Source organism: Evansella vedderi (assembly GCF_030813435.1).
In the GTDB taxonomy this organism is placed as follows: Bacteria; Bacillota; Bacilli; order Bacillales; family Salisediminibacteriaceae; genus Evansella; species Evansella vedderi.
The window spans coordinates 1-54,092 of the sequence record NZ_JAUSUG010000031.1 but is presented as its reverse complement, the minus strand read 5'-3'; the positions used below and the strand labels follow the sequence as shown (position 1 = coordinate 54,092).

Genomic DNA, 54,092 nt, shown 5'->3' with positions numbered 1-54,092 from the left:
AAGTGTTGAGCTTGATGTTCTGACATCAAAACCAGTTAAACTGGCTAATTTAAAAATTCATTGACGGGATATTTGATCGGTCGTATAAATACGACGTTCATATCCCACTTTGCTTGGCTTTTTGTTTAGTTTTCAAAGGTCAATAGGTTTCGTTGCTTTTCAACAGCGACATTTATTAATATATCACAATAACAAATCGAACGCAACACTTTTTTTAAAAAGTTTAATTTGTTATCTAAAAGCTCATCCGTTTTTTGTCGGACTCGATCTATTATAGGGAATTTTTATTAGTATGTCAATCCTATTTTATTATTTTTTTATATCTTACCTAACGTAACTTTTAACAATAATTATTAGTCAGGACTAAAAGATTGTAAACCATCTATATATAACCGTTGACAACTATATTTAGTCTACTCTATCCTATTGTTAACAACCATAATTAATGAGTTAACAATGAGGAGGTTAATTTATGACTAGACTAAAAACAAACCGTTCTAAATTTAAAGTTATTGAATTAACAAAGGCAGCAATGTTTATCGCACTTATGGCAATTGCCGCAAATTTAACAGCAATGATCACCATTGGAGGTGTACCATTAACATTCCAAACAGTAGTAGCAATATTAGCCGGAGTATTATTAGGGAAAAAAGTAGGAACGCTCTCCATGTTGGGGTATGCATTAATCGGCCTTCTAGGGGCTCCGGTATTTGCTCAATTTAAAGGTGGATTACAGGTAATAACTTCTCCAACCTTCGGATTTATCCTATCCTTTATTGTTTTAGCTTTTGTTGTTGGTTTAATAGTGGAAAAATCCAAAAAAACAACTCTTTTTACGTATTTCATTGCATGTTTAGTAGGCCTTGCTTTAAATTATGGTATCGGTGTACCTTATTTATATTTCTATACAATTACAGTTACTGGTGCATCCGATGTTTCTTTTATACTCATCACATTATCTATGACACCTTTTTTTATTAAGGATATAATTTTAGTCATATTTACAGCGATGATCTGCCCTAGAGTTGCGAAGGCACTAGCATTGTCCACTAGTCACCAAAATAACAGTATATCAGCATAAATAAAGGCTCTTTTCGTAAATTTTGTTCCTTTTGCCCGAGGAGGCTGAAGCCTTACCCGCGGAACCAGGGCGCTGACATTACGCCGTTGCCCACAAGCGGGACCTGAGGCGCTTCCTCGAGTAGTTTGCGTCGAGTAATCGCAGAGCAGGACGTGGGGTGCCTTTAGGCGTAATTGGTCCGCCTGTAGCGTATCCAAGTGGAAAATATGTTTATGAACAACAATCTAATCTATGCGAAAAGGGCCTAAATAAAAAAGAAGCTGTTAGCACTTTATAACAGCTTCTTTTTTTTATGTCTGATTTAACTCTTCTTCACTAAAGGTTTTCACATAATAATCAGAGAGCAGTATAGCCCCATCAACCTCAACAAACTCAAAATTTACTGTAATAATATCTTCTGGAGGATAACCCAACCTTTTATAATGAAAATGTTCTATGTTTTCATCATAAAAATAAACACTCTCTTCCATAACTTGAGCAGTGATTACATCATTTTCTTTCGTTATGTAAATCTGCTCCGCTGTCACCAACTTTAAACCTGGATTTAAGATAGAGTTTTTTACTACTTCATAGTAATTATAATCAGAATCCGTTTCTCTCATCTGAAGTAAATATTCTTGAAATTCACTTGCATAGACAAGCCGTTTTTCTGTTTCGTGAAAAAAATCATTAATTACCTTATCAACAGTCACTTCCGTCATATAAGGTTCTAGATAATTCCTGACATCCTCAATTTGCGAAAGGTCTCCATTAGAATACATACCATTAACTAATTCATGATTTTCATATAATTTTTCAACGACGGAAATTATCTCGTAATATTTTGCCTTCACTTCATTTTCATTGAAGTTATCTGTTTGTAAATAAACAATAATAGTTAATAAAATAAGAATCCCTGCAAAAAATAATCGATTTCTTGTCTCTTTCTTCTTAAAAATAATCCCCATTTCCCCCCTAAAAAATTTGTCATAATATAAGACGTAATGAGGTTGGAAAAAGTTTCATATTTTTTGAGAAATATTTTCCAAGAGACAAGAATGATTTAAATTCATAAAGAGTCTGTTCAAAACTCCAATGTCTTAATAAACACTACGATAAACGAAAACTATTTTTGGCTGTGCTAAATTTGAAGTTGATTTACACTTCAGCCACTCGCTTCAATCAACCTTCGTTTGAAAATAAACAATTTATTAAATCATAGCTTTCGTAAAAAACTAAAGTAGTATCGCAGCTACCCAGCCGAAAATTAATAAAGGAATATTTAAATGAATAAAAGTCGGAACACATGTATCCCAAATATGATGGTGCTGACCATCTACATTTAAACCGGCTGTTGGACCTAAAGTACTATCTGATGCAGGGGAACCTGCATCTCCAAGGGCACCTGCTGTCCCAATTAAGGCAATCGTTGCCATAGTACTAAATCCTATAGCTTCTGCCAACGGTACAAAAATCACTGCTATAATCGGAATGGTAGAAAATGAAGATCCTATTCCCATTGTAATGAGAAGCCCCACAAGAAGCATTAAAATAGCAGCTAAAGCCTTATTGTCACCTATAATATTAGCAGATGCCTCAACAAGGAAATCAATATGACCCGTTTCTCTAATGACTTCCGCAAACCCACCTGCAGCAATCATGACAAACCCAATAAACGCCATCATTTTCATTCCATTTGTCATGAGAGTTTCCGTTTCTGAGAGTTGGAAATTCCCTTTGTAATGCATATAAGCAAAGTATAAGTACAAGATAACTAGTCCAATAAAAGCACTAAAAATCATTGATTTTGTTAAATACTGCAGAATAAGAACAATTACAACAGAAGATAAACCAAGGACAACAGATGGTATGGAATAAGTAAAATTATCTTTTTCTTGATTTTCTTCTCCCAAAGGCTTGTTGATATATTCTCTTTCTTTACCATAACTAAAGAAAATTGCAATTACTAAACCTATCACCATTCCTAAGACAGGTAAGGCTAAGGCTTTAGGAATCATGGCTAATTCGATAGTCATTCCACTTTCATTCATATTCCTTTCGATAATTTCATGGAACATAAGTCCAAATCCAAACGGAAGAAGGATATAGGGTGCTTTCAATCCAAAAGTCATAATAACCGCTAAAATACGACGATCGATAAAAAGGGCATTAAACACTTTAATTAACGGTGGTATTAAAATAGGAATAAAAGCAATGTGGATAGGGATGACATTTTGCGATGATATAGATACTAATAAGATAACGAGCAACAAAAAAGCCTTTGATAATTTTCTCTTTTGAGAGTCCCCTTCTCTTCCAACCAAGGAAACGACTTTACTTACAATTAGGTTTGGAAGGCCTGTAAAACTAATGGCGACTGCAAAAGCCCCTAACATTGCATAACTTAATGCAACACTAGCATTTGATCCAAGGCCGGCACCAAAGAAACTTAATGTCTCATCTACGGTAAAACCTGCTATCAAGCCTCCAACTATCGCTCCGCTAACTAGAGCAATAACTACGTGAATCCTTAGTAAACTTAGTATCAACATGATTAATACAGCAATAAGCACTGCATTCATTTTATTCTCCCCCTAATCTTTCGAAACTTTACTTTACCTCAGTAAACTACTAAAGTATTAAAATACTAAAATAATATATCATTGGTTATTTAGTCTGTCAATAAAAGACACAAAAAGTTCAGGGACCAAAAAGTTCAGGGACCGGGTCCCTGAACTTTAAAATCCCGAGGATAGGGACTCCTCGGGATTAGGTCTGGTATTTAATTACGTGCTGCTTCGATTTCCTCTTCTAGTAAATCTAGAATTCTAGCAGCATCCTCTCCGTTATTTTCACGGTAGAAGTCTCGTACTGGCATGGCTAAATCACGGAATGCTTGACGTTGTTCTTCAGAAAGTGTTAGTACTTCTGTATTACTTTCAATTTCAGATAATGCAGCTTCATTTAATTCCTCTTGTAAATCAAATCCTACTTGTCGCATTTCTTCTACAGTTTCGTCGAGCATCGCTTGGATATCAGAGGGTAACTCATTATAAAATTCAGTGTTCACAACCATCATAGCTACATAGTTATTATGATTAGAAATTGTCATATAATCTTGTACTTCATGGAATCCAGCTGATTCAATAAAGAAAATCGGATTCTCTTGTCCTTCTACTACCCCTTGGTCTAAACCAGAGTATAACTCACCCCAGTCCATTGCTGTTGGGTCTGCACCATATTGCTGATATGATGTGTTAATTAATGGTGAGTTTTGTACACGGATTTGGAACCCTTCAAAATCCTCAGGCGCTTGAAGTGGGCTATTACTAGTCCATTGCATTGCACCTTCAGTGAAGTAAGCTAACGGGGACATTCCGTGCTCCTCATACTTTTCTCTTAAATATACATTTAACGCTTCACTTGTGTTCAAGATCTCTTGTGTTAAAGCAATATCATCTGGAAAGAGGAAATGTAGAGCAAAAAGCTCTGCTTCCGGCACCATTGTTCCTGTAAAACCAGGAGAAACGATACCTAATTGAGTTGAACCTCTCATTAACTGCTCTGCTTGGTCAACACCATCTCCAAGACCACCATATTCAAAGACAGTGATATCAATTCTTCCTTCAGACTTTTCTTCCAGACGCTCTGCAAATTCTACTGCATACTCATACTGCACATCCCCCGGTGCTTCTTCCGTAACGAAATCCCATTGGAATTCAGCACCACTATCGTCGCCACAAGCTGACAATACTAAACCTAAGCCTAGTGCAGCACTTGCTAATAAACCTTTTTTCATAAACATGTTTACAATTACCCCCATAAAAGAATTTTTATTTTAAAGAATAATTTCATTCTCCTATTGCATCCACCTTAGTAGGAAAAGTGAAATATCCTCAAATAGAATAACTAATATCCCCACAATCACTAACATAACAATGTAAGGGGGTGTCCCCCTAATAACATCCAAATACGACTTATTAAACACCGCACTGGCAGTAAATATATCCACTCCAAATGGAGGAGTCGCAGACCCTAAAGCGGCCTGGAATACAATTACAACCCCTAAATGAACAGGGTCTACTCCAGCATCAATAGCCACCGGAGCAAAAATCGGGGTTAGGATCATAATTACCACAATTGGATCCACAAACATACAGCCAACAAAGAAAAACAATGCAACAATAAACAATACAGTTAAAGCTGATGGATCTGGCCCTAAGACAGCATCGGTCAATGTATGTGGAATTCTTGCACGGTTTATCGCCACCGAGAACGCTTGACCTGCAGCCACCAATATAAATACTGCTGAGGTTACAAGACCACTCGACATGGCAACTTTAGGAAGATTCGTTAATTTGACTGTTCTAAAAATAAAAACCTCTAAAATAATGGCATATAATACTGAAATACCTGCTGCTTCCGTCGGAGTGAATATACCCCCATAAATCCCTCCTACAATAATAAATGGGAACCCTAAAGGTAATAACGCCTTCCTAGTTAATACAAAACGTTCTCTCCAAGAAGCTTTTTCCACTTTAGGTATGTTATAAATTTTTGCATGGATAACTGCATAAGTTGCGAAGAAAAAGAATATAAGCAATCCTGGACCTATTCCAGCAATAAATAACTGCCCAACATTTGCTCCATCTGCTACTAATGCATAAATAATCATCCCTATACTTGGGGGAATTAAAAATGCAATATCACTGGAATTAATAATCAGTGCTATAGCGCTGGAGTCTTTATAACCCATTTTCAAAAGTCTTTGCCGCATTGGTGTACCAACGGCAACTACTGTTGCTTGAGTGGACCCGGAAATGGATCCAAACAATGTACAAGCTGCAGCAGTTGTGATGGCATAACCACCTCTTAAATGTCCAACAAAGGAGCCAACAAAATCTACCAATCTTTTTGAAGTTTTTCCAGTTGACATTATATCTGCAGCAAATATAAATAAAGGTACTGCTAATAAAGAATAAGGAACTATTCCTGTTCTCATTTGTTGAATGAGAATATATGGATCTAGATTAGGAAGAAAGAAAAACACTAGAACCATGGCTCCGGCTATTAAGGGAATCATCATTGGGAATCCCATAATTAGCAAAAGCGCCATTACTACTACGAATATCCATTCCATAGTTTAATCCTTTCATTTCTTATTTTTTATTGCTCATCATAATCTTTTTTCTCTTGCGCCAAATAAACTTCTTCATTAACAATGTTCACCCACATATTTCTTAAAAACTGCACACCGCCTAAAAATAACCCAATCGGCATAAACATAACCATTACCCAATATGGTAACTGCATGGCTGACGTCACCCTCGTTTGACTTAAAGTATAGTCAATTGCGTAATAACACAATATAAAAAGTAGAATTGCTGTTACTAAAGGGTTAAAGATGGCAAGAAATTTCTTCACTCTCTTTGGAGCCATATCAAAAAATGCGGACATACTGATGTGTCTGCCTTTTCTTGCAGCATAGCTGATCCCCATAAACGTTGCCATAATAATGGCAATTTCACTCACTTCCGCTGCGAAGAGCCAGCTGCGCCCCGTTGTTGAACGATAAACAACATTTCCGAAGGTCATTACAGAAATAATGATGATTGACCAGCTAAGAATAATTTTTTCAAAATGAATTAATAAGCTGTCGAGGCCTTTTAAAGCACGAATTAAAATATTATTCTTTTTAATTTCACTCAAGGCTCGTACCCCACCCCTCAGTTTAAAGATAATATCCTAGTTTTCCGCCTGATATACTAGGATTTAATTTTGCTTTTATTTTATTGAAACTAACCCTCTTTCCATATGTAGATCCGGTTATTTTCAGGACAAACAAAATTTTCAAATACATCGGCTATTAAATATCATATATCAATAGGAAAATTCATTCAAAAGGGATAGCTGGACATTTTGAGGGATTATTTACAATATAGCAGTCTGAAAGGAAAATAGTCTTGAACCATGGAAAAATCCTACCATCAACTCCCTATACATCCCGAATGCTAACTGTTCATCAAATAATTCCAACAATTTTTTGTGTTTAGTATAGTATTGCTTGGATACTCTACAGACACTTTCCGCTCCTCCAAGCTTTTAAAAAGCCAATATTGATTGAAAACAGCCTAAAAATACAGTCTGAACGCAATAATATTACAAAAAAAAGCCTTATTTATGATATAATCAACCTTGCTAAAACTAGAAAAAACTCTGATTAATAAAACTGGTCATTCGGGTAAATGTATAGTTATAGGACAGTTAGCTAGAAAGGATAATCGTAAATGGAACTCTTTACAAACTTCCCCTTATGGGCAGCGTTATTTGCAATTGGATTTGCACAATTTATTAAAGTTCCCCTTCAATATTTTGCTACAAAAAGGTTTGATTGGAGTCTTGTTACAAGTACTGGAGGGATGCCAAGCTCCCACTCTGGGGCAGTAACAGCCTTGTCTACTGCCATTGCAATAGAAGAAGGACTTGGCTCCCCGTTTTTTGCCATTTCCGCCATCTTTGGAATTATCGTTATGTTTGATGCAACCGGGATCCGTCGACATGCTGGTGAGCAAGCAACGGTGTTAAACCGACTTGTCCTCGATTTTAATAAATTAGTGGAGGAAATGAAGTCTTGGCCAAAAAAAGAAGAGCAGGAGAAAATGAAGGAATTGAAGGAACTTTTGGGTCATCAACCAATAGAAGTTTTTTTTGGAGGGTTGCTAGGAATTATTCTTACATTAATCCTTCATGCAGTAATACATTAATATATCAAAAAATAAGGGTGTGTTAAAAGCTAATTTTCAAAGCTTTTAACACACCCTTAATAGTTAAGTTAAACTCTTTTCTAAGAATGGAAATTTGCTTGGATACGCTACAGGCGGGCGCCTTCCGCTTCTCCAAGGTTAGTATAAAAGCAACAAAGTTTATGAATACATCTTATGTTATGATGCATCTACAAAGGATAATTGTCTTCTGAATGCTTGTACTGCTTCATCTTCATTTAAATTTAGTAAATCTTCGTCTGTCAAATTCCCATTGCCTTCTTCTATTATATAAACTTCTACTGATTTTTTACCCCACTGCTCATATACATCATCAACTGTTTCATAGTACAAATCAATTTTATTCCCTTTAATTGCTGATCCTGTGTCTGCCACTACTCCAAATCCATATCCAGGAATAAACAAAATAGTCCCGATAGGAAATACATCTGGATCTGCAGCTACCGTAGAATATAGGTCACGTTTTACCTTAACACCTGAATAAGTTATCCCGTATTGAGGATGTCCCTCTGTTTTACCAGTAGATTCAATACCTGCTGTATAACCTGTTGCAACCACTTCTACAGAAGGGTACTTAGTCCAATCACGGGATTCCTCTAAAGTAACAGGTTCATCTTCGAATATTTCATAAGACATTACTTCCTGATTTTCCTTCAAAACAGAAGGTAAGCTTCTTTCTTGAATAAAAGTTTGACGTAAAGAAAGATCTCGTCCATACAAGGTTTCAGTCTGATTATCTGAAAATGAATCTTGATTATTAAACCATTCCTTCATCTGCACCGTATCCACATTTGTAATACCTGTGAAGGTAGTAAAAATTGCACCAAGAAGCATAACTACAAAAATTGTTTGCTTCAATGGTTTTCTTAACCGATACATTTTCATTATCCACTCCTCTCATCTTGACATCTTTTCCAAGAGAGAGAGAAATTATGCAAAATAATTAAAAAGAGGGAAACTCAAAAGGTGTTTTTTTAACCTTTTGAGTTTCCCTCTAATTTAAAACATTTGATATCCACGATTTCTTAGCATGCGAATGGCTATACCTGATAACATAGCTCCAACCATTCCAGCAATTAAAATAACTACATCTGCAGTTTTTAGTGAGACAAAGTTATTCCATAAAGCAGGAAATGCTTCCCCAGGTCTAGTAAAATAAGCAAACAACCCTGATTTATCTACAATAAAAAAGATTACAATTGGATATATTATTGCCATAGTCCATGTAGACCTTAGTAACATGTTAAGTATAAACCCGATACCAAAGAAAAGGACGAAGTACAAAACAATTGCAATTATAAACTGTGGTAAATTTAACATCGATGTCGTTCACCCCCATAAGGTCATGATAAGTGTACTTAATTCTTTAAAAAAGGTCAACGATCAATACGTATTTATGTAGTGAAAACATAAAAATATGTCAAAATTCTAGATACCACTAAAACAAAAATCTCCCGAAATGGTTACAATCCATTTCGGGAGGACTAATTTATTTGTTCATTTTTATGTGTTTGTTGTTTTTCTCCCTGAACCATTACAACTGTTGCAAGTTTCAGATCCGCCCAATAATAATTGAAAATAGCCTTTCCCTATACAATATGGGCAATCTCCTGATTTTAATTTCTGTTTACGTAGAGCCATCAAGGACTCCTCCTTTTTTGTCAGTTCATTATTCTGAAGTTTCTGATAATATATCAATTATTTCTAAAGTTGAAAAGCTTTAAATTTCGTCCTTTTAGTTCATGTAAGCGCGATCAAATAAGTTTTCCTTTAATTTTCTTTATGTAAAAAAAACTTACACGTTTTTTCACTTTATCCTGTTGAATTATTAAAGTATACTGCATATAAAAAAGACCTAGCCCCCGAGAGACTAAGCCTAATTCAAATCATTTTAAAAAATATTAAATTTACCTTTTTTCAATACTAGTGGCATTCCGCCTAATTGGTACAAGTATTTATTATCAATAACCTTTTTCATTGCTGATGCAGAAGCTCCAAATAATTTTTTATCCCCAACTAAACCAATTGCTTCTTTTCCACCTAGTGAGGCAACAGTACCTTTAATTGCTGGTTTAAATTCTTCTAGCTTTTCTTTTCCGGCAAGAAGTGCCTTTAAGTTATTAGCACAAGTATATGCTTGTTGAATAGCAATCTGTGCCGTCGGTGGGTAAGGACGGTTGATCTCTTCATTAATAATTAATGCACAATCACCTATAACAAAAATGTCATCGTGGCCTGGCGCACGGAGATCTTTTTCTACCTTAATACGGCCGCGCATCGTTTCAAACCCAGACTTATCAAGAATGGAGTTTCCTCGAACTCCTGTAGTCCATACGATTGTACGTGATTTGATCTCTGAGCCGTCATTTAGAATAACACCGTCTGCTTTTACTTCTTGAATTGGTGTGCTAATTAGAAACTCTACACCACGGCTTTCCAGTAAATTCATGGCATACGTAACAAGCTCTTCATCAAAACCAGGTAACGCCGTCGGTGCTGCTTCTACAGAATAAATCTTTACTTTCTCACGTGGAATATCATATTCTTCACAAAGCTCTGGTACACGCTCAGATAGCTCCCCAACAAATTCAATTCCTGTGAAACCTGCACCAGCTACAATAAATGTTAGTGCATCATCGTGTTTCTCTTCTGAGTTATTGTAGCTTGCAAACATATATTCAATATGCTCACGAATAAGTCTTACTGAGTTTACGCTTCGAATGGAAAAAGCATGCTCTTCTACACCAGGAATTCCAAAAGTCTCTGGCTCTGAACCAAGTCCCACAACTAAATAATCATACTCTAATTCACCATTAGAAAGAATAACCTTTTTTTCATCTTTTTTAATTTCCACTACGGATTCTTTCACAAAGTGGATTTTATTTGTATCGATAACGCTATCAATTCGCATTCTTGTTCGGTCATGGTGTAATGTACCAGCTGCTGGTTCATGTAGCCATGTTGTTTGATAGTGGTAATTGTGTTTATTCACTAACGTAATTTCTGCATCCTGATAGGCACCTGATTTTTGTAATCGAGACGCTGTCATAATTCCCCCATAGCCTGCGCCTAAAATGACTATTTTTGGCTTTCTATTCATGTTTCTCACTCCAATTTTTTATTTCTTATTCTCATTTTCCCCGGTTCAACAATTTATCAAGCATGTGTTTTTTTCCATGTACAAATAAAAAGTTTGTGATATAATTCACGTACAGGTCCGTACAGGTCCACAAAAATTGTTTAAATTTAGTTATCCTGAAAGATAATATGGGTTTTTAATATAAACACAGAGAATATAATTTTTTATCTCTATTTATCATATGGTTAGCAATAAGTTTTTTCAACTACTTTTTGACGATTTTCTGACTTTTTCTTAAAATAATTTTATTTATGGGGATTTAATGAATATAAACAGTTTTATTAACGTAAATACCTTATATAACTTTAAATATTAAGAATTTTCCGATTTGCGTGAGAAAATCGATAAGTACCCTTTCCTTCAAATCATTTTACATTTATAATAAATTATGGTGGTACATTGTCAAAAACATTGTGGAGGTGTAAGGTTTGTCTACAGAAAAAAAAGTGTATGATGTAACAATTATTGGGGGAGGACCTGCAGGAATTTTCACTGCTTTTTATGGTGGAATGCGGCAAATGAGTGTGAAAATTATTGAAGCAATGCCTCAATTAGGAGGACAATTATCGGCATTATATCCTGAAAAATATATCTATGACGTGGCAGGCTTTCCAAAGGTAAGGGCTCAAGAACTTGTTGATGCTTTAGTTGAGCAGGCAAGTCAATTTGATCCTACTATCGTCTTAGAGCAGTCTGTAGAGAAAGTAGAAAAAAATGAAGATAATATCTTTACACTTACTACAAATAAGGAAAAGCATTATTCAAAAACAGTAATTATTACTGCAGGAGTCGGGGCATTCCAACCTCGTCGTTTAGAAGTAGAGGATGCCGAGAAATACGAAGGGAAAAACCTACATTACTTTGTAAGTGATCTTAATAAATTTGCTGGTAACCGCGTTCTTCTTTCCGGTGGTGGTGACTCTGCAGTTGACTGGACACTAATGCTCGAAGATATTGCTGAAGAGATTACAATTATTCACCGTCGTAATAAATTCCGCGCCCACGAGCATAGTGTAGAACAATTAATGAACTCAGATAAGATTAATGTTAAAACGCCATATGTTATTACAAAGCTTCACGGTAATGGTGACAAAATTACATCCGTAGAAATTAAAGAAAAAGATGGAGATAAGACAGAAACTTTAGATATCGATACTTTAATTGTTAATTTTGGTTTTATATCTAACTTAGGACCAATAAAAAAATGGGGACTAGAAATCGAGAAAAACTCTATTATCGTTAACTCCAAAATGGAGACGAACGTTAAGGGAATTTATGCAGCTGGTGACATAGCTACTTATGAAGGAAAAGTTAAACTAATTGCATGTGGATTTGGTGAAGCCCCCATTGCCATAAACAATGCGAAAAACTATATTGACCCCACTGCATCATTACACCCAGGCCACAGCTCCAGTATGTTTTAAAGGACTTTTTGGATATATTGTTTTTATTTTAATAATATGAAGAAGTGGAAAACGACCTCCTTAAAAGGAAGGTCGTTTTTGTTTCGCCATTATTTCCAATCAGCCGTTCTTAACAATCTTCAGGGGTTCCAGCATTTGTAGCTGTACGGAACGATGATCCACAACCACAAGATGCAATGGCATTTGGATTATCGATGGTAAAGCCTCCACCCATCATGTTTTGTTTATAATCAATTACTACCCCTTTTAGAAGCGGTGCGCTTTCAGGATCAACAACTACGTTAACACCATGCTGCTCAAAAGAAACATCCTTGTCTGTTGGCTCTGTTTCAAAACCCATCCCATAGGAAAGGCCACTACACCCTCCACCCTTTACACCTACACGGAGAAAGACTGAACCCTCTTGCTCTTCCATCATCGTCTTAATTTGCGATGCTGCAGCTTCACTGATTTTTAACATTTTATCACCCCTTTTAAACCATTCGGATGTACTCTCAGTATATCGTTTTAAGATATTACCTTCAAGTGAAGGCTACCCATTGTTACTTAATTTATCCCTTCCCTCTATTAATCTATCATATTGCTAAGAAGAACCATTTGTCACAATTGTAAAAATGGTGGTAATATAGAGTAAGAGTTTCGACATCGAAAAAGAACCATTTGTCGTATAAAGATAATCTTAAATAAAGAAGTACTATAGTAAATATCCCGAAAGCTTTTTTAATATGGAGATATTCGTTAGTCATACTATTATGGAGGGTGAAGAATGGATACAATTCTATTAGACCAAAGTCTTCAAGACATAAAAGACAAGGTCATTAATGGGGAACGGTTAACAATTGAAGATGGACTTAAACTTTACGATACTCCAGATTTATTAGCCGTAGCACAATTAGCAAATCAAATAAATGATAAGAAAAATGGCAACAACGTTTACTTTATCCAAAACATGTACATTAATCCAACTAACGTTTGTGAAGCATCTTGTGCTTTCTGCGGATTTAAGCGTAAGCCTGGTGAAGAAGGGGCTTATACAATGAACGAAGAAGATCTTCTTAAATATGTAGAAGAACGTTGGAATGACAACATCCGCGAGTTTCACATTGTAGGTGGACACAACCACGAAGTGCCATTTGATTACTATTTAGATACGATTCGTACATTGAAGAAGCACTATCCTCAATGTACAGTTAAAGCCTATACAGGTGCAGAAATTGAGTTTTTCTCCCGTATATCTGGACTTTCCATGAAAGAAGTATTGGAAGAGTTAATAAAAGCAGGACTTGATACAATTCCAGGTGGTGGAGCGGAAATTCTCACGGAAAGATATCGAGCAAAAATGAGCCCCGAAAAAGCATCAACAGATCAATGGTTAGAAGCACATGAAATCGCCCATGGTCTTGGCTTAAAGACACACGCAACCATGCTATATGGTTCTATTGAGACAAAAGAGGAACGTTTAATTCATATGGATCGTTTACGTCAGCTTCAAGATAGAACGAACGGCTATATGGTTTTTATCCCATTAGCAATGCAGCCGAAAAGTATCAATGCTGGATTAAAACGCCGCACTTCTGCCTATGATGATTTAAGAACAATTGCCATTAGCCGGTTAATGTTAGATAACTTTGATCACATCAAAGCCTATTGGATTAATATTGGACCTCAGCTAACTCAAATGGCATTAACGTTTGGAAGCTCTGACATTCATGGTACATTAATCGAAGAACGCATCTCACATGCTGCGGGAGCATTAACTTCCCAAGGCTTAACTAGAGAGGAATTAATTCACCTCATTAAAGGGGCTAATAAAATCCCAGTAGAAAGAGATACATTTTATAATGTAGTGAAGCAATATTAAAGGAAATAACAAAAGACAAGCTCTATGGCTTGTCTTTTGTTATTTCCTTTCAGATTTTTTATAATACACGCCTTCACAAATAGTTTCACATGGCCCCTTCATCCAAACACGATCATCCTTATCCCATGTGATGTACAAGTCACCACCTGCTAAATGTACAAGGACCTCTTCCCCTTTTTCTGAGAATCCATTTAGCACGGATGAGACAACTGCAGCACAAGCCCCCGTTCCACAAGCTTGAGTTACACCGGATCCCCTTTCCCAAACACGGAAATGCATCTCTGTCTTGGAAATTTGCTCAACGAACTCTACGTTTACTCCTTCTGGAAAACGAGCATGCTTCTCTATTACAGGTCCAACAGTGGTTAACGGGGCTTCATTTATATCATCTACATAAATTACAGCATGGGGGTTTCCCATCGATACGGCAGTCATAGACCATTCTCCTTCATCAACCTGTATCTTCTCTTGAATAGCTGGAGATTTTGAAGAATTTAGCAATGGAATTTCTTCCGCTTTTAAACGGGGAACCCCCATATCCACCGTAACTAACTCCACCGTATTGGTTGTATCATTAACCGTCACTGTTGCCTGTACAATTCCCCCTAATGTTTCAATGGTCATTTCCTTTGAAGAAACAAGGGCATTATCGTAGGCATACTTAGCTACACAGCGTAACCCATTTCCACAATTTTTGGCCTCTGACCCATCTTTGTTAAACACTCTCATTTGCAGATCTGCAGTTTCCGATGGTCCAATAAGTATCAACCCATCGGAGCCGATCCCTGTAAAAATATCAGATACCTCTATTGCCAGTTCCCTTAATTCTTCCTCTAGTAACTTTTCTTCAAATTGATTGACAAAAATATATTGATTTCCAAGTCCATGCATTTTTGTAAATTTCATCGTATTACAAGCTCCATTCCCTTTTATTTATTAACGTAGCTTTTCATTCGTCCAAAAATAATCTTCATCTGCCTCTAAAATGGTCATTGTTCGCAGACAGCAAGGCATATTTAACCGCTGCTTCACCTTGTCCTTTGCCTTTTCTAATAATTCTTCCTTCATATGTGTTAATACATTCCTTGATTTGCAATATGGGCATTCCGCAATATAAATTTCACCCATTTGTTTTTCATATGGCCACGTATGATCAAAGGGTATTGGTTTCACACCTAATCATCCTTTACTTGTATTTTACTTTTTTAAAAGCTTGGAGAAGAGGAAGGCGGCGACTCCAGCGTAAGTTAAAAGCGATAATGTCTCTCCCTCGTCCTTTTAAAAAATATTGTAACATAAGGGGAATGTGATTTGACAAAATTAGAAAAAGGCCAACAAAAAACTATCGGCAGTTTTTACCGATAGTATTAAAACATTGGGTTCTCTTCCAAATATTGATATATATTGGTTAGCAATTCATCGTTTGTATCTCCTGTGACAATATCTCCATTTACTAATGCAAATCTCTTTCTAGCACACTGACCACAGAAGCTTAAACAGCCATATTCTATTACATCCAAGTTCGGATCTTGTTCTAATTTTTCCTTAACGGCTTGGGTTCCGCTGGCTAAATTGCTAACACAAAACTCAATGATTGGTTTCATTTGATATCACCTCTGTGTTAGTCAACGTACATAGCATTCATCCTACATGATCGAGATTTATTTTGTCAACATAATTACACTATAAACATACTGTTATTTCAAGAAAGTTATTGTTATTTCGACAGAAACCTGATACTATTTAAAATGGTTGTAGACGTTTTTAATATTACTACTTTGGATATAGAATATAATAATCTTTTTCCATTGATTAATTGATAATTCGCACCATGAAAAAGAGGAGGCTGATCATGTGCGGAACTTAATTATACTAGGCGGCGGATATGGCGGACTTAGGGTGATTCAAAAGCTTTTAGCAACAAACAATTTAAAGGATGTAAATATAACGTTAATTGAGAAAGAACCATACCACAGTTTAAAAACAGAATTTTATGCACTAGCAGCAGGTACTGTAGCAGATAAACATTTACGAATTTCCTTTCCAAATGATGTTCGACTTGAACTTAAATTTGAAACCGTTACCGAAGTTATTCTAGAAAAGCAAAAAGTTGTCTTAGGTACCGGAGAAAACCTTAATTATGATGAATTAGTAATTGGATTAGGGTGTGAAGATCGTTACCATGGTGTACCAGGTGCACCTGAGAATACATTGAGTATTCAAAGTATGCGAAGATCACGTAAAACTTACCAAGTTCTTCAAGGTGTTAAGCCACATGGTACAGTTGCCATTGTCGGTGGCGGCCTTAGCGGTGTTGAGTTGGCAAGCGAACTAAAGGAAAGCAGACCAGATTTAAATGTAATGTTATTTGATCGCGGAAAAAACATTCTCTCTATGTTTCCTCCAAAGCTATATAATTATGTAACTGATTGGCTTATCGAACATGATGTGAAAATTATCAATGAAGCAAATATCACAAAGGTAGAACGGGATGTTCTTTATAATCACGGTAAACCAATACCAGCCGATGCGATAATCTGGACCGCCGGAATTCAAGCAAATAAAATTGTTCGTCAGTTAGATGTGGAAAAAGATAGTATTGGCCGGGTTCAGGTTACTAAACATCATCAAATACCAGGTTACGAGGAAGTCTTTGTTGTGGGAGACTGTGCAGCATTAAATCACGCACCAAGTGCACAGCTTGCGGAATCTCAAGCAGAGCAAATTGCCATGCTTTTAACAAAAAAATGGCATGGTGAACCCTTCCCAAATGAAATGCCTAAAATTAAACTTAAAGGTGTTCTAGGATCCTTAGGGAAAAAACACGGATTTGGATTAATGGGAGAAAAAGCTCTAACTGGCCGTGTACCACGAGTATTAAAATCAGGTGTTTTATGGATGTATAAGCATCATTCTGGATATTAATTGATACGTAATCATAGGAAAAACTACGGATTTTTGTCCGTAGTTTTATTTTTTTTGGATGAATTGTTCCCCAATTCAACCGCTTCAGCCGTTTTCGGTAAGTTAGTCGAGTTTTTTGTTACCCAAACTAACCCCCTCAGCCAATTTCGGTAAGTTACTCCATCCAACTCAAGCATCTTCTTCCTCAATAGCTTGATAAATAGTTGTCAGTTTTGGATTACCTTCTCCTACAACCTTTCCATTTAACACAACTAAAGGGTAAAAGTACTCATCCTCCAATATTTTTTCTGAGAACATCTTTTCCTCTTCTGAATTCGGTTGTTCAATGTCACAGTAAACAAATTCTATGGAACGATCAGGAAACTTTCGGCTAATGGCCGCTTCTAACCATTCTTTTGTTTCAATGGCAGTTGGTAAATGTATACAGCTTGCACACTTTTCTTCTGCCCCATATACGGTAATTTTAATTGACATCTTTTATTCTCTCCCTTACATTGCAAAGCCTTATTTTTATATTACCACAGTTCTAAAAACATACTAAAGTTAATGGTATTGCATATTTGACATAATAAAGATGTAAAATTCAAGTTCAGTTCATGGATTTTTTCGTAAATGGATATTATAATGAAGGTAAAGAAAGGAGTGTTACAAATGGCAGAAGCAACTATGGAAGAACAAGTACAAGAAGTACTAGATAAATTACGTCCTTTCCTTCTTCGTGATGGAGGAGATGTTGAATTAGTGGGTATTGACGAAGGCGTAGTTAAAGTTCGTCTAATGGGAGCTTGTGGATCTTGCCCAAGTTCTACAATCACATTAAAAGCAGGTATCGAACGCGCACTTCTTGAAGAAGTACCAGGTGTAACAGAATTAGAGCAAGTATTCTAATTAAGGATTCAAAGCCAAGCAAATAGCTTGGCTTTTTTTCTGGCTTAACAAAAAATAAAGTACAGCCATCTCTTAAAAGGAAGCTGTACTCGCTACTTTATTTCTTTTTCCCGATAACCATTCGGGTACAACAAGGTATTGATTTCTACTGCGGAAACGTTCTGCCACAAATAAAATTAATTCTTCATACTTCTCCGTTTGCTTGAAATAGGCTAAACATTGCTCTTTATCTTTATTATCATACGTTTGATAATATTTTTCCACAGAATCGAAGTAATGACTTGGAAACATCAACCTAGCCATTAGTTGGATTTGTTCCGCTGTGGATAATTTATACATGGATTCATAATCATTTAAAAAGGTTGTAATTTCTTTTTTACATTCCTCCGTCCAACCATAGTTCACCCATAAATGACGGACATACTCTCCTAAATCCCTTGTAAAGTGATCATATATAAAGTCTGTCGGGACTTTTATTCTAGATGGTGCACCCTCTTCCACCGTCAACCAACTGCTTTCCTGAAACCTCAAATGGCAAATCGTATGATATGGATTAATAGAAGCTTGGGGAACATCAAAATACACATCCGTCATTAATTGAATAGCATTTTCCGTTAATCCCATAAAGTAAGGATACGTAATACAAAACTCTTCATCAAATTTATTTTTCTTTTTCTCCCTCACGATATGAATATACCAATTTTCTAATTGATCCAGTCTTCTCTCCCATCTTTCTTTCCAAGGAACAAATTCCTTCCGCTCCTTCTTTTGATTAGAGTAGGAGACACCTTTTTGGTGAAATTGTGCCAGTCGTCTGCCAATAGAACCTTTATAGGATGGAAACTCTCTATAACTTAATTTCGGTATTTGCATAACAACTGTCTCTTTCCCGTCCACTGGCAATAGCTGCCGCTTCCCCTCTTTATTTTTTATAAAAGTACAAACGTCTTTCTCGCCATAATATTGAAGCCATTCGGCCATAGCGACTTTCTCCTGTAATCGCCCCCGGATTCCTTGATCTATTGGCCTTATTAAATAAACCTCACCCTCAGAAAAAATAAGGTAATCATCTCCAATATTTGTTATTTCATCAGGATAAATTCGGTAGCGGTCATAGATATCACGTTCTAACACATTTATCCGCCTCCTCATACACATATCATCATATGTAGTCTATGACCCAACTGCACTTTCTGTTCTTATTGTGGAAAATACACTGAAAAAAGAATAGAAATACAATTTTTCACGAAAAATAGACGAATAACATATACTTTTTCAAAGACAACATTTAGGGTGATGAAAGTTGAAGCATAATAAAGAATTTATCACAAAAACAGCTTATGATTGGTTAATTCAACGAGGAGTAACCGTTGAGGAAATTGCGGAATTAGTTTTTTACCTCCAGGAAAAATATGTACCAAACTTAACCATGGAACTATGTATAGAAAATGTAGAAAAGGTTTTACAAAAACGAGAAATACAAAATGCCATCATGACTGGAATTCAATTGGACCGTCTTGCAGAAAAGAAACTGTTAGATGAGCCATTACAAGGAATCATCGACCGTGATGAAGGTCTGTATGGTGTGGATGAGGTTATCGCTTTATCCATTGTAAATGTATATGGGTCCATTGGTTTTACTAATTATGGCTATATCGACAAACAAAAGCCTGGTGTTTTGCAGAGATTAAATGACAAAAGTCAAGGCTGCCATACCTTCTTAGATGATATCGTAGGGGCCATAGCAGCTGCAGCCTCCAGTAGATTAGCCCATGGTGAAGAGGATTAGTTCTTAACTAAAACTCCATGACCTCTGAACTTCTACTAGGCATTGAAGTAAAAAACAACGAAAGTCGCGGAACGCTGAATAATTCCGTTCTGCGACTTTTTTATTGTTAAAATTTCCAATCATCTAAAGAATCAATAGACCAGGTAGGTTGAACTTTTTCTTTTACTAAATGCTCCTTTAAAGTTACTCCCGTATGGACTATAATTGTATCCATTTTAGCACGAATTCCAGCTAAAATATCTGTTTGGTAATTATCTCCTACCATTACCGTTTCCTCAAGGGAAGTCCCGATTACCTCAAGGGCCTGATTCACTATAATTGCTTCAGGTTTTCCAATGTATGTAGCTTTTACACCAGTAGAAACCTCCACAACAGATGTCAAAGAGCCATTACCGGGCATTAGACCCCTTTCCGTTGGTAAAGCAACGTCTCCATTAGTGGAAATAAACGTTGCTCCCCCTCGAACAGAGAGGCATGCCTTAGCAAGCTTTTCATAGGTAATATTTCGATCAATCCCCATTACTACCACATCAGCATCTTCATCAACAAAGGTAAATTCTTTTGATTGCAGTGCTTCTTCTAAGCCTTCCTCACCAATCATAAACACTTTTACATCTGCACCTAGTTTTTCCTCAATATAATTGGCCGTTGCCATGCTAGTTGTAAATACATGCTCTGGTTTAGCTGGTATATCCATCTGATTTAACTTTTCAGCAACCTGTTTTGGTGTTCTAGAAGAATTATTCGTCACAAATAAATAATGTAAGTTATTGTTCACTAACGAATGAACAAATCTGGATGCTGCATCAATTTTTTCTTCTCCTTTGTACATCGTTCCATCTAAGTCAATTAAGTATCCTTTATATGTATGCAATTCGAATTCCCCCTTATGAATCTCTTATAAAAAGAGGCTGGGACAAAAGTATTTTTACTAATAAGAAATCCGAACAAACTAGATGTAGGTGCAATCTACCCGCTTCGGAAATATACTTCCCTAAGGTAGTGCATTGTTCGTATTTCCGATTAAACACTTTAGTTATGTCCCAGCCTCTGACTGATCAGTTTTATAAATTTTATAACTACAATGGGACTCCTGTCCAGATGCCATACACATTTGACATTCAATGTTCTCTGTTTGTAATACTTCTTTAAAAAGCTGTAATTCCGATTCACAAATAAATGGGAATTGTCTAGCAACTTCAGCGATAGGGCAATTGTATTCTTTAAATGTAAAACTGCCATCCTCTTCTTCCGTTACTTCTGCCATATATCCTTCCTCACTCTGAAGCCTTGCTAATTCGTAAACCTTATCGTCAAATTGCTGGATGACCATTTTTTTTTCATATCTCTCTTTTTGTCTTTCCATTCGTTTTTGGAACAACTTTTGGACCTTCTCTACTCCATCCATTTCCACTAAATCCTTTAGAAGTTCCACTGTTAACATGCCATAGTTCCTTGGAAACATCTCTTGTCCTTCATTAGACAACTGATACACATTCGTTGGTCGTCCCATTGCTTGTCTTAATAAAGTTGTTTCAATAATGCCGTCCCTCTCTAAGGTGTTCAAGTGTCTTCTAACGGCCATTTCCGTAATATCCAATACAACAGCAATTGCAGAAACTGTTAATTGATTTCTTTTCTTCAGTAAGCTAAGAATCAGATCTCTTGTTGAGGTGGTTTTCGTCGCCATACTTCCTCACCTTCCTTCTCCCCTTTATTTTATCTAATGGGAGAAGAGTCGTAAATTTTATTAATAAAATGTTTAAAAATTGTACTAATTTTTTTCAACGAATATTCATTGTGTGACTTTGTCTACTAAAAAAGCACACTTATGTGCCTTTTTCAAAAGTTACTTATCCCTATCCGGAAGAAAAGCAGATACTGGACCTAATTCATTTTCGATGTATGTTCTAACTTTTCCAGGGAAGCTTTCAATTGTCTCTATTTCTTTGTGAAAATTTTTGTAAATTTCATCATAATTTAAATCTGTATAGTTTTGAAGTAAACTCTTTCTCAAAGCAATGATATCCTTAAATGAGGCTTCATCACTCTTTGGAATAACCCTTTCGTCCACAAGAATATCAATAACATCATCATAGCTACCTGGGTCACGCATGATAAAACCATCAATAAGCTGGTTCCCTACATCGATGATAGCTTCAATAGTCATGTGGGTAATTCGTTCTAAAGCTAATTTATCTATTGTTGTTTTCCAATGTTCCTGTTGAGAAAAAGCTCTTGAAAGTCCTTCTAAGTATTGCAATCTTTTTTCAAGTAATTTTCTATCTACAAAATACATTTTTATCACCTTTTTCTACTTTGTCCTTCAATAGTATATCATAATGGCTATAAATTCCTTACATCATTCCAGCAATTTGTACAAAACCAATTTATTAAATCACTAATTTTTGTTATCATGATGAAGAACTACTAATTCCAAGCTTTACTAAATCTATAATAGAAATTCAAGTATACTTACGGATCTTGAAATTACCTAAAGTGTAAGCAAAGGAGAGATTTAAATGACGGAAAGGTTTTTCTTATACGATGAAGTGGAAGAAACGAAGACACGTTATGTTAGCTTTATGGGGGAAAATCAACGCTTTGATTTAATGATAATGACAACTACACGATATTACGGAAAAAAAATAGTGTTGGATATTCAATCTAACCGTTTTGCAATTATTGGCCAAGATGACTTAGATGAGCCAGGCTATTTAGAAGAAGCATATAATTTAAATGATGAAGATGGACAGGAGCTTAGAGAATTTTTAAATGAAGTAATATAGTAGTTATAGGATAAAATTCCCAACAATGAACACTCCCTCCTTTTAACATACTATGTAACAAGGAGGTGTTTTATTTGAAGTCAAAAGATGAGAGAAGAGACGAACATCTCTATTCTGACTTTATTGCCGTGGAGAAAAACAGAAAAGAAATTATTCCTGAGGTAACTCCAGATGGTCCTTATGGATCACCTATTGAACCTCCGTTAGGGAAGAGTACACCATGGACAGAGGGACAGCAGGCTATTAGCGCCTTCGCATATGAGAACAAAAATCTTCACCAAAACTTAGAACGGAAAGACCCTGGGCACCATCCAACGCACGATGATAAGCGTTTAGATAAAGGGAAACCTTTCTAGCCAAGCAATAGACAAGCCAATTAGTTTCGTTTGGCTTGTCTTTTTCCCCTTGAATTATCAGGAAGATTTCTTTTGGTTTTTCACCTTTTTAACAACAAAATAAGCACATCCAAAATTACAATATTCGTATAGATATTCTGGCAAAGAGCTAATTTTTGCATCGAATGTGGATTTACGATGCTCGTCCTCAAAAAAACCCTTCAACCTTAACTGTTCATAGCCCCAATCACCAACAATATAATCATATTTATTTAATACATCGCTAAAGCGATTTTTAAATTCCTCTTCGTTCCATCCATCACGTACATTTTCCAATAGTTCATATGTGTTCCCTTGTACTTGTATCATTTTACGGCACCTCACTTTTCTATATCTATCTTGCAATACTTTTTGGAAAAATTCAATATCATTTAATTTATCAAACCATAAATTACCACCTTAAACCGTTTCTCCAACGGTCATCCTATACTTAGGAGGTGTACAATTATGAAGCTGCGAAATATGTTTTTTATCATGAGCAGTTGTATGATTTTCATGGTAACGGGATGTGGCGATAATCTAAATGCCAATGGGCCAGAAGGACAACGATTCGATCTAATGGAAGGATACCAGCAACCTGAGAGACATTTTGTGATAAATCGTGAAGCTAATGGTCATTCTGAACAGTATAACCGTTTCGGTTTTAGCCAAGAGACAAAGGAAACAGCTTATGCAGGTCAATCAACTCCTGATATTGCCATCTTTGACAGGTCTCTAATGGCAGATACAATAAGTAAGCTCGTAGTAACCCTTCGAGATATAAATGAAGCAGCTGCCCTAGTAACGGATCAACATGTCTTGATTGTTTATGATGCCGATAGTGACGATGAAACTTTAACTGCTACACAAGTTAAAAAGACAGCTTACTCTGTTGTACCTGGATCTTACGATGTTTATGTCTCTAATAACACAACCCTTATCCAAGACATACAGCGATTTCAAGGTCTTTCATCAAGGGATCCTCAATATATGAAGACACTAGAAGCAACGATTGAAGACTTTAAAAAGTCACCACAAGGTGTTGGCATTGATCTTAATGATCACATGGATAATGACTTCGGGGAACAGGGGCAAGATGACGTTGATCAGATCAATAGAGGTTCAAATAACCGTAACAATGAACGTCAACGGGGTTTGGAAACGGATAATGGAAATAACCCCCGCCGTAGTAACACTGGTAATCGTACTAATTGGCCAAGGGATTAACTGAATAGCCTTAATACGATAAAAAACCTTCTTCAAGGAATTGAAGAAGGTTTTAAACATATTCAAGCGTGGTCAAACGGGAACTCCCCTTTTTTGAACAGACTCTTATATTATTTTGCTGCGTCTACTTGCTCATCTGCATGATAGGAAGAACGAACGAGTGGACCCGATTCACAATGTTTAAATCCTTTGCTTAGGGCAATGTCTCTAAACTCACGGAATTCTTCAGGTCGCCAATATTTCTTTATAGGCAAATGACTTTTTGTAGGCTGGAGATATTGGCCGATTGTCATGATATCTACATCCACTGCACGTAAGTCATCCATTACCTCTAAGATTTCTTCCTTCGTCTCTCCTAATCCTATCATTAAACTGGATTTAGTAGGGATTTTCGGCTGCATTTCCTTTGCCCTGCGTAAAAACTCTAAGGATCTTTCATAGGTTGCACGAGCACGAACTCTTGGTGTTAACCGTCTTACTGTTTCAATATTATGGTTTAAAATATCAGGCTTTGCATCCATTAAAGTTCTTAGATTTTCTTCCTTTCCACCCATATCCGAAGGAAGTACTTCTACGGTTGTAAAAGGATTGCTTCGGCGAATAGCTCGGACTGTTTCTGCAAAGATTTCTGCACCGCCATCCTTTAAATCATCTCGTGCTACCGCCGTAATTACTGTATGCTTAAGACCCATCAATTTGACGGATTCTGCTACTCTTTCCGGTTCTTGACGATCTAATTCATTTGGTAAGCCCGTATTTACTGCACAGAAACGACATGCACGTGTACACACATCTCCAAGGATCATAAAGGTTGCAGTTTTTCTTTCTGCCCAACACTCATGTATATTAGGACAACGTGCTTCCTCACATACCGTATGTAAATTTTTTTCTCGCATCATTTTCTTTAAGCCTGTGTAAGAGTCATTCGTATTCAACTTTATTTTTAACCAATCAGGTTTACGAATATATTCTTCTTGTTTCGCCATGTTATAGTCACGCTCCCGTTTATTACTTGGCAGCTTTAAAAATGTCATTTTTTAACTCGCCAAATATATCTTACTACAAGTATGCCAACATTGTTGATAATCATTAGTTACTTTACCATGAAAATGAAGAAATCTCAAAGGTTCTAACCTAGAAACATAAGGTAACATCACTATTACCAAAATTTGTCGGAATGGATTACAGGGGATTTACCGTACACTAAGGCATGGATGAAGTATGAAAGGAGAAGTCATTCCAATGAGAAATTACACGAAGATATTCCTTTTACTAATTCCTCTTCTGTTCATCCTTCCCATCTATTTTTCTGCTGCTGATAAAAAAGCAGATTTGTCATCGGAAGATATTTATAAGGAACGGATGGCCTTGTATTTAAAGGCAGAGGCAACATCACAAATCCCTTGGTACTACTTTGCCGCAGTGGACAGCTATGAAAGGGGTCTAAGGCGAGCACGAAATGATTTACCGGAGGAAGAGGGATTTATCGCCATCCATTATACAAATGAAGAATGGGCTGGGGAGCTAAACCCGAATAAGGATGACAATAATGCAGTATCCATCTCCCTTTTTGGAGGAGTTGGTCTCGATGGTAATGGGGATGGGAAAGCAGATATAAATGATGATGAGGATGTTTTGTATACCTTCGCACAGCACCTAGCTGGCTTTGGACGAAACGAGGAAGACATTCGAATTGGTCTTTGGGATTATTACCAAAGGGACAAGGCAGTAGAATTAATTACTGGACACGCAAAGGTATATAAAAAATTTCAGACATTAAATCTACGTGAAAACTCATTTGCAGTTCCCTTACATTATAATTACAGTTACCGCAGTACATGGGGGGATGGTCGAGGTTGGGGAGGCCGAAGAATTCATGAAGGAACGGACATTTTTGCTGACTACGGTACTCCTGTCAAATCCACCAGCTACGGTATCGTTGAGTTAAAAGGTTGGAATAAATATGGGGGATGGCGTGTAGGAATTCGTGATATTCACAATGTGTACCATTACTATGCCCACTTAAGTCGTTTTGAGGACGGTATTGAAAGGGGAACGATTGTAGAACCAGGTCAAGTTATTGGCTACGTAGGAAGTTCAGGTTACGGAAAACCTGGTACTCAAGGGAAATTCCCGCCACATTTACATTATGGTATGTACAGAGATAATGGCTTCATTGAATGGTCCTTTGATCCTTACCCAAGTTTAAGAAGATGGGAGCAATTGGACAGACAAAAGAAAAATAATTAACTTTACTTAAATAAAAGAAGAGGCTGGGACAAAAGTATTTTTACTAATAAGAAATCCGAACAAACTAGATGTAGGTGCAATCTACCCGCTTCGGAAATATACTTCGCTAAGGCATTGCATTGTTCGTATTTTCATTTAAACACTTTTTATGTCCCGGCCTCTTCTTTCTTTATAGCTTTTTTCACATAGATTGCTCCTGCGATTACTCGTCGCACAAGATCATGTTGTTTTAAGCAATATTTTTTACTTGGATACGCTACAGGCATAATGTCGCCATCCTGGCTCCCGCGGGCAATACCTCAGCCGTTAATCCTGTCTCTTCCTCTACAAGCATGGCTTCGTAGCGCATGCGTCGAGACAACTCGGAGCTATTTCATGAAGCCACGCTCGTCGCTGGAGTCGCCGCCTTTCGCTACTCCAAGCTCATCTCAAATAGCAACAAATTTTACGAAAAAGAGCCTTCTTTATTAATTAGCTAAAAAATATATCAATAATATTTAGCACGAGGATCCAAAGTATTCCTAATGGAGCTACTATACGAATAAACCATAGCCATAATGTCCCAATTGGAGAGTCAGTAAGTCCTGTCTCATTTAGAGCATCAATTTTCTTCCATCCCCAACCTACAAACAATGCAACAATCATACCAGCTAAAGGTAGAGTAAATTTGTCTGTAATGGTATCTACTAAATCAAGGAATGGCAAACCAAAGATCTGGAACTCATACAAAGGACCATATTGGCTCAATGCAGAAGGAATTCCAAATAATGTAACTAATACACCTGCTACTAAAGTAGCTTTTCTACGACTCCAAGTAAATTGGCGCATTACGTAGGATACACTTACTTCGAGTAATGAAATAGCAGATGACAGAGCCGCAATAGATATTAGGAAAAAGAATAATATGGCAAAGAAAGTTCCTGCTCCACCCATATCATTAAAGACCTCTGGAAGTGTAATAAATATTAATCCTGGACCGGCATCTGGTGCTAAACCAAAAGTAAATACTACAGGGAAAATCATAATTCCTGCTACAATTGCAAAAAGTGTGTCTAAAGTAACTACTGTTCCCGCTGCGCTAGGCAGATGTGTTTCTTTAGGAAGGTAACTACTATAAGCAATCATAGCACCCATTCCTAATGACAATGTGAAAAATGCTTGCCCTACTGCTGCAGCATATACAGTCGGGTTAGTGAATGCACTCCAGTCAGGACTGAATAAGAATGCCAACCCTTCTCCTGCACCGTCTAAAGTTAACGCGTATCCTGCCAATACAAGAATAATCAGGGCTAATAAAGGCATGAATATTTTGTTAGACAATTCAATTCCTTTTTTAATTCCAAAGAAAACGATGGCAATAACAAAGGCCATGAAAATAATTTGCCATACTACTGGACCGACGGATCCACCAATAAAACCGATGAAATAATCAGCATATTCTCCGCCAGCTACTGCCTGTGCTGATCCAGTTAAATAACTAAAGAAATAAAATAATACCCATCCTGCAATTACCCCATAAAAGGATAGAATTAAGAACGATGTTAATACCCCTAAAATACCACCAATTACCCAAGGCTTTCCTGGTGCAACCTTACTATAGGAACCAATAACATCGGACTGTCCTCTTCTACCAACGGAGAATTCAGCTAATAGCACTGGCAAACCAACAAGAAAAATACACAGTACATAAATAATTAAAAATGCTGCCCCTCCACTTTCTCCAGTAACATAGGAAAAACGCCAAATGTTACCTAAACCTACAGCCGAACCAACTGCGGCCAATATAAAACCCATTTTCGATGCCCATTGTTCGCGCCCCATAAAACTACTCCTTTCTTACTTCCTTAATCAGCTAGAAATTTTATTATTTTCAGACTTTTAATATTGTAAAAAACTTTTTCTATTAACCACCTTTCTTCCTATAGCCATCTATTTCTAGTAAATTTTGGCTGCATTTTTTTATATTATAAGTTTCCTATTAACTCTTTGTCAAAGTATTTTCTAAATATTCTATACAAATTGAATATATTTTACAATTTAAGAAATAAGCAATGCTTATTCACAGTCTTCACGGAGAGATTATCTACCGTGAAAACTGTGAATAAATGTTAAATATACACTAGTCAAAACTTTTTTTGTAAAACTTTAAGATTATCACAATGTAATGTTTTTACCCTTTGAAACGTTAAAACAAAATAGTTATTCCCTATGATTCAGTCTAATTATTTGAAGAACTCTCTATTTCAAGTTCAGCTGTTTCCGTAGTACCAGTTTCCTGCGAACCTTCTTCTGGTGTTTGAATGATTGCAGCAGACATTCCGTCTCCACCAGCACTATAGAATTCCGGTACTTCCCCAGGTACAAACACCTGACCTACAGGGATAGATGTTTTAATAACTGCATCATCCGTGGCAAATGGAATAACTACCCTAACATCTACTTCAATATCAATGGTCAAGCTAATTACGGTATTATTAATTCCAGTGCTAATTACATCCTGTCCGAAATTTGCCTTTACATCACCGATTGCCGATAACCTTACAGGCACTCTCGGTCCTAAATGGGCTAATAAGGCATTGTTAGTTGCTTGCCCCAATGGAATCATATGAATGATGCCGTCCTCTGAGAATGCCGCTCCCTCCATATCCACATCTACTTCAGAAGGGAGGTGTATATCCCTTACTTTACCATGTTCTATATCGTTTAAGTAATTTTGTACCCTTTTGACCGTCTCTACCATTACCCGGTTATAGGTAACATGATTGAACTGTACGATAGATACATTACCATTGTTGTCTCTTTCAATTTGAACTAAATCTTCTAATCCTAAATCTTCAAGAATTCTTTTGGAAATGGCATCATTAATGGCTAGCGTACCAATACGCTGTGTTTCTGTTTGTGCTATAGTCATTAGTGCCGGCCTAATCCCCTTCTCTACTAGTATAAGTCCTTGTACGGTTAAAAAAGTAAAAATGAGTAGCGAAATTAAGAATACGTAACGAAAGGGCAACGGACCCTTTCTTTTACGGGGACGTATGGTTCGGAATGTTTTCATATAACTGTACTACCCCCTTTCTGCTAATACATATGCAAAAAGGGACAGCTTATTTCATGAAGGAATAAAAAATTTCAAACCTATGCTTGTAATTTTTTGTTTTTATTTTCTTTCATATACTACAAAGGTATGGGCATAAATATTTTTCTCATCAACTTGCCCATCCTCCGATGATATTACCTTCCACTCACTTTGTTCTATTTCTGGAAAAAAAGTATCCCCGGTAAAATCTTCTTTAATATGTGTAATATAGAGACGATCTGCTAACGGAAGAAGGTCGTTATATAGATGGGCGCCTCCAATAACAAAAAACTCCTCCTCTGAATCCAACAAAGGTCTTACTTCACCGATAGAATGTAGTACTTCTACCCCTTCAGGAGCAAAAGCTTTATTTCTCGTTAGAACATAATTTTTTCTATTAGGTAGCGGTTTTCCAATAGACTCAAAGGTTTTTCTTCCCATTAAAACTGGATGTCCTGTTGTTACCTTTTTAAAATACTTAAGATCATTAGGAAGATGCCAAGGCATATCTCCATCTTTACCAATAACATTATTATTCCCCATAGCTGCAATCATAGAAATCATACAGAAACTTCCCCTTTAATCGGAGGATGTGGATCATAGCCTACTAGCTCGAAATCATCTATGGTGAAGTCTTCTACCTTCTTTATACTAGGATTTAACTTCATGGTTGGTAGAGGACGAGGGTCTCTTGTTAATTGCAGGCGAACCTGTTCTATGTGATTTTTATAAATATGTACATCCCCAAAGGTATGAACAAAGTCACCGTATTCTAGCTCACACTCTTGTGCAATCATCATCGTTAAAAGTGCATAGGAGGCGATATTAAACGGTACTCCAAGGAATACGTCTGCACTCCTCTGATACAGTTGGCAGGATAACTTCCCATTGGCTACGTAAAATTGAAATAAACAATGGCAAGGTGCTAAAGCCATTTTTTCCAAGTCCGCTACATTCCACGCACTTACAACAAGCCTTCTTGAATCGGGGTTTGTCTTTATTTGCTCGATTACCTCCCTTAGCTGATCAATAGATTCTCCATTAGGTTTAGGCCAAGACCTCCACTGTTTTCCATACACAGGCCCCAAGTCACCGTTCTCATCTGCCCATTCATTCCAAATTCTTACGTTATTTTCTTGTAAATAACGAATATTTGTATCACCTTTAATAAACCACAACAACTCGTGGATAATTGCCCTTAGTGCTAATTTTTTGGTGGTGACAACAGGGAATCCTTCATTTAAGTTAAAGCGCATTTGATAACCGAAAGTACTGATTGTCCCTGTACCTGTTCTGTCTTCTTTTTCTGTTCCATTGTCTAAAATATGCTGACATAAATCTAAATATTGCTGCATAATCACCTTTCCCCCTTCATGATTTAGATCTTAAACGTAAATTGTTTTTGTTCATCACTCGAATCCGTTACAGTCGGACCAATCACGCCTAAAGGCAGACCACGTCCTATGGGCAACGGCGTAATGTCACCGTCCTGAAAAAAATATTGTATACGAAATGCCCTTTAACTAAGATACTTGTGCTTCTTGTGATAGTGCTGTTTCGCAGGATGTAATGGTTACATCTAGTTGTTTCATTAAGTCCACTTCATAGGCTTCAACTGGATGTTTATTCTCTTTAAGTATACGAATAACGGGTCTTGATGTTAGTACTCCATTTTGCCTTGAGACAATCCCCATTCTACCATCACTTAATTTAACCTCTAAGCCTACAGGATAAATCGCCACAGTCTTTGCAAACATTTCCACCATGTCCTTATCAAACAGCGTGTTTGCCCCAGCAAATAAGATTTCTAAGGCTTCATGTGGCAATCTTGCTTTTCGATAAACTCGGTTTGCCGTTACTGCATCAAACACATCGGCTATTCCGATTAACTTTCCATATAAATGAATATCTTTCCCCATTAATCCCCTTGGATACCCTGATCCATCTAACCTTTCGTGGTGTTGATAGGCACAATGGGCGGTTAATAAGGAAATGGTATGCGATTTTCTTAATATATCAAAGCCGATTGTTGAATGTTCTTTAATTAACTGAAATTCTTCATCGGTCAAGGCTTCCTGTTTGTTCAGAATTTCTATAGGAACAGCAATTTTCCCAATATCATGGAGAATTGCTCCTAGACCTAGTTCTTCTAACTGGCGATTAGTAAGGCCCATTTTCTTTCCAAGGGCTAAGGAATAGACAGTAACATTTAACGAATGATGGAAAATATAGGAATCATAGCAATAAACATCAGAAAGCATGGAAACTGCCTCTTTATGACTGCTAATATCTGAAAGAATACTTTTTACGATGGATGAAAAGGATGGGCTGAGCTTGTCCATATCAATGGACTTTCCTAATTCCATTTGCTTAGAAATCGTTTGAAAATTCTCTTTGATCATCTGCAAGGACTTCCGACGAGTGGAGTCTTTTATGACATCATCAACAAAAATATCATTTGTCTGGTCATCTTCAACATATACGAAAGAAACACCTTTTTCTTTAAGTCGGGATATCATATTAGTAGTTAAATACACACCATGATTTAAAAGAGGTTGTCCATTCTCGTTGTAAATAGCCTTTGCCAATTGATCTTGCTCTTGCAATGAGTATATCGATTTTATCCTCATCCTATTATCCCATCCTTTTAATGACTTCCAGTGATTTCTCTGGCTTGCCCATTAGTCCATTTAATAAATAAGAACTTACAGTTAAAAGATGGCGATGGCTTGTTCGTCGCATGCCTTTTATGGAAAAAAACATAAAAGGCTTTTAAGGGGTTGCAACGACTTTACCATCGCTTTCAGTTAAATCAGAAAGTATAGCTACCCTTTATATCTAATTCGACATTTTTAACAATGCTTCTTTTCCTGTCATTCCTTTGTATATTCCTAAATTCTCCGCTTCTAAGGTGACAGACTCTAATGGTGCATCTATTAATTCTTGTATTGTTTTTACTCCTACTGCGCGGCCTGCAATTATTTTTCGATCCTTAAGCTTAGCGTTTAATAAGCCAACATCTAGAGCACCGCACATAATATAACCTCGGTCATTTGTAACAACTAATAAATATGTTTTAGGAAGTACCACTGATACTGCTGTAAATGGTTTCCCTTCAATATACATAGGCGTAACTTCTACCATTTGCTCCACCTCATTTCAAGATTATAGAAGTTTGTTACTTCCATAGCCTATGAAGGAAATGGCAGATGTGTGAGTGTCCTACTTCCTGTAGGTTATAACACCTCAAACCACTTAAGTCACTAGGTTTCGGAGTTTCCAAGCTAATATGTCCCTTAGCATTTCAGGCATAAAATATGTTTTTTCCTTTATACTACTGATGGCTGGATAGATTTTTCCTAAGGTAAACATATCTACAGTTGCAAGCTTATAAGAACGATTTTTATCTAACGATTCTCCGTGAATAAAAACATCCTTGTCCTGTATGTAAGAGGCATTATTCGATATATCTAGACCACTAAATATCATTTCTCCAAGGATTTTACCTCTAAATCCAAACCCCTTTAATGGGAATTCCACCATTTCTTTTTTCTGTGCCTGCCTAATAATTTCTAAAAGACCTTCTCCTGAAATCATTACGGCTGCTGGATTAATAGGGTGGGGGCAAATACGGTGGACATCCTTAAATGTCACCTTTCCCGTGGGTAAGTTATCAAGAAGTACCCCAGCATTCACCATACCAATGTCTGCTTCACACCATTCCCTTAACCCTTGAGCTAGAAGCTCAATTAATGGCGTGCTATTGTACCAGCTTACTTCCATTGGATCATTTAAATATACAACTTCTGAGCTGGAAAGCTCCCTTTCCCCTTTTTGAGTTAATTTCTTTATCGTATCTTCTGTTTCCTTATCCTTTTCTAATAAGTCTAAGAGAACAGATTCAACGTATTCTGTATTTAAGCTTAATTTACCATTCGTCTCCGTTAGTGTAAGAGCAATTTCACCAGCGTATTTCCCTGATCTGCCTGCTTGATTAATCCAAGTATTATTTATTTTTTTCCCTTCGTGTAACACATGGTGTGTATGGGCACCCAATATGTAGTCGAAACATGGTATCTCTTCCGCAAGGCGTTCATCCTCAAATAACCCAAGATGAGAAAGACAAATTAAAATATCTACTTCTGGTTTAAGCTTATCTACTACTTCTTTTAGTAAGTCAAAAGGGTCCTTTATATCCCACCCTAATGTTTTATAAAACATTTTAAACGGAACAGTGGCACCCGTTATCCCAACACGAATACCATTGTCTGTCGTAAGAATTTCATAAGGAACAGCCCATGGAGGAATACTGCCAGACTCATCAAAAAGATTGCAAACTACTACAGGAAAATTTTTATTTTCATACATACTATTTAAGTCATCCCTTGAAAATGTAATGCCTTCATTATTTCCAATAGTAATTGCATCGTATTTCATTTCATTCAATAAAATAACATTCCCTTTACCCATTAACCCCTCCGTCATAGGATGTACCCTGTCTGCATGGTCACCTATGTCAAAGAGGAGGACACTTTCACCATTCGCAATAGCTTCTGATCTCCGTCTTTTTAACCAAGCAGTAACGGAAGGCCAATTCTCTAATTGACTATGCAAGTCATTTGTATGTAATATCCGGAGTCTCTTTTTTGACAATCGCCCCACCACCAATCTAATTTAGGCTGTTTTCGTAAACATTGTTACTTTTTTTTTGAATAGCTTGAAGAAGCGGAAGGCGTCGACTCCAGCGGGAAAAGCAACGGCTGAAGACCCCACAGGGTGATTTTCCCGAGGAGGCTGAAGCGTTGCCCGCGGAAAGCATACGCCTGGAGCGCATCCAAGCCATATTATATTCGACTTTAAAAAAATCTTTTTGAAAACAACCCTAATTTAAAATAATCCTGTATACCCTTGATAAATAAGTCGTATACCGATGATTATTAAAAAAAAACGTAATAAATTTACAATAGAATCACTTGTCATACGCCGATTAATGGCTGCTCCCATTTGGCCACCAACCCAGGCACCTGGTAATAATGCTAAAGCATATAACCAATCAACATTTCCTAAAGATATATGAGAAATGGAGCTGACGATAGATGATAGAAAGATCATTAGCATGGAGGTTGCCACCGCTATATGCGCGGGAAACCCAAACAGAATAATCATTGCTGGAACCATGAGGGAGCCTCCACCAATTCCAAATAATCCGGAACATATTCCAACTATAAAAGCGATGGGGATGGCAATAATAGGCTCATACCCATAATGGATTGATTTTCCCGATGGATTAATATATTCACGTTTAATTCCAGAAGGATGACGACTCAATGGTTTAATATGTTTTCTTACCATTAATATGAAAGAAACGAGAATGATAAATAGTCCAAACAAAATAAGAAAAGCATCCACCTGTATACCTTTATTCATCCATACTCCAAACAAAGCACCTGGACCACTACCAATGAAAAATATAAATGCACTTTTATAATCCACTGTTTTCTGTTTTAAATAGGCTAATGTAGACGATAATGCTGTAAAAATCATCACCATCAAAGACGTCCCCACAGCTATTTGCGGAGTAATCCCATTAAGAATAGCAGAATAATTACTTAAAATCATAAGGGTAGGAACAATGATGATCCCCCCGCCTAATCCCAATATACTGCCGAAAATTGCGGCAATTAAACCTAGAATGCCAAGTATAAACCATTCCATATTTTCACCCTATTGTTTCGAGGTTCGAGGGAAACAGAGAAAGATTTCCGTATGAATTCTCTTATAATTTAACATAATACGACAAAAAATTTAATTCTGCTACCATTTTCAATCAAATAGGCCCAGTTGTCTAGGTGCTAGTCCACGATACTTTATACCTAAAATTTCGACGAATCGTTTTCCATTCGCTGCAGCATGTCCCCCTGAATTATTATTAAAGAGAACAAAGCTTTCTTTAGTTTGTCCCGAAAGTTTCGTTACTTCTCTCCCTAACTCCTCCAGTTCCCCATCACTATAGTCGTATAAGTACCGAACATCACGCCATTCTTCACCATTAGCTGGTTTATTCCAACCATAAACGTTACGTCCATGCATACGATACAATGTTTTTTCTGGATGGGTTACAACAGGTACAAAAGGGATCGACCTTTCTCCTGCTTGCGGTTCATCACAAATACTATGAATCCATTGATCTTGTTTCATGTATGTAAGGGTGTTGTCGTAATAATCCTCTGAAAACCAGGAGCGGTTTCTAAATTCTAATGCCACGTCCATATCCTGAAACTGTTCTCTGCATAACCTAACATATTCTACATGCTTTTTTTGGCAATCAAACCAAGGGGGAAACTGACATAATACCATCGCAAGCTTATTTGCCTGCACCATTGGCCCGAGGAATTCTTTGAAGGCCTCAAACATCTCTTTCCTTGAAGTAAATGGAATCCCCCCTCGTTGATGTCCAGTAATACCTTGATAAGCCTTGACGATGAACTGAAAGGTCTCTGGTGTCTCGGCTACCCATTTCTCAATATTACGACGTGGTGGAATAGCGTAGAATGATGAGTCTACCTCTACAACCGGAAAGTAGGAAGCATATGTAGATAATTTATTAGAAGTGGACCTTGATCCTTCATACAACGAATCGTGATCCCCCCAACCTGTCAACCCTACCCAAATCATAAAAGACCCCCCTCCAAAATAAAAGCACTACCACAAAATTGTCACACACCCGGTCCCCAACAACTTTGTGAATTAAAAAAATGCGAACCCGCGCGATTGCGGATTCGCTGTATTGATAGTATTATCCGATGGAACCTTCCATCTCAAATTTAATGAGACGGTTCATTTCAACGGCATATTCCATTGGAAGTTCCTTCGTAAATGGCTCAATGAATCCCATAACAATCATTTCTGTAGCTTCTTGCTCAGAAATACCACGGCTCATGAGATAGAACAACTGCTCTTCAGATACTTTAGATACAGTAGCCTCATGCTCAAGAGTAATGTTGTTATTTAAGATCTCATTATATGGGATAGTATCAGAAGTGGACTGATTATCCATAATGAGCGTATCACACTCAATATTTGCTTTGGACCCTTCAGAACGGCGGCCAAAGTGGCAAATACCACGATAAGTTACCTTACCACCGTGCTTAGAGATTGACTTAGAAACGATTGTTGAAGAACAATCTGGTGCTAAGTGAGTCATTTTTGCTCCAGCATCCTGGTGCTGCCCTTTACCAGCAATAGCAATAGAAAGTACATTACCGCGTGCTCCGCGACCTTTCATAACAACGGCTGGATACTTCATTGTTAACTTAGAACCGATGTTTCCGTCAACCCATTCCATTGTTGCGTTTTCTTCAGCAACGGCACGCTTTGTAACAAGGTTAAATACGTTAGGTGCCCAGTTTTGGATAGTCGTATAACGGCAGTAAGCATTCTTTTTAACAATGATTTCTACAACGGCACTGTGAAGAGAGTTCGTTGTATAAACAGGTGCAGTACAGCCTTCAACGTAGTGTACAGAGCTATCTTCATCCGCGATGATTAGTGTACGCTCGAATTGTCCCATGTTTTCAGAGTTAATTCGGAAGTATGCTTGTAATGGTTGCTCTGCTTTTACTCCCTTAGGAACATAGATGAACGATCCACCTGACCATACCGCTGAGTTTAATGCAGCAAATTTATTATCCGTTGGTGGGATTACTTTTCCGAAGTGCTCTCTAAAAATATCTTCATTTTCTTTAAGAGCAGTATCTGTGTCTTTGAAGACGATCCCAAGCTCTTCTAGATCTTCCTTCATGTTGTGATAAACAACCTCGGATTCGTATTGAGCAGAAACACCTGCTAAATACTTTTGCTCCGCTTCTGGAATTCCTAGCTTATCAAACGTATTTTTAATTTCCTCTGGAACCTCATCCCATGAACGCTCTGATTTCTCAGATGGCTTTACGTAATACGTAATATCATCGAAATTTAGTTCTGAGAGGTCGCCGCCCCATTGAGGCATAGGCATTTTATAAAATTGTTCTAATGATTTCAAACGGAAATCTAACATCCATTGTGGCTCATTTTTCATACGGGAAATTTCCTCAACGATCTCCTTCGTTAACCCCTTTTTGGAACGGAAGATGGAGACATCTTTATCGGAAAAACCGTATTGATATTCGCCGATCTCAGGCATTTTTTTTGCCATAGTTAAACCCTCCCTTATTTATATCCACGTGACTTAGCTTTCAACAACCATTATCCTTCAGCCAAAACCTATAAAGGGAAGTTAAAATGACTAAAGATTCTATATGTTCATTTTACAACACATACATAGTGAAAACCAAGTTAAACTGCTTTTTAAATAATAATTATTCTTCTTCTTGTTCGTTTAAGCCCTTCTCCATTGCTTTCCAAGCTAATGTTGCACATTTGATTCGAGCTGGGAACTTAGCAACTCCTTGAAGTGCTTCAATATCCCCTAAATCAAATTTATCTTCATCGTAATCTTTCCCTAACATAATCGCGGAAAATATTTCAGAAAGCTTCAATGCATCATCAACAGTCAAACCTTTTATAGCCTGTGTCATCATGGAAGCAGACGACAAGCTAATGGAACAGCCTTCTCCTACAAACTTAGCGTCAGCAATTTTCCCATCTTCCACTTTCATTTGTAGTTGGATTCGGTCTCCACAGGTAGGGTTATTCATATTGATATTTAATGAATCGCCTTCTAATTCTCCACGATTTCGAGGATTCTTATAATGATCCATAATGACTTGACGATACAATGTGTCTAGTTGATTACCCAAAGACATTTCCGAAATACTCCTTTGTTTTTATTAATGCTTTTACGAAAGCATCCACGTCTTCCTCTGTATTATAAAGGTAGAAGCTCGCCCTAGCTGTTGCAGATACATCCAACCATTTCATTAATGGCTGTGCACAATGGTGACCAGCTCGAACGGCGATCCCTTCTGCATCTAAAACAGTGGCAACATCATGGGGATGAACATCATCACAGTTGAAGGTGACAAGTCCCGCACGATCCTTTGGTCCATAAATTTCTATACCATCAACTTCAGATAAGCGCTCCATGGCATACTGTACTATTTTATGCTCATGGGCTTCAATGTTTTCTAAGCCAATATCATTTAAGAAGTCAATAGCAGCGCCTAAACCGATGGCACCAGCAATAATTGGAGTACCCCCTTCGAATTTCCAAGGCAGCTCTTTCCAGGTGGATTCCTGTAATCCAACAAAGTCAATCATTTCTCCACCAAATTCAATGGGTTCCATGTTTTCTAAAAGCTTCTTCTTACCATAGAGTGCCCCAATTCCTGTAGGACCACACATTTTATGACCAGAGAAAGCAAAGAAATCACAGTCTAATTCTTGGACATCCACTTTCATATGGGGAGTACTTTGTGCTCCATCCACTACCATAATAGCACCATTCTTATGGGCAATTGCTGCTATTTCCTTAATAGGGTTGATCGTACCAAGGGCGTTTGAAACTTGCATTACAGAAACAATTTTTGTTTTATCTGTAATGGTTTCCTCCACATCCGGAAGGCTTATTGTGCCGTCCTGTTGTAAAGGAAGATACTTCAATGTAGCTCCTGTCACTTTTGCCACCTGTTGCCAAGGAATAATATTGCTGTGATGTTCCATTGGTGTTATGACAATCTCATCCCCAGGACCTACATTTTCCCGTCCGTAGCTTGTTGCAACTAAATTAATTGCAGTTGTCGTTCCACGAGTAAATACAATTTCCTCTGTGCTCCTTGCGTTGATAAAAGAGCGAACCTTCTCACGTGCGCCTTCGTATCCATCCGTCGCTAACGTACCGAGAGTATGAACACCTCGGTGAACGTTAGAGTTATATCGACGATAATAATCATCCAGTGCTTTAATAACAGGAGTAGGCTTTTGAGAAGTTGCCGCACTATCTAAGTACACAAGAGGATGACCATTTACTTCTTGGTTAAGAATCGGGAACATTTCACGGACTTCTTTAGCGTTCATTAGTCTACTTTCCTTTCTATAACCTCTATCAGTTGCTCTTTCACGGACTCTATAGGCAATTCATTAACGACAGGTGCTAAGAATCCATGGATGATGAGACGCTCTGCTTCGTGACGGGAGATTCCACGGCTCATAAGATAGAACATTTGAAGAGGATCTATTTTACCAACGGATGCAGCGTGACCTGCTGTTACATCATCTTCATCGATTAATAAAATAGGGTTAGCATCCCCACGTGCTTTTTCACTTAACATAAGAACACGTTCTGTTTGTTCTCCATTTGATTTCGTAGCCCCATGCTCAATTTTAGTCACACCGTTAAAGATAGAAGTAGCTTCATCTCTCATAACACCGTGCTTTAATATTTGACCATCGGAATTCTTTCCAAAATGGATTATATTTGTTGTAAAGTTTTGAACTTGCTTTCCACGACCAATGGCAACAGTTTTCGTATCACCATAAGATCCTTCTCCAACTAGATACGTAGTATTTTCTGATACGGTATTTCCATCATTCATTTGTCCTAATGCCCAGTAAACTTTCGCATCTCTTCCTGGCACATGGGCACGACGGTTTACATAGGTCGTTACCTCAGTAGATAGATTATCTACTGCCCCGAAATTTACAGTAGCACCATCTGCAACATAAACTTCTGCAATAATGTTAGCAACCGCTTCTACAGGAGTACCTTCTGTAACATAGTTTTCAATATAAGTTACTGAACTATTGGCTTCCGCCACGATAAGAACATGATTAAATAAACCGAAGTTCCCTTCCTGTGTATAAACAGCTTGTAAAGGAACATCTACTTCCACATTTTTAGGAACATAGATAAACGTACCGCCATTCATTAAAGCTGCATGAAGGGCTGTTAATTTATGTTCATTTGCAGAAACAGCATCTTGCATAAAATACTTTTGTACAAGGTCACTATGCTCTTTTACTGCTGTTTGAATATCTGTGAAAATTACCCCTTTTTCTGTTAAAGAAGCATCTACCTTTTGGAAAGTGGTAACACCATTATTTTGTGCCAATAATGTTTGTACATTTTCTCCAATAAGGCCCTTGACTGTGTCAGATAAACCTTCAATATTACCTGCTGCTTCTACCTTCGCTTCCAGTTGGTGAGGTGTGAAGTTCCACTTCGCAATATTGGTTTTATCAGGTTTCGGTAATTCTAATGATTCCACCTTCTCTAAAGACGAAACACGTAAGTCTGTCAGCCACTGAGGTTCTTGGCGATCTTTAGAGAAGCTTGCTACGTCATTCTGAGTCACTGGAAATTTCGTTTCCGCTGTCATCTTCATTCCTCCTCTTAAAAACCGCTACTATTCTTGACCTACAGTTTCGTCTTCAATTCCTAGCTCTTCTTTAATCCAGTCATACCCTTCAGCCTCTAATCGCTCAGCTAATTCAGGTCCACCAGATTTAACAATACGTCCTTGCATCATTACATGAACGAAGTCAGGCGTTATATAATTTAAGAGACGTTGATAGTGAGTGATGATTAAGCATCCGAAATCGTCACCTTTTAAAGAGTTAATTCCCTTTGCAACTACTTTCAGTGCATCGATGTCCAAACCAGAGTCAATCTCATCAAGGATAGCAATTTTAGGCTCTAGCATTAATAATTGAAGAATCTCATTACGCTTCTTTTCTCCACCAGAAAATCCTTCGTTTAAATAACGATGCTGGAAAGACTCATCCATTTCTAATGTTTTCATTTTTTCATCCATTCTACGAATAAACTTCATTAAAGAAATCTCGTCCCCTTCATCACGGTTAGCGTTGATTGCGGAACGAACGAAGTCTGCATTTGTAACACCGCTCACTTCACTTGGATACTGCATTGCAAGGAATAGCCCTGCGCGAGCTCGCTCATCTACTTCCATTTCAAATAAGTCTTCCCCATTAAGAGATGCTTTCCCTGAAGTAACCTCATATTTAGGGTGACCCATAAGTGCAGAAGCAAGTGTTGACTTACCAGTACCGTTTGGCCCCATAATAGCGTGGATCTCCCCACCCTTTACTTCTATTCCAAATCCTTTCAAAATTTCCTTCTCTTCAATAGAAACATGAAGATCTTCAACCTTCAAACTAGGTTTAGTCATAGCCAATACCTCCATTATTTTGCATCATATAATATAATCGTGCTAAGATTGAATTTGGTGATCATCAAGGAAGTCCATTCTCAATCTATTCTCATTCTAATCTTATACTAAATGAAAAATGAGTTCAAGGGAAAGCATTCATTTCTTTCTTCCTCTCTAAATTCCCCAAATTCTTTAAAACAACTCATAAATTATGTATTATTTTATTTTATTCCTTTTTTTATTCACACACCTTTCACATTTAATTTGAAATAAGTATTGACTCTCCCCATTTTTCAACAATATTCTCTGTTAATGGTTCCAATTTATACTAATGTCTATTCTCAATACGCTTCCTTTTCCTTAATCTAATTGAGAATCAATATCGTTTAGCATCTTTATTATTATCTAAAAAAGCCAAAAGGCCAGTATGAATGTATCATACCAGCCAATTTCATTCTTTTGATTCTAAGGGTGAACTAAACGATTGTGTTGTGCAACTATGTTGATAGAACGCTTATGGTCCTTTTCTCTTTTCTGTTCCACTTCCATACGGTTTTCTAACTTTCGGTTATATTCCTCATAACCTATACCGTGAGATTGAAACATTGCCTTTTCCATCTCAGTCGTATAATTCTGTTGCTGACTGATAATAAATCACTTTCCTTTCAAATGTCTTTTGACCAACTCGAGTTAGATTCACTAACAAATTTTATTGTTGGCCTTCATTTGTATCACATGTTTTATCATAACATCTGTCATTAAGGTAACCAACATGTGTATGATGTTATATTTTTTAACATACAATGATTGCACACTCTTACGAGAATTGAATTCGACTATCTATACAATATCCCTCAATTCCTGTGAGATGCTCCACTTTTGAAAGGATTGACTTTTATAGAAGCCACTGAAAAAGATCGCTTTTTATCTTTTTCAGTGGGCTTGAAGCAATGAGCGGAGCCGTTGCAATGTTTCGAAGCCTGATATGATTGGGTTTCTCATATCAGGCGCGCAACGCGCGGAGCCATTGCCACTGTTTATATTGACTTTTTCAGTGGCCTCCTTTTATCTAGTGGGTCTTTCCGTTAAATTCCTGGAAGCATTCTTCCACAAGGGTAACGCCTTGGCTCATTGCGGCCCCGCCTCCAAATGCTCCTGTCACGCCAACAGCTTCTAATATTTCTTCCTTCGTACATCCGTGATCCATGCAGCCCTTCATATGATAAATAATGCAATATTCATCCTGTGCGTACAAACTAATCCCTAACGCAATCAACTGCTTTTCCTTTTGTGTCAATTTACCTTCTGCAAAGCAAGCACCAGTAAATTCATTGTACTTACTGGCAATATCAGGCATTTGCTGTGTAAAACGACCTAAACCTAACTTATAATCATGAAGTGCTTCACTAATCATTGATCCGTGGTTTTCCATATTTTCCATGTCAACTCTCCTTCAAATTAAAACTTGAACACTGATAGTATGACTTCCCACGATAAAAAAATATTCAGGAAAAAAAATAAAGAGGGCGTTTAATCTGATCATTTACTGACCATCATAAACACCCTTTTATAATGAGGTTTTGGTTGATCCTTTGCTTAGGTATAATATGGACTCTAGTAATAATAGATCCTTTAAGTTCCCGCTTATGCCCAATTCTCCTCTTTTTTTCATAGACAATAAAAAGTCATCCCCGTTGAGTAAAAGACGAAATGCTTCTAAACTTCCTTCAATGACCACATCTCCTACGGAATCTAACTTAGATTCAATATGAACATTTCGTCCCTGAAAATGTACAAGCCATTGCTCCTCCTCACAGATAAAGCATACCTTTAAATCAGCTTTATCTAATAGTTCATGCATGTGAGAAGCTTTGCGTATTTTTTCGATAGTGGAAGATAGGAGTTGATGCATTTTAAACACCGCCTTTGATTGCTTACATTACCTATTCCACTTCAAGTAGGGGGAATCCTTCTTTTTATAGAGTCTGTTCAAAAAGTTCGGTTTTTGAACAAACTCTTATACCGCGGTTTCTTGTCTATTACTTTCATTTATTTTTGGAATCCTATTTTTAAAGACAACATACAAGTAGATGGTTCCTAGGAGATATAGAACAGCAGTGATAGAGAAAACAATCACATACCCTGTGTATGAACCATAAACCATTACAATTGTTGTTGAGACTGGTCCCATCACGGCCCACCCGAGCATAAAGACGGCCTGCCCTACGGAATTGGCAAAACCTTTTATGGAATCATCTACCATTCGCATCATTAACGACATCTGAATAGGGTTACCTGCATTCATTAATGCTTGTCGGAACAAGAAGCCAAATACTGCCCAATAGAGGTTTTGCGTATAAGCAGTAAGTAATAAAAAAGGAATCGAAGCTAATTGGAGAAAAACAACAGCTCGAATTTCTCCCACTTTATTTACAACAGCAGGTCCAATGAGCAAGGCTACTGCTGTCATTGCCTGGCCTGCAGAAAGGATAAGACCTACTAAAGAGTGTGAAATATCAAAACGATCCACAAAATAAAGATTCAAATATGGAATGACTAATCCCGAACCAAACCCAATAAGAATTTGGGCACCAGCAAACAGAAATATAATCTTAAAGCCATTTCTATGAGTTTTGAAAAGTGCTTTAAAGGATTTATCCTGAACCTTTTTATTTGATAGCTTGCGGTCCTCCCGAATTTTAATAATTGGTATCAGTGCAAGGAAGAAGAACACCGCCCCAACTAGCAACGTTATTCTTACACTCCATAACGCACTCATTCCAATGATGTATTGGAAGAAGTCACTTAACGTTCCCCCAAGAATATTACCAATGACATTAGCTACCATAATGATGGCAAAATTAAAGCTAAATAAATGAACTCGTTGCTTCTCTGTAGAATTTTCCGCAAGGAGCGGGATAGAAGAAACTTGAATAAAGGCCATAAACATACCAGTCATAAACGCTGTCCCAAGGAGTAGTATATCCAACGATAATACTGCCCTTAGGAACAAACTGGTGGCCGCAAAGATGGCCCCAAAGAGAATTAACTTTTTACGGCCAATACGATCGCTTAAAATACCTGCAGGTAATAATAAAAGTGCCGTTGCAATAGATTGCATGGCAATAACAGAACCGTTCATTTGGTCGTCAAAGCCTAACTCCCTAATGTAATAATTATAAATAATCATAAATATACCCATTCCCACGTGGGCGAACGTTGAGCCCACTAGGAACAGGCGAACATTTTTATTGTAACCTTTAAATTGGTTCGTCCACTCACCAACAAACTTACTCATTTATTTGGTTCCTACCTTCCTTAACAAAAAACAAAGTGTATTACATGAAATTGTTACTTTATTTAAAAATTAATGCAATTTAGATATTTCGAGTGTCTAAATACCATATTAATCATAGACCAAATAAAGGATTTTGAAAAGGAAAATTTGTTGGAGATTTTAGGGATTTTTTGGTTGGTTGGTTAATTGGTATTAAGTTGAAGGGCTACTTCCCCCGTAGTCATCTTTCCCTACTGCAGTTACTACCAACACCTACATCAAAAAAGCTACATGCCTCCTTTGGAGCATGCAGCTTTCCCCTATACCTTAAATTAGCACCATCCCATATCGCAGCCTTCTACATATGATTTGGGCTGCTGTTTATTGGTTTGAGGTTGTTTTTTATATATTTTTTCGTTATCAAGCTCAAACCCTTCAGCCATTTCATAAATATGCTGCTGACCTTGGCTTTTAAGCTTACCGATTTTTTTCTTATCTAAATAAAGTCCAGTTTCCCCATTTTCCTCTTGTCTATGGTCAACTTGCTCTGTGATTTCAATTCTTGCTTTAGGTTGGTGGTTTGCTGCATCATTGACTAAGCTCTGATCCACAGTAGGATGGTCCACATCATCACCCATGTTATCATAGAAATCTTGATCTTTCGCCATATCTTCTCCACCCCTTTCTTTTATGCTTAGCTTTATCCTTTTTCACTCTAAGTATGATCAAATGGACAGGGGTAACTTTGACCAAATAAGCTAAAAATTGTGCGGGACCGGGTCCCGTACAATTTTGTGAACAATAAAAAATACCAAAGGCTGTTTTAGATAGCCTTTGGCATTTTTAATCAAATAATTAGTCTTCTTTAATCATTGCTTCGTATTCTTCTGGCGACATTAACTTATCAACTTCAGAAACATCGGAAGGTTCAACTACAATCATCCATGCTTTTTCGTATGGAGACTCGTTAACAAATTCAGGAGAATCTTCTAGGTCTTCATTTATTTCTACTACTTTACCACTAATTGGTGCATATAGTTCGGAAACGGTTTTTACAGATTCTACACTTCCAAACGGCTCGTCCGCTTCAATTTCATCTCCAACCTCAGGCAGTTCAACAAATACAATGTCTCCAAGCTCTGATTGAGCAAAATCCGTAATACCAATACGAACCTTGTCTCCTTCCACCTTTACCCACTCATGTTCTTCAGAATACTTTAAATCCTTAGGTAAATTCATTAATGATTCCCTCCATCTTTATCTTCTTAAAAATAATACGAACTGATGTCACGTTAGCACATTAATCCATTATGTATAAATCAGTTCGTCTTCATACTCCCAATTAAACTATAGTACAAATTGGCAAGGCATGGCAACTATCTAAATGAATTAATATTACTTCCAAACCTCGTTAAACGTCTCCTCTTTAAAGCCAACGGTTACCTTTTTCCCATCAGTAACTATGGGACGTTTAATTAACATACCATCAGATGCTAATAAATCCAACAATTCATCGTCAGAGGCTGTTTTAATCTTGTCCTTTACTCCTAGCTCACGATACTTCTTTCCACTAGTATTAAAAAACTTTTTTAACTCTAACCCACTTTTTTCATATAACTCTCTAAGCTTTTCCTTAGATGGGGGATCATTAACGATATGGATCTCTTCATAATCAATCCCTTGTTCATCAAGCCACTTTTTAGCATTACGGCATGTCCCACAGGCAGGATATTGATAAAAGGTTAAACTCATTTTTCTTCAAACCCTCCTTCATTCGTTCATAAATTAATGGCAATCATTTTTGATTGCCACAATTACGATAATATTATAATTGGTCTTTAATTTCACATTTTCTGCTTATTCCTCTTCATTCTTGTCTTCTGTATCTTTAGGAGATAAGATTTCATATGTTTCTCGTAACGGATCCATAACCCCTAAAGAAATTTCCCTTGAAAATTCCTCAACAGCATCAAACTTTTGGCCCTTAATAAACTCATTGTTAGGCTTTTTCATAAGAAAGTCACTCCTAAAGTATTATTAATGGCTTAGTTTGAACCATGCCTTTATATAAATACCAAGAAAATAATGTCAAAGGATGTTTACCAATAATTAATAGGGCTTGGATGAAACAGACGACGTTCCCAAGCTTACAAAATTCTAAAAGCCGCCAAAAGGAAAGAGTCCCAATAATAATTGGAACTCTTTCCCTTCTAACAGAGAGGAGAATGCCCTTTCTTCTAGAAAGGAGATTATTATTGTATTGGGGCAGGGGAGTGCCCCAATTTGGATAACAAATGACAATTAAGCATAATTTTCGGTTTATACAACGTACTTTTCTGCTTCGATAATTCTTGCTGCAATTTCTCGTTTCTTTGCCACCACATTAACAGGAGTATGGCGAGTAAGCTTCTTGAGAATAGAAAGCATGGTGAGTAAGGAATCGCCCTCTTCCAATGCTACAAGTGATTCTTTTGCAATGGCTTCAATACGATTAATTGCCTCTTGTGTGAAAACTTGTGTCATTAACAACTTTTGATTGGCCTTTTCTAAGCCATCCTTAGCAATGGCTTTTTCAGTACGGAGTACACAGGATTCGATGCTGAAAATATCGGATACGATGTCAGCGATGTTTGCCAATAATTCCTGTTCCTTTTGAAGTTTCTCTCCGTGTGTTTGAACAGCAGTACCTGCAACAAACATAAAGATCTTCTTCGCATTTTCAAGTAAATATTTTTCTTGCTCTAATGGTTCATCTCCAACAAGCTGTGGCATCATCATCATCAGCTCTTCTTGCAGCGATCCTGCCTGTTCAAGGAGTGGGAGGTCTCCTTTCATTGCTTTGCGCATGATCGTCGCTGGCACGAGCATACGGTTAATTTCGTTTGTCCCTTCAAAAATACGGTTAATACGAGAGTTACGATACATCGTTTCCACTTCGTACTCTGCCATAAATCCATAACCACCATGAATTTGAACTGCTTCGTCAGCAACAAAGTCTAAAACTTCGGAACCAAATACTTTATTTAATGAGCACTCAATGGCATATTCACTAATGGCTTTCCCTACCACTGCACCATCCCTTTGCTCTTCGGTTGATAAAGCTTCAAATGCTGTATCAATAAGTCCGCCAGTGCGGTAAATCGTACTTTCCGCTGCATAGGTTTTTGCAGCCATTTCTGCTAACTTCTTTTGAATTAGTGTAAATTTAGAAATAGGAAGCTTAAATTGCTTTCGTTCATTAGCATATTTTGCAGCTAGCTCAATACCATATTTCGCCCCCCCAACACAGCCTACCCCCAACTTCCAACGGCCAATGTTCAAAATGTTAAAGGCAATAACATGCCCTTTCCCGATTTCTCCAAGGACATTTTCCTTTGGAACGAGGGCATCCTCTAGAATTAATGTACGAGTGGAGGACCCTTTAATACCCATTTTCTTTTCCTCTGGACCAGTGGAAACTCCTTCATACTCCCTTTCTACGATAAAAGCAGTAAATTTCTCTCCGTCTACCTTAGCGTAAACGACGAAAACATCGGCGAAGCCAGCGTTTGTAATCCACTGTTTTTCTCCATTTAAAATATAGTGAGTACCAGCATCATTTAGCTTTGCTGTTGTTTTGGCACTTAAGGCATCGGAGCCTGAGCTAGGTTCCGTTAGGGCATAGGCTGCAATCAACTCACCAGATGCTAAACCAGGTAGGTACTTTTTCTTTTGCTCCTCATTACCAAAATAAACAATCGGTAAAGTACCAATCCCCACATGGGCACCATGAGATAAGGAAAAAGATCCTGCCAGGGCAAATTTCTCTGTTATCAGGGAAGAACTTATTTTATCTAATCCTATTCCACCATACTCCTCAGGAACATCTGCCCCTAATAATCCAAGTTCTCCTGCTTCCTTTAATAAGCGAACGGAAATATCAAACTGGTGCTCCTCAATTTTTTCAATTTCGGGAACCACCTGCTCCACAACGAAGTCCTCCGTTGTTTTGGCAATCATCTTGTGTTCATCCGTTAAATCCTCCGGAGTAAATACTTTATCTGCCGAAACTTCCTCCAATAGAAAGCCGCCACCCTTTAGGGTTTTATCCTGAGTCGCCATCGTTATAATCCCCCTTTAAATAATTTTTTTCAAAGCTTACTAGACTAACTCAAATACACCTGCTGCCCCCATTCCTCCACCGATACACATGGTGACAACACCAAATTGTTCTCCACGACGCTTCATTTCATGGATCAAGCTCAGCGTTAGCTTTGTTCCGGTGCATCCTAACGGGTGACCTAATGCGATAGCCCCGCCGTTAACATTTACTCGATCATGGTCTAGCCCTAAATGACGAATCACTTGCAACGATTGGGAAGCAAAAGCTTCATTTAATTCAAATAATCCAATATGTGATATTTCTAATCCCGCTAGCTTCACTGCCTTTGGAATAGCTTCCACAGGTCCGATACCCATAACTTCTGGTGCAACCCCTGCTACGGTAAAGGACCTGAACTTCACTAAAGGCGTGAGACCGTCTGCTTCCGCTTCTTCACGATCCATTACCAGTACAGTTGCAGCACCATCGCTCATTTGCGAGGCGTTACCTGCTGTAACCGTTCCTTTTACATGGAAGGCAGGGCGTAGTTTTGCCAAGGCCTCTACCGTTGTATCAGGACGAACCCCTTCGTCCGTATCAAAAACAATGTTCTTTTCCACCAATTTATTTTTTTCATCAAAGGACCGTAACGTAACGGGAACAGGTACGACCTCATCCTTAAATTTTCCTTCCGCAATAGCTTTCGCTGCCCGTTTATGACTTTCCACTGCAAAGGCATCTTGATCCGTACGGGACACCTCAAAGCGTTTTGCTACCTCTTCCGCCGTATGGCCCATACTCATGTAATATTCCGGTGCATTTTCAACTAAGGTTGGGTTGGGTGCTATAACATGACCACCCATTGGAATCATGGTCATGGACTCGGCACCACCGGCTAAAATGGCCTTTGAGTGTCCAAGCATAATACGCTCGGCTGCATAAGCAATACTTTGTAAACCGGAAGAGCAATAACGATTGATGGTGATGGCCGGAACCGATTCGGGAAGCCCAGCTAAGGCAGAAATATTTCTTGCCATGTTCATCCCTTGCTCTGCTTCTGGCATGGCACAGCCGATAATCACATCCTCGATTCTGCTTGCATCAAAATTGTTTGCCCGTTTCAACGTTTCTTTTATGGTAATAGCCCCTAAGTCATCCGGCCTTACTGTGGCTAATGTTCCTTTCTTCGCTTTTCCTACAGGTGTACGAGCACCTGCTACGATGACCGCTTCTCTCAAGAAATTCCCCTCCTTTAGTTACGTAATGGCTTTCCTTTGATGAGCATGTGCTGCATTCTTTGCTGAGATTTCGGTTCCCCTACTAAGCTTAAGAATGCCTCCCGCTCTATATCTAACAGATACTGTTCATCTACCTTAGTCCCTTTTGCTACCCTACCACCTGCAATAACAAAGGCTAACTTTTCGGCGATTTTCATATCATGCTCCGATGCGTAGCCGCTCAAGAACATTTGTTTTGCACCTAAGAGCATCGTGGCATATCCCGTTTCTCCCACAACAGGGATCTTTTCCCGCTTCGGTGGGGTATAGCCTTGATTTGAAAGATGAAGCACCTTTTGTTTCGCATCGTGGAGTAAGTGATCCCCATTGATACTGATACCATCCACTGGCCGTATGAATCCCAGTTGTTCCGCCTCCTGTGCACTTGTGGATACCTTAGCCGTTGCGATTGTTTCAAAAACTTGGTTGGCAATGGCTTGCAGATTGATTTGTGCTCCTTCAGGTAAACGTTGAATTTGACGTAAATAAAGCTCTTTATTTCCTCCCCCACCAGGAATAAGGCCGACGCCAACTTCCACTAATCCCATATACGTTTCAAGGGACGCCTGAATGCTAGCAGAAGGTAAGCAAATTTCTGTTCCACCACCTAAGGTCATGGCAAAGGGGGCAGAGACAACTGGTTTAGAAGCATACCGAATTTTTGCCATGGATTTTTGAAATTGCCGGACCACAAGATCAATCTCCGGGAAATTCATATCTTGTGCTTCCATAAGGATCATCATTAAGTTAGCACCAACACAGAAATTTTTCCCTTGGTTATTAATAACGAGACCTCGATAGTTCTTTTCAACCTCATCAATGGATTTATTGATCATTTGCATAACGTCAAGGCCAATGGAGTTATTCGGTGATGTGAATTCAAGACAAGCAACATCATCACCAATATCAATAAGGGATGCCCCCGCATTTTTCATAATCACACCGTTATCCGTTTTTTTAACTGCCTTTAAATAAATGACTTTCGGGTTGATCTCTCCTTTTACGTACTTACCAGATTCATAGTATTCGTCAAATGACTGATAAAAACTAGTAAACCCGTTATCTAGCATTTCCTTTACCCAAGCTGGTACCGTCTCCCCTTCATCCTCCATCCGTTTAACGGACTTTTTTACACCGATGGCATCCCATGTTTCAAATGGACCTAACTCCCAGCCAAAACCCCACTTCATGGCTAAGTCCACGGACCGGATAGAGTCCGCTACTTCTGCATATTTTTCTGCGGTATATAGGAGAACCGGTTTTAAGATGTTCCAAACTAATTCCCCGGCACGGTCATCAGCATATACAAGCGCTTTCATTTTATCGGATCTTGATTTTGCCTGCTTACTACGTTGAACGGATGGAGCCTTTAATTTCCTTCTTTCCACGTACTCCATCGTTTCAAAGTCAAGCTCTAAAATCTCACTGCCTTTTTCCGTTTTCTTCTTATAATAAAATCCCTGCCCTGATTTACTACCAAGCCACCCTTTTTCCGCCATTTGCTTCATGAATGCCGGTGGGTCAAAAACTCCCTTTTCTTCCCCTTCCACTTGGTCGTAAACATTTTTAGCTACATGTAAAAATGTATCTAGCCCTACCACGTCAAGGGTGCGGAAAGTAGCACTTTTCGGTCTCCCTAGCGCTGGTCCTGTAACAGAATCAACCTCACCTACAGAGTAGCCCCGTTTTAACATTTCCCTTACCGTAATTAGGAGGCCATATGTTCCAATTCGGTTAGCAATAAAGTTAGGAGTGTCCTTCGCTTCAACAACACCTTTTCCTAAAACATCTTCTCCGAATGTTCTCATAAAGTTGAACACTTCATCCGATGTATCTTTCGTACGAATTACCTCTAATAGCTTTAAGTATCTAGGTGGATTAAAAAAATGAGTCCCTAAAAAATGCTTTCGGAAATCTTCCGAACGTCCTTCCGCCATTGCTTCTATGGATATACCAGAGGTGTTGGAGCTGACGATGGTCCCTTCTTTTCGGTATTTATCTACTTGTTCATATACTTTCTTTTTGATTTCAAGGTTTTCTACAACCACTTCGATGACCCAGTCGACTTCAAAAAGGCGTTTCATGTCATCTTCCATGTTCCCTACCTCAATGAGGTCCACATTTTCTTTTTTTGCTAAGGGAGCAGGTTTTTGTTTCTTCAGTTTTTGGATGGCCTCTACAGCTAGTTGGTTTCTTACAGCAGGGTTGTCTAGCGTTAACCCCTTATTTTTTTCCGAGTCCGTTAGTTCTGGGACGATGTCCAATAACAGCGTAGGAATTCCCACATTTGCTAAATGTGCAGCGATACCAGAGCCCATAACTCCTGATCCCAATACAGCAACTTTTCTGATTCTCCTCGCCATGATAAACCTCCTTCTTCATTTGAATGAATACTCATTCATTTTTAGGGTAAAAAAATTTTGCACCACATGCGAAATTATTATGTCACGAAATGTTTACATCTTTTACTATATATAATTTTATTCGATGTTGCAACAGTATTAACTGAAAATTTATTTTTTTATGAATGGAACGGGAATTCTGTCAGTAGTGTTTTCAATCTGTTTACTAACAAATACTTTGTCACAAGATGTTCAAAAATTGCTTCCTTCCCTACAAAGCTAGGTTTCTAACAGAAAGTACTCGTTTTTTCATAATGGATCTTTGTATACTCCCCATTACAAAGAGAACACTAAAAAGGATCCAAATGATTTCAAGCTTATGTATAAAGGAGGAATACCAAATGCAACAACAACAAAGTGCAGGGCAGCAAGGTCAGCAGCAACAGAATATTATGCAGCAACCCCCTAATGTAGTCACAACAAAGGATCATTTGTATATTAATGATATGCTATCTTGGAATTTACTTGCCATGAAAAAAGCACATTTCTTTGCGCAACAATGCACGGACCAACAAATTGCCCAAGCATTAGAGCAAGCTGGAAAAATGCATTATGCCCATTACCAAACAATACTTAATCACTTAAATCAGCAAAACCAAGTTCAGCAATTGCCGACGCAATAGGAAAGGAGGAACAAACATGAATAATAATCAAATGCAAAACCAAGGACAACAGCAGCAATCTCAAAAAATTAAAAACCCAAAGACTCAAGTACCTCAAACTCCACAAATGACAGATCGTGATTATATTAATGATATGCTTACAACTGAAAAGCACATGACTGGTTCTTATTCAGTGGCATTGAATGAGGCAAGCCACCAAGCACTTTATTCTGACTTACAACAAATTTTCACTGAAACACAACAGTGCCAAAGAGACCTATTTAATTTAATGTTTGAAAAGGGCTGGTATAGCTTTGATGCTGAACAACAACAATCGCTAAATCAATCGTATCAACAATATTCAGGGTATCAAAGCCAAATGCCTTATTCACAAGGTAATGGCGGACAAATGTCACAATAAACTTTTTTCTGGGAAGACCTCCATGCCAATATTAATTCGCACCATGGAGAATTAAAATTTAAGTCAGCAGCATAGGAATGAGCGAAGGTCCGTGAGACTCCTGTGGGAGAATGGCGAGGAGGCTTGGCAGGTCACCCACGGAAAGCGAGCGGACCGTAGCGAATGAAAACCTGATTTGTATTTTCAGGAGAGACAGAATTCTAATCTGTCTCTTTTTCGATTCCTTATTAAGTGAATGAATTTCATAATTCACTTTTTAAAAAAGCAAACACTCTCAGAATAATAGTTATACCGTTAAAAAATTTGATTTATTAACTTTGATGTTGATTTTCGCTACAGGA

58 protein-coding genes are annotated in these 54,092 nt (G+C 37.7%); 13 read left to right on the top strand and 45 right to left on the bottom strand.

Annotated elements, in window-relative coordinates; all coding sequences use genetic code 11:
- Positions 1-472: 472 nt before the first annotated feature.
- Entirely contained in the window at positions 473-1,081 is a 609-nt protein-coding gene (locus tag J2S74_RS25010; RefSeq protein WP_307331737.1) for a biotin transporter BioY, read from the top strand.
- 290 nt (positions 1,082-1,371) lie between these two features.
- Here the strand turns inward: J2S74_RS25010 and J2S74_RS25005 are convergent, their stop codons facing one another.
- From J2S74_RS25005 to J2S74_RS24985, 5 genes are all read right to left on the bottom strand, one after another.
- Complete coding sequence (locus J2S74_RS25005) at positions 1,372-2,028, bottom strand: hypothetical protein (protein ID WP_307331735.1); 657 nt, start codon at positions 2,026-2,028, stop codon at positions 1,372-1,374.
- 267 nt (positions 2,029-2,295) lie between these two features.
- A complete protein-coding gene (locus tag J2S74_RS25000; protein WP_307331733.1) occupies positions 2,296-3,642 on the bottom strand; it encodes a Na+/H+ antiporter family protein in 1,347 nt (448 codons plus the stop codon).
- A gap of 200 nt (positions 3,643-3,842) precedes the next feature.
- Positions 3,843-4,865 (bottom strand): DctP family TRAP transporter solute-binding subunit, encoded by a 1,023-nt coding sequence (locus tag J2S74_RS24995; protein ID WP_307331731.1) that lies wholly within the window; start codon positions 4,863-4,865, stop codon positions 3,843-3,845.
- A 54-nt stretch (positions 4,866-4,919) separates the two neighbouring features.
- Entirely contained in the window at positions 4,920-6,200 is a 1,281-nt protein-coding gene (locus tag J2S74_RS24990; RefSeq protein WP_307331729.1) for a TRAP transporter large permease, read from the bottom strand.
- 26 nt (positions 6,201-6,226) lie between these two features.
- Positions 6,227-6,769 carry a TRAP transporter small permease gene (locus J2S74_RS24985; RefSeq protein ID WP_307331725.1) on the bottom strand — a complete coding sequence of 181 codons (543 nt, stop codon included), beginning with the start codon at positions 6,767-6,769 and terminating at the stop codon, positions 6,227-6,229.
- 578 nt (positions 6,770-7,347) lie between these two features.
- Here J2S74_RS24985 and J2S74_RS24980 point away from each other — a divergent pair.
- Positions 7,348-7,824: a divergent PAP2 family protein gene (locus J2S74_RS24980; protein WP_307331720.1), complete on the top strand. Its 477-nt coding sequence runs from the start codon at positions 7,348-7,350 to the stop codon at positions 7,822-7,824.
- A 177-nt stretch (positions 7,825-8,001) separates the two neighbouring features.
- On the opposite strand, the gene spsC is transcribed toward J2S74_RS24980, so the two are convergent.
- The 4 genes from spsC to J2S74_RS24960 all read right to left on the bottom strand — a co-directional run bounded on the left by spsC (position 8,002) and on the right by J2S74_RS24960 (position 10,942).
- The gene (gene spsC / locus J2S74_RS24975) at positions 8,002-8,721 is read right to left on the bottom strand and encodes a stationary phase survival protein SpsC (RefSeq protein WP_307331718.1); all 720 of its coding nucleotides are present in this window, start codon (positions 8,719-8,721) and stop codon (positions 8,002-8,004) included.
- Positions 8,722-8,841: 120 nt separating this feature from the next.
- On the bottom strand, positions 8,842-9,162 hold the full coding sequence (locus tag J2S74_RS24970; protein ID WP_307331715.1) for a YuiB family protein: 321 nt from the start codon (positions 9,160-9,162) through the stop codon (positions 8,842-8,844).
- A gap of 183 nt (positions 9,163-9,345) precedes the next feature.
- Positions 9,346-9,483, bottom strand: a complete 138-nt coding sequence (locus J2S74_RS24965) for a YuiA family protein (RefSeq protein ID WP_307331712.1) — start codon at positions 9,481-9,483, stop codon at positions 9,346-9,348.
- A gap of 250 nt (positions 9,484-9,733) precedes the next feature.
- Positions 9,734-10,942: an NAD(P)/FAD-dependent oxidoreductase gene (locus tag J2S74_RS24960; RefSeq protein WP_307331709.1), complete on the bottom strand. Its 1,209-nt coding sequence runs from the start codon at positions 10,940-10,942 to the stop codon at positions 9,734-9,736.
- A 467-nt stretch (positions 10,943-11,409) separates the two neighbouring features.
- Here J2S74_RS24960 and J2S74_RS24955 point away from each other — a divergent pair, with 467 nt between their 5' ends.
- Complete coding sequence (locus J2S74_RS24955) at positions 11,410-12,405, top strand: NAD(P)/FAD-dependent oxidoreductase (RefSeq protein ID WP_307331705.1); 996 nt, start codon at positions 11,410-11,412, stop codon at positions 12,403-12,405.
- Positions 12,406-12,514: 109 nt separating this feature from the next.
- Here the strand turns inward: J2S74_RS24955 and J2S74_RS24950 are convergent, their stop codons facing one another.
- Positions 12,515-12,865 (bottom strand): HesB/IscA family protein, encoded by a 351-nt coding sequence (locus J2S74_RS24950; RefSeq protein WP_307331703.1) that lies wholly within the window; start codon positions 12,863-12,865, stop codon positions 12,515-12,517.
- Between the two features lie 306 nt (positions 12,866-13,171).
- Between J2S74_RS24950 and mqnE the strand changes: the two genes are divergently transcribed.
- Positions 13,172-14,266: an aminofutalosine synthase MqnE gene (gene mqnE, locus J2S74_RS24945; protein WP_307331701.1), complete on the top strand. Its 1,095-nt coding sequence runs from the start codon at positions 13,172-13,174 to the stop codon at positions 14,264-14,266.
- A gap of 39 nt (positions 14,267-14,305) precedes the next feature.
- On the opposite strand, the gene dapF is transcribed toward mqnE, so the two are convergent.
- The 3 genes from dapF to J2S74_RS24930 form a co-directional block, all read right to left on the bottom strand.
- A complete protein-coding gene (dapF, locus tag J2S74_RS24940) occupies positions 14,306-15,172 on the bottom strand; it encodes a diaminopimelate epimerase (protein ID WP_307331698.1) in 867 nt (288 codons plus the stop codon).
- 30 nt (positions 15,173-15,202) lie between these two features.
- Complete coding sequence (locus J2S74_RS24935) at positions 15,203-15,439, bottom strand: hypothetical protein (protein ID WP_307331695.1); 237 nt, start codon at positions 15,437-15,439, stop codon at positions 15,203-15,205.
- A 194-nt stretch (positions 15,440-15,633) separates the two neighbouring features.
- Entirely contained in the window at positions 15,634-15,870 is a 237-nt protein-coding gene (locus tag J2S74_RS24930) for a YuzB family protein (RefSeq protein ID WP_307331692.1), read from the bottom strand.
- A gap of 250 nt (positions 15,871-16,120) precedes the next feature.
- Between J2S74_RS24930 and J2S74_RS24925 the strand changes: the two genes are divergently transcribed.
- Positions 16,121-17,191, top strand: a complete 1,071-nt coding sequence (locus tag J2S74_RS24925) for an NAD(P)/FAD-dependent oxidoreductase (RefSeq protein ID WP_307331689.1) — start codon at positions 16,121-16,123, stop codon at positions 17,189-17,191.
- 168 nt (positions 17,192-17,359) lie between these two features.
- On the opposite strand, the gene J2S74_RS24920 is transcribed toward J2S74_RS24925, so the two are convergent.
- The gene (locus J2S74_RS24920; RefSeq protein ID WP_307331686.1) at positions 17,360-17,665 is read right to left on the bottom strand and encodes a YuzD family protein; all 306 of its coding nucleotides are present in this window, start codon (positions 17,663-17,665) and stop codon (positions 17,360-17,362) included.
- A gap of 138 nt (positions 17,666-17,803) precedes the next feature.
- Here J2S74_RS24920 and J2S74_RS24915 point away from each other — a divergent pair, with 138 nt between their 5' ends.
- Positions 17,804-18,079, top strand: coding sequence for a NifU family protein (locus J2S74_RS24915; protein ID WP_307331683.1), 276 nt, complete (start codon positions 17,804-17,806; stop codon positions 18,077-18,079).
- 72 nt (positions 18,080-18,151) lie between these two features.
- Here J2S74_RS24915 and yutH read toward each other — a convergent pair whose 3' ends face one another.
- Positions 18,152-19,213: a spore coat putative kinase YutH gene (gene yutH / locus J2S74_RS24910; protein ID WP_307331681.1), complete on the bottom strand. Its 1,062-nt coding sequence runs from the start codon at positions 19,211-19,213 to the stop codon at positions 18,152-18,154.
- 169 nt (positions 19,214-19,382) lie between these two features.
- Between yutH and J2S74_RS24905 the strand changes: the two genes are divergently transcribed.
- The gene (locus J2S74_RS24905) at positions 19,383-19,868 is read left to right on the top strand and encodes a phosphatidylglycerophosphatase A family protein (protein ID WP_307331679.1); all 486 of its coding nucleotides are present in this window, start codon (positions 19,383-19,385) and stop codon (positions 19,866-19,868) included.
- 106 nt (positions 19,869-19,974) lie between these two features.
- On the opposite strand, the gene nucF is transcribed toward J2S74_RS24905, so the two are convergent.
- The 3 genes from nucF to J2S74_RS24890 form a co-directional block, all read right to left on the bottom strand.
- Positions 19,975-20,742 (bottom strand): 5' nucleotidase NucF, encoded by a 768-nt coding sequence (gene nucF, locus J2S74_RS24900; RefSeq protein ID WP_307331677.1) that lies wholly within the window; start codon positions 20,740-20,742, stop codon positions 19,975-19,977.
- Positions 20,743-20,904: 162 nt separating this feature from the next.
- Positions 20,905-21,558: a helix-turn-helix transcriptional regulator gene (locus J2S74_RS24895; protein WP_307331674.1), complete on the bottom strand. Its 654-nt coding sequence runs from the start codon at positions 21,556-21,558 to the stop codon at positions 20,905-20,907.
- Between the two features lie 159 nt (positions 21,559-21,717).
- A complete protein-coding gene (locus J2S74_RS24890) occupies positions 21,718-22,167 on the bottom strand; it encodes a DUF86 domain-containing protein (RefSeq protein WP_307331673.1) in 450 nt (149 codons plus the stop codon).
- 223 nt (positions 22,168-22,390) lie between these two features.
- On the opposite strand from J2S74_RS24890, the gene J2S74_RS24885 reads away from it, so the two are divergent.
- Both J2S74_RS24885 and J2S74_RS24880 read left to right on the top strand, forming a co-directional pair.
- Entirely contained in the window at positions 22,391-22,657 is a 267-nt protein-coding gene (locus J2S74_RS24885; RefSeq protein ID WP_307331671.1) for a DUF3055 domain-containing protein, read from the top strand.
- A 65-nt stretch (positions 22,658-22,722) separates the two neighbouring features.
- Positions 22,723-23,013, top strand: a complete 291-nt coding sequence (locus tag J2S74_RS24880) for a hypothetical protein (RefSeq protein ID WP_370876072.1) — start codon at positions 22,723-22,725, stop codon at positions 23,011-23,013.
- A 57-nt stretch (positions 23,014-23,070) separates the two neighbouring features.
- Here the strand turns inward: J2S74_RS24880 and J2S74_RS24875 are convergent, their stop codons facing one another.
- Positions 23,071-23,361: a YutD family protein gene (locus J2S74_RS24875; protein ID WP_307331664.1), complete on the bottom strand. Its 291-nt coding sequence runs from the start codon at positions 23,359-23,361 to the stop codon at positions 23,071-23,073.
- 138 nt (positions 23,362-23,499) lie between these two features.
- On the opposite strand from J2S74_RS24875, the gene J2S74_RS24870 reads away from it, so the two are divergent.
- The gene (locus tag J2S74_RS24870; protein ID WP_307331662.1) at positions 23,500-24,258 is read left to right on the top strand and encodes a YhcN/YlaJ family sporulation lipoprotein; all 759 of its coding nucleotides are present in this window, start codon (positions 23,500-23,502) and stop codon (positions 24,256-24,258) included.
- A 110-nt stretch (positions 24,259-24,368) separates the two neighbouring features.
- Here the strand turns inward: J2S74_RS24870 and lipA are convergent, their stop codons facing one another.
- A complete protein-coding gene (gene lipA / locus J2S74_RS24865; RefSeq protein WP_307331659.1) occupies positions 24,369-25,292 on the bottom strand; it encodes a lipoyl synthase in 924 nt (307 codons plus the stop codon).
- A 208-nt stretch (positions 25,293-25,500) separates the two neighbouring features.
- Between lipA and J2S74_RS24860 the strand changes: the two genes are divergently transcribed.
- Positions 25,501-26,508 carry a M23 family metallopeptidase gene (locus J2S74_RS24860; RefSeq protein ID WP_307331657.1) on the top strand — a complete coding sequence of 336 codons (1,008 nt, stop codon included), beginning with the start codon at positions 25,501-25,503 and terminating at the stop codon, positions 26,506-26,508.
- Between the two features lie 471 nt (positions 26,509-26,979).
- Here the strand turns inward: J2S74_RS24860 and J2S74_RS24855 are convergent, their stop codons facing one another.
- The 25 genes from J2S74_RS24855 to J2S74_RS24735 form a co-directional block, all read right to left on the bottom strand.
- The gene (locus tag J2S74_RS24855) at positions 26,980-28,329 is read right to left on the bottom strand and encodes a sodium-dependent transporter (RefSeq protein WP_307331654.1); all 1,350 of its coding nucleotides are present in this window, start codon (positions 28,327-28,329) and stop codon (positions 26,980-26,982) included.
- A gap of 397 nt (positions 28,330-28,726) precedes the next feature.
- The gene (gene yunB / locus J2S74_RS24850; RefSeq protein ID WP_307331651.1) at positions 28,727-29,563 is read right to left on the bottom strand and encodes a sporulation protein YunB; all 837 of its coding nucleotides are present in this window, start codon (positions 29,561-29,563) and stop codon (positions 28,727-28,729) included.
- Between the two features lie 102 nt (positions 29,564-29,665).
- Complete coding sequence (locus tag J2S74_RS24845; protein ID WP_307331648.1) at positions 29,666-30,148, bottom strand: dihydrofolate reductase; 483 nt, start codon at positions 30,146-30,148, stop codon at positions 29,666-29,668.
- Positions 30,145-30,939, bottom strand: coding sequence for a thymidylate synthase (locus J2S74_RS24840; RefSeq protein WP_307331645.1), 795 nt, complete (start codon positions 30,937-30,939; stop codon positions 30,145-30,147). Before J2S74_RS24840 ends, J2S74_RS24845 begins: the two co-directional genes overlap by 4 nt.
- Positions 30,940-31,107: 168 nt before the next feature.
- Complete coding sequence (locus J2S74_RS24835) at positions 31,108-32,214, bottom strand: HD-GYP domain-containing protein (protein ID WP_307331643.1); 1,107 nt, start codon at positions 32,212-32,214, stop codon at positions 31,108-31,110.
- Between the two features lie 208 nt (positions 32,215-32,422).
- On the bottom strand, positions 32,423-32,728 hold the full coding sequence (locus tag J2S74_RS24830) for a YunC family protein (protein ID WP_307331640.1): 306 nt from the start codon (positions 32,726-32,728) through the stop codon (positions 32,423-32,425).
- Between the two features lie 111 nt (positions 32,729-32,839).
- On the bottom strand, positions 32,840-34,246 hold the full coding sequence (locus tag J2S74_RS24825; protein WP_442345771.1) for a bifunctional metallophosphatase/5'-nucleotidase: 1,407 nt from the start codon (positions 34,244-34,246) through the stop codon (positions 32,840-32,842).
- A gap of 225 nt (positions 34,247-34,471) precedes the next feature.
- Entirely contained in the window at positions 34,472-35,299 is an 828-nt protein-coding gene (locus J2S74_RS24820) for a sulfite exporter TauE/SafE family protein (protein WP_307331634.1), read from the bottom strand.
- A gap of 108 nt (positions 35,300-35,407) precedes the next feature.
- Entirely contained in the window at positions 35,408-36,259 is an 852-nt protein-coding gene (locus tag J2S74_RS24815; RefSeq protein ID WP_307331631.1) for a DUF72 domain-containing protein, read from the bottom strand.
- A gap of 121 nt (positions 36,260-36,380) precedes the next feature.
- On the bottom strand, positions 36,381-37,778 hold the full coding sequence (gene sufB, locus J2S74_RS24810; RefSeq protein ID WP_307331629.1) for a Fe-S cluster assembly protein SufB: 1,398 nt from the start codon (positions 37,776-37,778) through the stop codon (positions 36,381-36,383).
- A gap of 163 nt (positions 37,779-37,941) precedes the next feature.
- On the bottom strand, positions 37,942-38,388 hold the full coding sequence (sufU, locus tag J2S74_RS24805) for a Fe-S cluster assembly sulfur transfer protein SufU (RefSeq protein WP_307331627.1): 447 nt from the start codon (positions 38,386-38,388) through the stop codon (positions 37,942-37,944).
- Positions 38,375-39,598 carry a cysteine desulfurase gene (locus tag J2S74_RS24800; RefSeq protein WP_307331624.1) on the bottom strand — a complete coding sequence of 408 codons (1,224 nt, stop codon included), beginning with the start codon at positions 39,596-39,598 and terminating at the stop codon, positions 38,375-38,377. Before J2S74_RS24800 ends, sufU begins: the two co-directional genes overlap by 14 nt.
- Complete coding sequence (gene sufD / locus J2S74_RS24795; protein WP_307331621.1) at positions 39,598-40,899, bottom strand: Fe-S cluster assembly protein SufD; 1,302 nt, start codon at positions 40,897-40,899, stop codon at positions 39,598-39,600. Before sufD ends, J2S74_RS24800 begins: the two co-directional genes overlap by 1 nt.
- 27 nt (positions 40,900-40,926) lie before the next feature.
- A complete protein-coding gene (sufC, locus tag J2S74_RS24790) occupies positions 40,927-41,709 on the bottom strand; it encodes a Fe-S cluster assembly ATPase SufC (RefSeq protein WP_307331618.1) in 783 nt (260 codons plus the stop codon).
- Positions 41,710-42,156: 447 nt separating this feature from the next.
- Positions 42,157-42,309, bottom strand: a complete 153-nt coding sequence (locus J2S74_RS24785; RefSeq protein ID WP_503128595.1) for a YuzK family famiily protein — start codon at positions 42,307-42,309, stop codon at positions 42,157-42,159.
- 451 nt (positions 42,310-42,760) lie between these two features.
- Positions 42,761-43,132: a carboxymuconolactone decarboxylase family protein gene (locus J2S74_RS24780; protein WP_307331616.1), complete on the bottom strand. Its 372-nt coding sequence runs from the start codon at positions 43,130-43,132 to the stop codon at positions 42,761-42,763.
- A gap of 126 nt (positions 43,133-43,258) precedes the next feature.
- On the bottom strand, positions 43,259-43,603 hold the full coding sequence (locus J2S74_RS24775) for an SCP2 sterol-binding domain-containing protein (RefSeq protein ID WP_307331613.1): 345 nt from the start codon (positions 43,601-43,603) through the stop codon (positions 43,259-43,261).
- 105 nt (positions 43,604-43,708) lie between these two features.
- Positions 43,709-44,989, bottom strand: a complete 1,281-nt coding sequence (locus tag J2S74_RS24770) for an MFS transporter (protein ID WP_307331611.1) — start codon at positions 44,987-44,989, stop codon at positions 43,709-43,711.
- 311 nt (positions 44,990-45,300) lie between these two features.
- Positions 45,301-45,636, bottom strand: coding sequence for a DUF2553 family protein (locus tag J2S74_RS24765; protein WP_307331608.1), 336 nt, complete (start codon positions 45,634-45,636; stop codon positions 45,301-45,303).
- A gap of 187 nt (positions 45,637-45,823) precedes the next feature.
- Positions 45,824-46,207 (bottom strand): glycine cleavage system protein GcvH, encoded by a 384-nt coding sequence (gcvH, locus tag J2S74_RS24760; RefSeq protein ID WP_307331606.1) that lies wholly within the window; start codon positions 46,205-46,207, stop codon positions 45,824-45,826.
- Between the two features lie 156 nt (positions 46,208-46,363).
- Positions 46,364-46,720, bottom strand: a complete 357-nt coding sequence (locus J2S74_RS24755; protein ID WP_307331604.1) for an arsenate reductase family protein — start codon at positions 46,718-46,720, stop codon at positions 46,364-46,366.
- Positions 46,721-46,825: 105 nt separating this feature from the next.
- On the bottom strand, positions 46,826-46,981 hold the full coding sequence (locus J2S74_RS24750; protein WP_307331601.1) for a hypothetical protein: 156 nt from the start codon (positions 46,979-46,981) through the stop codon (positions 46,826-46,828).
- A 306-nt stretch (positions 46,982-47,287) separates the two neighbouring features.
- A complete protein-coding gene (locus tag J2S74_RS24745; RefSeq protein WP_307331598.1) occupies positions 47,288-49,069 on the bottom strand; it encodes an acyl-CoA dehydrogenase FadE in 1,782 nt (593 codons plus the stop codon).
- 39 nt (positions 49,070-49,108) lie between these two features.
- Positions 49,109-50,287, bottom strand: coding sequence for an acetyl-CoA C-acetyltransferase (locus J2S74_RS24740; RefSeq protein WP_307331595.1), 1,179 nt, complete (start codon positions 50,285-50,287; stop codon positions 49,109-49,111).
- 14 nt (positions 50,288-50,301) lie between these two features.
- A complete protein-coding gene (locus J2S74_RS24735; RefSeq protein WP_307331593.1) occupies positions 50,302-52,689 on the bottom strand; it encodes a 3-hydroxyacyl-CoA dehydrogenase/enoyl-CoA hydratase family protein in 2,388 nt (795 codons plus the stop codon).
- 380 nt (positions 52,690-53,069) lie between these two features.
- Here J2S74_RS24735 and J2S74_RS24730 point away from each other — a divergent pair, with 380 nt between their 5' ends.
- Together J2S74_RS24730 and J2S74_RS24725 are read left to right on the top strand one after the other, a co-directional pair.
- Positions 53,070-53,351 (top strand): hypothetical protein, encoded by a 282-nt coding sequence (locus tag J2S74_RS24730; RefSeq protein WP_307331591.1) that lies wholly within the window; start codon positions 53,070-53,072, stop codon positions 53,349-53,351.
- 16 nt (positions 53,352-53,367) lie between these two features.
- On the top strand, positions 53,368-53,751 hold the full coding sequence (locus J2S74_RS24725; protein WP_307331590.1) for a spore coat protein: 384 nt from the start codon (positions 53,368-53,370) through the stop codon (positions 53,749-53,751).
- Positions 53,752-54,092 lie beyond the last annotated feature (341 nt).

Bases quoted from the DNA above. Each gene is read 5' to 3' on its own strand.
- J2S74_RS25010 (WP_307331737.1), top strand. From the start codon at position 473: ATGACTAGACTAAAAACAAACCGTTCTAAATTTAAAGTTATTGAATTA.
- J2S74_RS25005 (WP_307331735.1), bottom strand. From the start codon at position 2,028: ATGGGGATTATTTTTAAGAAGAAAGAGACAAGAAATCGATTATTTTTT.
- J2S74_RS25000 (WP_307331733.1), bottom strand. From the start codon at position 3,642: ATGAATGCAGTGCTTATTGCTGTATTAATCATGTTGATACTAAGTTTA.
- J2S74_RS24995 (WP_307331731.1), bottom strand. From the start codon at position 4,865: ATGTTTATGAAAAAAGGTTTATTAGCAAGTGCTGCACTAGGCTTAGGT.
- J2S74_RS24990 (WP_307331729.1), bottom strand. From the start codon at position 6,200: ATGGAATGGATATTCGTAGTAGTAATGGCGCTTTTGCTAATTATGGGA.
- J2S74_RS24980 (WP_307331720.1), top strand. From the start codon at position 7,348: ATGGAACTCTTTACAAACTTCCCCTTATGGGCAGCGTTATTTGCAATT.
- spsC (WP_307331718.1), bottom strand. From the start codon at position 8,721: ATGTATCGGTTAAGAAAACCATTGAAGCAAACAATTTTTGTAGTTATG.
- J2S74_RS24970 (WP_307331715.1), bottom strand. From the start codon at position 9,162: ATGTTAAATTTACCACAGTTTATAATTGCAATTGTTTTGTACTTCGTC.
- J2S74_RS24965 (WP_307331712.1), bottom strand. From the start codon at position 9,483: ATGGCTCTACGTAAACAGAAATTAAAATCAGGAGATTGCCCATATTGT.
- J2S74_RS24960 (WP_307331709.1), bottom strand. From the start codon at position 10,942: ATGAATAGAAAGCCAAAAATAGTCATTTTAGGCGCAGGCTATGGGGGA.
- J2S74_RS24950 (WP_307331703.1), bottom strand. From the start codon at position 12,865: ATGTTAAAAATCAGTGAAGCTGCAGCATCGCAAATTAAGACGATGATG.
- mqnE (WP_307331701.1), top strand. From the start codon at position 13,172: ATGGATACAATTCTATTAGACCAAAGTCTTCAAGACATAAAAGACAAG.
- dapF (WP_307331698.1), bottom strand. From the start codon at position 15,172: ATGAAATTTACAAAAATGCATGGACTTGGAAATCAATATATTTTTGTC.
- J2S74_RS24930 (WP_307331692.1), bottom strand. From the start codon at position 15,870: ATGAAACCAATCATTGAGTTTTGTGTTAGCAATTTAGCCAGCGGAACC.
- J2S74_RS24920 (WP_307331686.1), bottom strand. From the start codon at position 17,665: ATGTCAATTAAAATTACCGTATATGGGGCAGAAGAAAAGTGTGCAAGC.
- J2S74_RS24915 (WP_307331683.1), top strand. From the start codon at position 17,804: ATGGATATTATAATGAAGGTAAAGAAAGGAGTGTTACAAATGGCAGAA.
- J2S74_RS24895 (WP_307331674.1), bottom strand. From the start codon at position 21,558: ATGGCGACGAAAACCACCTCAACAAGAGATCTGATTCTTAGCTTACTG.
- J2S74_RS24890 (WP_307331673.1), bottom strand. From the start codon at position 22,167: ATGTATTTTGTAGATAGAAAATTACTTGAAAAAAGATTGCAATACTTA.
- J2S74_RS24885 (WP_307331671.1), top strand. From the start codon at position 22,391: ATGACGGAAAGGTTTTTCTTATACGATGAAGTGGAAGAAACGAAGACA.
- J2S74_RS24875 (WP_307331664.1), bottom strand. From the start codon at position 23,361: ATGATACAAGTACAAGGGAACACATATGAACTATTGGAAAATGTACGT.
- J2S74_RS24870 (WP_307331662.1), top strand. From the start codon at position 23,500: ATGAAGCTGCGAAATATGTTTTTTATCATGAGCAGTTGTATGATTTTC.
- lipA (WP_307331659.1), bottom strand. From the start codon at position 25,292: ATGACATTTTTAAAGCTGCCAAGTAATAAACGGGAGCGTGACTATAAC.
- J2S74_RS24860 (WP_307331657.1), top strand. From the start codon at position 25,501: ATGAGAAATTACACGAAGATATTCCTTTTACTAATTCCTCTTCTGTTC.
- J2S74_RS24855 (WP_307331654.1), bottom strand. From the start codon at position 28,329: ATGGGGCGCGAACAATGGGCATCGAAAATGGGTTTTATATTGGCCGCA.
- yunB (WP_307331651.1), bottom strand. From the start codon at position 29,563: ATGAAAACATTCCGAACCATACGTCCCCGTAAAAGAAAGGGTCCGTTG.
- J2S74_RS24845 (WP_307331648.1), bottom strand. From the start codon at position 30,148: ATGATTTCTATGATTGCAGCTATGGGGAATAATAATGTTATTGGTAAA.
- J2S74_RS24840 (WP_307331645.1), bottom strand. From the start codon at position 30,939: ATGCAGCAATATTTAGATTTATGTCAGCATATTTTAGACAATGGAACA.
- J2S74_RS24835 (WP_307331643.1), bottom strand. From the start codon at position 32,214: ATGAGGATAAAATCGATATACTCATTGCAAGAGCAAGATCAATTGGCA.
- J2S74_RS24830 (WP_307331640.1), bottom strand. From the start codon at position 32,728: ATGGTAGAAGTTACGCCTATGTATATTGAAGGGAAACCATTTACAGCA.
- J2S74_RS24820 (WP_307331634.1), bottom strand. From the start codon at position 35,299: ATGGAATGGTTTATACTTGGCATTCTAGGTTTAATTGCCGCAATTTTC.
- J2S74_RS24815 (WP_307331631.1), bottom strand. From the start codon at position 36,259: ATGATTTGGGTAGGGTTGACAGGTTGGGGGGATCACGATTCGTTGTAT.
- sufB (WP_307331629.1), bottom strand. From the start codon at position 37,778: ATGGCAAAAAAAATGCCTGAGATCGGCGAATATCAATACGGTTTTTCC.
- sufU (WP_307331627.1), bottom strand. From the start codon at position 38,388: ATGTCTTTGGGTAATCAACTAGACACATTGTATCGTCAAGTCATTATG.
- J2S74_RS24800 (WP_307331624.1), bottom strand. From the start codon at position 39,598: ATGAACGCTAAAGAAGTCCGTGAAATGTTCCCGATTCTTAACCAAGAA.
- sufD (WP_307331621.1), bottom strand. From the start codon at position 40,899: ATGACAGCGGAAACGAAATTTCCAGTGACTCAGAATGACGTAGCAAGC.
- sufC (WP_307331618.1), bottom strand. From the start codon at position 41,709: ATGACTAAACCTAGTTTGAAGGTTGAAGATCTTCATGTTTCTATTGAA.
- J2S74_RS24785 (WP_503128595.1), bottom strand. From the start codon at position 42,309: ATGGAAAAGGCAATGTTTCAATCTCACGGTATAGGTTATGAGGAATAT.
- J2S74_RS24780 (WP_307331616.1), bottom strand. From the start codon at position 43,132: ATGGAAAATATGGAAAACCACGGATCAATGATTAGTGAAGCACTTCAT.
- J2S74_RS24775 (WP_307331613.1), bottom strand. From the start codon at position 43,603: ATGCATCAACTCCTATCTTCCACTATCGAAAAAATACGCAAAGCTTCT.
- J2S74_RS24770 (WP_307331611.1), bottom strand. From the start codon at position 44,989: ATGAGTAAGTTTGTTGGTGAGTGGACGAACCAATTTAAAGGTTACAAT.
- J2S74_RS24765 (WP_307331608.1), bottom strand. From the start codon at position 45,636: ATGGCGAAAGATCAAGATTTCTATGATAACATGGGTGATGATGTGGAC.
- gcvH (WP_307331606.1), bottom strand. From the start codon at position 46,207: ATGAATTTACCTAAGGATTTAAAGTATTCTGAAGAACATGAGTGGGTA.
- J2S74_RS24755 (WP_307331604.1), bottom strand. From the start codon at position 46,720: ATGAGTTTAACCTTTTATCAATATCCTGCCTGTGGGACATGCCGTAAT.
- J2S74_RS24750 (WP_307331601.1), bottom strand. From the start codon at position 46,981: ATGAAAAAGCCTAACAATGAGTTTATTAAGGGCCAAAAGTTTGATGCT.
- J2S74_RS24745 (WP_307331598.1), bottom strand. From the start codon at position 49,069: ATGGCGACTCAGGATAAAACCCTAAAGGGTGGCGGCTTTCTATTGGAG.
- J2S74_RS24735 (WP_307331593.1), bottom strand. From the start codon at position 52,689: ATGGCGAGGAGAATCAGAAAAGTTGCTGTATTGGGATCAGGAGTTATG.
- J2S74_RS24730 (WP_307331591.1), top strand. From the start codon at position 53,070: ATGCAACAACAACAAAGTGCAGGGCAGCAAGGTCAGCAGCAACAGAAT.
- J2S74_RS24725 (WP_307331590.1), top strand. From the start codon at position 53,368: ATGAATAATAATCAAATGCAAAACCAAGGACAACAGCAGCAATCTCAA.